This window comes from Vibrio sp. 10N.286.49.C3 (genome assembly GCF_041469545.1).
GTDB lineage: Bacteria > Pseudomonadota > Gammaproteobacteria > Enterobacterales > Vibrionaceae > Vibrio > Vibrio tasmaniensis_A.
The window spans coordinates 1-57,671 of the sequence record NZ_JBFRKT010000028.1; the positions used below are offsets into that span (position 1 = coordinate 1).

The window sequence follows — 57,671 nt, forward strand, 5'->3', positions numbered from 1 at the left end:
CTCGTATCTCGTATCTCGTAGAAGCATAAAAAAGCCCCAACACGAATGTCGAGGCTCAAAGTATCTTTATCTATGTTGTAACTGGACGTCCCTAGTTCACTGCTCTTCGTTGTTTTCAGCAAACTTAGATGGCGACATGCCAAAGTGATGTTTAAACCTTTGACTGAAATAGGAAGGGTCATTGAAACCAGAATCAAACGCGACGTCTGAAATCCTCTCTCCCGCAAGTAGCCGCTCGCACGCATGCTCTAAACGCACTTCATTCAAATGCTCTTTAAAGGTCTTGTTGTAAGCCGATTTAAAACGTCTCTGTAAGCTTCTCTCAGACATAAACAAATACTTAGCAGCAGTTGCAGTACTGAACTCGGCATCAGCGTAGTTTTCACTCACAAGCTGCGACACTCTGTTCTTCCACTCTTGTTCCGCTGTCAGTTTTTGCTGCTCTGGCGTTGAAGCGGCAAGCTTAATGGTTTCAATCTGTTCAATTGTGCTGGCTTCAAGATTATCGAGCACTTGGTACTCAATTGGCCACGAAAGCTGAACCTTATTTTGAGAGTCCGAGACAAAAGCATTCAGTTCACCACCGCTCTGGTTCATCAATAATGGCAACTTTTCGATGTTTAGGTCGGTCGACTTTCCAGTATTGTCATTAATGCTTGAAGTCAATTTTGGGAAAGGCATTCCATGGTCTCGAATCGTCACAACAAGGTGCTCTTTAACCTCTTCAACCAATACCACCATACTCTGTGACTTAAAATTTCTCTTAATGATGCTAGCGACTAGACTGTTGAAAATAATATCAAGATTAAAATACAGCAAGGATACATGTCGTTGTTTAGTTTCAACTTTAATATCCAGTTCAATACCGGCTTTGGCTAAATCGTCCTGCCAAGCTTTGAGTACAGCTTCTAAGATTAAAATTATATCGTAACAAACCTTTCCCTTCCCTTGTGGCGTGTTACTCAACTGAGCCAAGCCATTTTTCAATGTCAATATTGGCGACTTACCTTGTTCATCATTCCAATTTGGGATCATAGCTGCGATATGATTAACTTCAGAAGAGAGTTCATTAGCAGTATGTGTGACAAGAGCACTCTTAACTGACAACTGTTTTTTAAGCTGTTGATTAGTCGTTAGTAGTATTCGGCTTTGATGCCTCAGTTGATCTGTCTTTAATGCAACTTGCGCCTTTAAGTGCCTGTTGGCGAAAGTAACGTAACGTGATCGCCAAAAAACCAAAGCAGTCACTACACAGATAAGTAATATAAGAGAGCTTGCTGCTGCCCAATTACTCAGATACCAAGGTTCCGCAATAGAGAAGCTTTGGTTCGTTGACGTAAAGCGATAATGGGAGTCCTTAACGGGTTTCACTTCCAACGTATAGTCCCCAGGAAGAAGGTGATCGAGTGTTAGTACCCCCCCTTCAAACTCACTCCAAGGTTCATTGTCGCTTAGTCGATACTCCATTGCAGGCGTGTATGTCGCTGGTAAAATTCCAATCTTAAAACCGATTGATGAGCCATAAGGAATTTCATCTAAATCAGCCGTCTTGCCACCAAGTGATACTATCTGATGGTCGACACTTATCTTGCTCAGCAATGCACGGCTATGAGGTGTTGTTGATACCAATAGCTCATTAGCTAATGCACTCACCACGCCATATCTTGAGCCGAAGATAAGCCTAGTAGACTGGCTACCTTCGCTGTAAAACAGAGCACACGCACCTGCAGCCAATTCATTGGTGATCAAGCCAAATGGTGAGCCGATATGTTTATGCAGTTGACCATCCAATCCGTAATAGCTAATACCTTTCGAAGAGCCTAACCACATCCCATTATCATCGCTAATTAAACATTTAGGACTGATATTTTCCTCAACAAGAGTGACCTCTTGAATAATAGAACTGTTATTAGGGATTCGATACACACCATAGCTACTCGCAAACCACTGGGATCCATCTTTTGCTTTTTCAATATCGACCACTTTGCCAAGCCGTTCGCTTGAATGACTAAAGCTAATTCTCTCATCAAGAAAAGAGTAGAATCCGTGATCAGTACCAACATAAATACGACCTTGTAAACCTATATTGAGAGCGGTGATCTTTGCTGGCAAAAATTTATCAACTAACCAGTCGGTGCCATAACTGGTCAACTTATTGGTTTCGATAGATAACGAATAAAGGTTTTGTCCCGAGGTCATCCAAAGCATGTTATCCGCTTCAAATGCAAAGTTTTCAACGGGTACACCTTCAATCGCTCTTGGTAGATCGACCTTTTCAGCCTCTAACGTATCAGTATTGAAACTAAGAATACCTTCTGCAGTCGCCAACCAAATTGAAGAACCAAAGATCTCAAAATCCTGTACTGGGTTAGAGTAAACACGAACGGGGTTATCTTCACTTTGAGAATCAACCAAATAGAGCCCCCTGGAAGAAGCAACCCAAGACAGTTGATCGCGAACAAGCTGTACTTTGTTTATCACCACACTACTCGAATGCATCCCCATTCCCGTTAATGGCGTTCTTGAGAATGTCCTGCTGAACAGTGAAAAGTATCGAATTCCGTTATTGGTCGCGACCCACATTCCACCAGCATGGTCGTTAATTAACGAATATATTTTTTCACCCGGTAACGAAAAGTCTTGATTATCGGCTTGTTCAAATCGTGTAATTTTCCCTGTAATAAAGTTGTAGCTGATAAGACCATGCTCAGTCCCAATCCAGTATTGATCGGTTGTTTCAGCGAGAGAAAGAACATGCGAACCACGCACCCACCTTTCTTTCTTAGGATTTGCAAGATCTATAATCACTGCACCATTCAATGTACCAATGACTAACTCACGTCTTGCCATCGAAAAATACAGCGTCTCTATATGATTTTTTTCTGATGCACCGATATGAGTAAATTCTTGGCTATCAGAAAGGTACACTCCGGAACTGGTCGCAAGCACCCATTTTGACAGCACCCGCTCAGCATCGTTAATCGCAATATCGCTGCTATTGTTATGCCGATACAATTTTAGAAGCGAGTAAGTGCTAAATTCTAAAGATTGAGTATTGTACGTATAGAAATTACTGCCATCTGTAACCCAAATATAATCACCGGAAGCACCGATATTCGCGATCTCAGCCCCTGGGCTTAAACTAAATGCAAGTGCGTTGCCGATTCCTGGGCTATGTCGGTACACCTCATTATCAAAGAAAGTCCAAAACTCATCGTTAAGAAACGCGACTTTCTCTGAAGAAAATTGCAAAAGGCTACCTTTTCGAGGGAATAGGGTTCTGCCATCATAAAAAAGTATTTTTCCATGCACATCATGAACCCAGAGTCCGCCACCTTCACCTAAGTACAGATTTTTTGCCGCAAGGAAGTTCCCTTGTGCTTGAACGGGCAAAGGGTAGAAAACGGAGGGTGATGTATTTACCGCAAGAACGCTAAATGAAATGCTCATTAAGATGAACATTTTGAAAATAATTCGATACAACTTTTAATCCTGAACAGCAACAACACATGAAATATTGGTTCTCACAACGCTTGTTGCTGATTAACCAAAAAGTGAGTTTTTTTGTGCTTATTATTATCTTTCTATTTTAGCTGAAATTGACAAAGGAGAAAGGAGGTTTGATATTTGTTGGAAGGTTTTATCTTAGCGGTCACGAAAATGCCGCAAAAAGCGGCATGATTCATCAATTAACGAGAACAAAGTGTCGTAAAGAATACTCGATATTGATTACATTCCACTCAAGCAACTTGTGTAACTATCTGTAAGCTGCTGAAGAAAATCAAAATAGCTTCCACTCTTCACTTCAACCTGCGAACCGACAGGATCAAGTTGTCCTTGTTTAGCGTTACTTCCACGAGTCACTGATTCAATCACCGCTGGTGTAAATTGAGGCTCTGAAAATACGCATTGAACATTTTCACGCACCAAAGTCTTCTTGATAGCTATCAGACTTTTTGCGCCAGGTTTACGCTCAGGGCTAACCGTAAAGTGACCTAGATTATTCAACTTAAATTCTTGTTCGAAGTAGCCATACGCGTCATGGAATACGTAGTAGCCTTTGTCTTTCACTGGCGCGAGTTGTTCATGAATCGCCTGCTGTTTCTCTTTCAAAGCAATCAAGAATGAATCTAGATTCTCTTGATACGCCATGGCGTTATCAGAGTCTGACTCAATTAGCTTAGCTGAGATATATTTTGCCGCGACCTCGACTTGATCGATACCCAACCAAAAATGCGGGTCATGACTACCATGGTTGTGCCCTTCATGAGCATCGTGGTCTTCATGTCCAAACTCTCTCAAGTTAATCCCCGGAATCTCACTGATCTTGATAACGTTTTCTTTAGAACCAATCACCTTGGTCAAAAAAGCTTCTAGGTCAGGGCCAAACCAGATCACCATATCGGCACTATGAACTTTTTTGACATCCGATGGCTTAAGCGCATAATCGTGCGGCGAAGCATTGCTGTTCATCAACACATCAGGTTCACTAACGCCCTGCGTTAATTCTGTCACAATCATTTGAATTGGTTTGAAGCTTGTTAGAATAGTATTGGCACTTGCAACACTTGGCGCTAAAAGCAAAGTAGCAAGTATAAAAGATGAACGTGACATAATTCCTCGTTAATAGAAAAGTAGCTTAGGCTTGAGGTAAATGTTACATTATAACATTAGCGAATTGCAAATGAGTTCTATTCATGGATAATTTAATCCAACTAGATTCTGTGAGCGTCGAATTTGACGGTCGAAAAGTTCTAGATAACATATCTCTAAATTTAGAGCGCGGCAGAATCACCACCCTGATTGGGCCAAACGGTGCAGGAAAGTCGACATTAGTAAAAGTGGTATTAGGTTTACAGACCAAATTTTCAGGCACAATAACAAAAGCTAAAAAACTGAAAATTGGCTATGTACCACAAAAATTAAAGCTCAATGATTCACTACCGCTCAATGTAGAACGTTTTCTAAAGCTCACTGGTAAGTTCAGTCAGCAAGAGATCCTTGAAGCATTGAAGCTCGTTGGTGCTGAACATCTACAAAAGAGCAACATGCACCAACTATCTGGCGGTGAAAACCAACGTGTGCTAATTGCTCGTTCATTGCTAAGAAGACCCGATCTACTGGTTCTTGATGAACCCGCACAAGGTGTTGATGTACAAGGCCAAATAGACCTGTACGACCTGATCGATACCATTCGCCACCGTTTTGGTTGTGCCGTATTTATGGTTTCACACGATCTGCATTTAGTGATGGCAAAAACAGACGATGTTATCTGTTTGCATCACCATATCTGCTGTTCAGGCGCACCGGCAGACATCAAACACCACCCCTCTTATATCGCACTTTTTGGCACCGCGACCCAAGAGACCTTAGCCTTTTATCACCACCAACACGAACATCACCATCATGATCTCGCAGGACAGCCTGTCGAAGGCGACGTGCATGAATGTTCAAACCATAAACACGGACACCACTAATGCTTGAGTTTCTTCTTCCCTCTATTTTAGCTGGCTTGGGCATTGCTCTAATCGCGGGGCCACTAGGTTCATTCGTGGTGTGGCGCAAGATGGCTTACTTTGGTGACACGCTTGCTCACGCTTCTTTGATGGGCTTAGCACTTGGCTTTCTGTTCAACATTAACTTGTATTTCGCGCTGCTGATTTGTTGTTTGATGCTAGCTGTGTTGCTAGTGACTTTACAAAAACAAAAGCTGGTCGCGACCGATACCCTACTCGGTATTTTGGCGCACAGCGCTCTGTCTTTGGGTCTTGTCGCCGTGAGTTTCTTAGATAACGTTCGCGTTGACCTAATGAGCTACCTATTTGGTGACTTGCTTGCAGTGTCTCCGACAGATTTGGTATTCATCTATGCGGGTGCTGCCGTGATTGGAGTGGTACTTGCTATCTTTTGGCGACCACTATTGTCGACGACCGTTAACGAAGATCTCGCAGCGGTTGATGGCATCAACATTGATTTAATGCGTCTTATTTTGATGCTATTGGTTGGGATCGTGATTGCGGTAGGTATGAAGTTTGTTGGTGCGTTAATCATGACCTCACTACTTATCATTCCGGCAGCAACGGCAAGAAAATTCGCCAATACACCCGAACAAATGGCATTCCTTGCATCGGTAATTGGTTCTATCGCTGTGTTCGGAGGATTGAGCTTGTCTTGGTTCTATGACACACCGGCCGGCCCTTCTGTTGTTATCAGTGCTGCGGCAATGTTTATGTTATCTCAAATGGTTAGAAGCCGAGCTTAACACTTATCAGTACGATCTCGTATCTCGTATCATTGAAAACATATTAAAAAGGCTTGGTCAGTGACCAAGCCTTTTTAATATCATTCAGTTAACTTCTATCTCATCGATAAAAGCCTGCTGATTACCAACCCGTGATTTCACGTAGGCCTTTACCGATGTCAGCAAGAGACTTAACAGTCTTAACGCCTGCTGCTTCCAGTGCTGCGAATTTATCTTCAGCAGTACCTTTACCGCCAGAGATGATTGCGCCTGCGTGGCCCATACGTTTACCCGGAGGAGCAGTAACACCAGCGATGTAAGATACAACTGGCTTAGTTACGTTTGCTTTGATGAACTCAGCCGCTTCTTCTTCCGCAGTACCACCGATCTCACCAATCATTACGATTGCTTCAGTCTCTGGGTCTTCTTGGAAAAGTTTTAGGATATCAATGAAGTTTGAACCTGGAATAGGGTCACCACCGATACCAACACATGTAGACTGACCAAAGCCTTCATCTGTTGTTTGTTTAACTGCTTCGTACGTCAGAGTTCCTGAACGAGATACGATACCTACTTTACCCTTCTTGTGGATATGGCCAGGCATGATACCAATCTTACACTCGTCTGGAGTGATAAGACCTGGACAGTTAGGACCGATCATGCGAACGCCAGTTTCTTCTAGCTTCACTTTAACGTCGATCATGTCTGTAGTAGGGATACCTTCAGTGATTGTTACGATCAGTTCGATACCTGCATCAATCGCTTCTAGGATTGCATCTTTACAGAAAGGTGCTGGTACGTAGATAACTGTTGCTGTTGCACCAGTCGCTTCTACTGCTTCACGTACTGTGTTGAATACTGGAAGGCCTAGGTGAGTTTGACCACCTTTACCAGGTGAAACACCACCAACCATTTGCGTACCGTATGCGATAGCTTGGTCTGAGTGGAATGTACCTTGACCGCCAGTGAAACCCTGACAGATTACTTTAGTGTCTTTGTTAATTAATACAGACATTATTTAGCCTCCGCAGCAGCAACAACTTTCTGAGCAGCATCTGTTAGAGATACAGCAGCAATGATATCAACATCAGAATTAGCAAGTACTTCGCGACCTAGGTCTGCGTTTGTACCTTCTAGACGAACAACTACTGGAACTGTTACGCCTACTTCTTTAACTGCACCGATAATACCTTCAGCGATCATGTCACAACGAACGATGCCACCGAAAATGTTTACGAGTACTGCTTTAACATTGTCATCAGAAAGGATGATCTTGAATGCTTCAGCTACACGCTCTTTTGTCGCGCCGCCGCCTACATCAAGGAAGTTTGCTGGTTTGCCGCCGTGTAGGTTTACGATATCCATCGTACCCATCGCAAGGCCTGCACCGTTAACCATACAGCCAACGTTGCCATCAAGTGCTACGTAGTTCAGTTCCCACTGAGCTGCGTGCGCTTCACGCTCGTCTTCTTGTGAAGGATCGTGCATTTCACGAAGCTTTGGCTGACGGTACATTGCGTTTGAGTCAATGTTGATCTTGCCGTCTAGACAAAGCAGGTTGCCTTCGCCGGTAATTACAAGCGGGTTGATTTCTAGTAGAGCTAGGTCGTACTGAGAGAACATTTGGCCAAGACCCATGAAGATCTTAACGAACTGTTTAATTTGATCGCCAACTAGACCAAGTTTGAACGCAAGTTCACGGCCTTGGTAAGCTTGAGGGCCCACTAGAGGATCGATCGCTGATTGGTGAATCAACTCTGGAGTTTCTTCAGCGATTTTCTCAATGTCCACGCCGCCTTCAGTTGACGCCATGAATACAATTTTGCGCGTTGCACGGTCAACAACAGCACCTAGGTAAAGTTCGTTAGCAATGTTCGATGCTTCTTCAACTAGGATCTTTGTTACAGGTTGACCATTAGCGTCTGTTTGGTAAGTCACTAGGTTTTTACCTAGCCACTTTTGTGCAAACTCTTTAACGCCTTCTTTGGTGTCATGTAGCTCTACGCCGCCCGCTTTACCGCGACCACCAGCGTGTACTTGACACTTAACGACTTTCTTGGCTGTACTGATACGACCTGCAGCTTCGAAAGCTTCTTGTGCAGTATCACATGCGAAACCTTCTGGTACAGGCAAACCGAATTCTGCAAACAGCTGTTTGGCTTGGTATTCATGCAAATTCATTTTGATATTCCGTTTATTTTCCCTTAAGGGATTATTATTTCCATAACGACACAGTTTCCTGTGGTACGTCTGTAGGGTCTTCTCAAATCAACTGCTGTCCATTTTCTAATGGCTTTACAGTTCAAGTGAAGGCCAGACGTTGAGCAGCCTAGCCTTTGAAACTTTTTACGTCTAGCTAACCGGGTTAACTAGACGTTTTAGAGATACTAAACGTCTAATAGCAGACGCGCTGGATCTTCTAGAAGCTCTTTGATGGTTACTAGGAAGCCAACGGATTCACGGCCGTCGATTAGGCGGTGATCGTAAGAAAGCGCTAGGTACATCATTGGTAAGATCTCAACCTTGCCATCAACAGCCATTGGACGATCTTGGATTTTGTGCATACCCAAAATTGCCGCTTGAGGCGGGTTGATGATTGGCGTAGACATTAGAGAGCCAAATACACCACCGTTCGTGATAGTGAAGTTACCGCCCATCAACTCATCAACAGTTAGCTTGCCGTCACGGCCTTTGATTGCTAGCTCTTTGATGCCTTTTTCGATGTCAGCGAAACCTAGTGTGTCACAGTCTTTCAGTACTGGAGTTACTAGACCACGTGGCGTTGATACTGCCATGCTGATGTCGAAGTAGTTGTGGTAAACGATATCTGTACCGTCGATAGAAGCGTTCACTTCTGGGAAACGCTTCAGTGCTTCTGTTACTGCTTTCACGTAGAAAGACATGAAACCAAGACGCGTATCGTGACGCTTCTCGAATTGGTCTTTGTACTGCTTACGAAGATCCATGATTGGCTTCATGTTCACTTCGTTGAAAGTAGTCAGCATCGCTGTGCTGTTCTTCGCTTCTAGAAGACGGTTTGCAACTGTCTTACGTAGGCGAGTCATAGGCACGCGTTTTTGGCTACGAGCCGCTGCTGGCGCTTCAACTGCTGGTGCAGATGCTGCTGCCGGAGCCGCTTTCGCTGCTGCTAGGTGTGCATCGATGTCTTCACGAGTAATACGACCACCAACACCAGTGCCTTTAACGTCAGCTGGTTGTAGGTTGTGTTCAGCAAGAAGACGACGAACAGCAGGGCTTAGTGCGTCGTTGCTTTCTTCTGTCAGTGCCGCTTTGTGGCGTTTATCAGGAGAAGCTTCTGTATCTTCAGTCGTGTCTTTCGTTGGTTCACCAGCGACAGCACCAGGCTTAATTTTAGCCAGAAGCTGCTTAGAAAGTACCGTAGCACCCTCTTCTTCGATGATAGCTTCCAGAACACCCGCTTCAGGAGCCGGTACTTCTAGAACTACTTTATCTGTTTCGATGTCTACAATGACTTCATCACGTGCAACGGCTTCGCCTGGTTTTTTGTGCCAAGTCGCTACTGTTGCATCAGCCACAGATTCAGGTAAATCTGGAACCAGAATTTCAATTGTCATGTGCGTATTTTCCTTTTACTTCTAGTTCTTAAGTAGGGTCAAAGCGTCGTCAACTAACGCCTTTTGTTGTTTCAAGTGTACCGACATATAGCCAACAGCTGGTGACGCTGATGCAGGACGACCTGCGTATTGAATATCAGCACCCACTGGGATAGCAGCTCGGAAATTATGTTGGCTACTGTACCAAGCACCTTGGTTTTGTGGCTCTTCTTGACACCAAACGTAATCGACTACATTTGTGTATTGTGCGATGGCAGCTCTCACGTCCTCATAAGGGAACGGGTAAAGTTGCTCAATACGTACAATAGCGACATCGTCTTGCTCGTTCTTACGTCTTTGGTCAAGCAGGTCAAAGTAAACCTTACCTGAACAGAACACGACGCGTTTTACGTTCTCAGGAGACAGATCATCAATTTCTGCGATAGCTGGTTGGAACGTGCCTTCTGCCAAATCTTCAAGAGAAGATGTACACAGAGGGTGACGAAGCAATGACTTAGGTGACATTACGATCAGTGGACGACGCATTGGTCGAACAACCTGACGGCGAATCATGTGGTAAACCTGAGCTGGTGTTGAAGGAACAACAACCTGCATGTTTTGTTCAGCACATAACTGAAGGTAACGCTCTAGACGCGCAGAAGAGTGCTCCGGGCCTTGGCCTTCATAACCGTGAGGAAGCAACATAGTTAGACCACATAGACGTGCCCACTTTTGCTCACCTGATGAAATGAATTGGTCGATAACAACTTGTGCACCGTTTGCGAAATCACCAAATTGTGCTTCCCAAAGGGTGAGACCGCTTGGCTCTGCTGTCGCATAACCATACTCAAATGCGAGTACCGCTTCTTCAGATAACACAGAGTCAAACACTTGGAATGGCCCTTGTTTATCATGAATGTTCGCAAGAGGAACATACGTGCTTGCATCTGATTGATTGTGCAGGACTGAGTGACGGTGGAAGAACGTACCACGACCTGAATCTTGGCCAGAGATACGAATACGCTTACCGTCGTCAACAAGTGTTGCGTAAGCCAGAGTTTCAGCCATACCCCAATCGACTTGTTTCTCACCATTCACCATGGCAGTTCGATCGTTGTACAGTTTATTTACTCGGCTTTGCAGCTTGTGGCTGTCTGGGTATTGGCAAAGTTTAGTACCAAGCTCTTTCAGGCGCTCGATATCAATCTTATTGTCCCACTCGATGTTCCAGTCGTGACCTAGGTAAGGAGACCAGTCCACAGAGTGAAGTGCCATTGGGCGCCACTCTTTAACCACAACTTCACCGTGATCAAGTGCATCACGATATTCGTTAACCAGTTGAGTTGCCGTATCAATACCAAACTCTCCACGCTCCATTAGCACGTCAGCGTAAAGCTTACGTGGTGTTGGATGCTTCTTGATTTTTTGGTACATCAAAGGCTGTGTTGCATTCGGCTCATCGGCTTCGTTGTGACCGTGGCGACGGTAACAAACCAAATCAATAACAACATCACGCTTGAAGGTATTACGGTAATCCAATGCAAGACGCGCTACGAACGCAACCGCTTCTGGATCATCAGAATTAACGTGGAAAATCGGAGCCTGAACCATCTTCGCGATATCTGTACAGTACATCGTAGAACGTGTATCGCGAGGGTTAGACGTCGTAAAACCAACTTGGTTGTTTACAACGATACGAACCGTACCACCGACACAGAAACCACGCGCTTGAGACATGTTAAACGTCTCTTGCACTACACCCTGACCAGCGATAGCTGAATCACCGTGGATAGTAATTGGAAGTACACGGCTGCCGTCTTTATCGTCTAGACGATCTTGTCGAGCACGTACTGAACCGATAACTACCGGGTTTACGATTTCTAAGTGAGATGGGTTAAATGCAAGTGCTAAGTGAACGTTGCCGCCTGGGGTTGCGAAATCCGCAGAGAAACCTTGGTGGTATTTCACATCACCAGTACCCCATGAATCATCGCTGTGCTTGCCCGCAAATTCGTCAAACAGGTCTTGTGGCTTTTTACCAAGCACATTGACCAGCATGTTTAGACGACCACGGTGAGCCATACCAACAACAACTTCACGCATGCCTTGTCCACCGGCATGACGAATGATTTCTTTCGTCATTGGGATAAGAGCATCACCACCTTCCAAAGAGAAGCGTTTTGCGCCTGGGAATTTCGCACCAAGATAGCGCTCAAGACCTTCAGCAGCCGTTAGCTCTTCTAGGAAAGCTTGCTTTTCTTCTTTATTGAAAGAGGGTTGACCAGATACAGACTCTAAACGTTGTTGGATCCAACGCTTTTGTTCTGTATTAGTCATGTGCATGTATTCAGCACCAATCGAACCACAATACGTTTGCTTTAGAGATTTGTAGAGATCTTTAAGCACCATCGTCTCTTGGCCAATGGCGTAAGAGCCGACGTTAAACGTCTCGTTGAGGTCTTCTTCGGTAAGAGTGTGGAAAGAAGGGTCCAGTTCAGCGACTGTATCTCTTTCCCATAAACCTAGGGGGTCTAGATTTGCTGATTGATGCCCTCGGAATCGATAGGCATTAATAAGTTGCAGAACCTTTACTTGTTTCGCATCGACATCTGGATCACTAACTTGGACACTGTAATGCTTTGTTTCTTGAGCGAGTCGACGGAAGTATTCACGAACACGAGAGTGTGGTTGTTCCACCGCTTCTGAAGCTTGCACAGGCAGTTCTTCAAAAACGCTTCTCCATTCGTCACTTACCGAATCGGGGTCACTAAGATACAGTTCATAGAGTTCTTCTACGTACGTTGCATTGGCGCCAGCCAAGTGTGAAGACTCGAGCCATGCCTTCATCACGCCGTTGTGCATATTTTCCCTTAACCAGTAGTTTTCACGTTTGCTGCGGTCTATGCCGAGCTATTAAAAGGCCGCCCCAAAACTTCTAGGGCGGCAATTTTTATATAACTTAAACCGAACGATTCACAAGCATGGTCTTGATGTGACCAATCGCTTTCGTCGGATTTAATCCCTTAGGACAAACACTTACACAATTCATTATGCCATGGCAACGAAAAACGCTAAATGCATCATCAAGATCGGACAGACGTTCGTCTGTCGCCGTATCTCGGCTATCTATTAGCCAACGGTATGCTGCAAGTAGGCCAGCTGGTCCGATGAACTTATCTGGATTCCACCAGAATGATGGGCATGAAGTCGTACAACATGCACACATAATACATTCATACAAACCATCTAAATGAGCACGCTCATCAGGGCTTTGTAGGTTTTCACGAGCCGGTGGCACATTGCCATCAGACACTAAGAACGGCTTAACTTTTTCGTAGTTATCGTAGAACTGAGTCATGTCTACGATTAAGTCACGCACAACAGGCAAACCTGGAAGTGGGCGAATTACGATCTTATCTTGGCCAGAAAGTGCAGACAGTGGCGTGATACACGCCAATCCATTTTTACCATTCATGTTCAAACCATCAGAACCACATACACCTTCACGGCATGAGCGACGGAATGAAATCGTTGGATCTTGCTCTTTCAAAAGAATAAGCGCGTCCAAAAGCATCATGTCAGAACCTTCTTCCACCTCTAGGGTGTACTCTTTCATGTAAGGTTTCTGGTCCACATCTGGGTTGTAACGGTATAAAGAGAAATTCAGTTTCATGGTCATGTCTCCTTAGTACGTACGTGCTTTCGGCGGGAATGCTTCACGATGGATAGGTTCCATGTTCACGCCACGCTTAGTCATACTTTCTGATTCAGGGTTGTACAGAGAATGGCATAGCCATTGCTCATCATCACGATCTGGGAAGTCGAAACGAGCATGCGCTCCACGACTCTCTGTACGGAAGTTTGCTGCAACCGCGGTTGCGAATGCCGTTTCCATCAAGTTTTCAAGCTCTAAACACTCAATACGTTGCGTGTTGAACTCAGTCGACTTGTCTGAAAGGTGTGCATTTTTAAGACGCTCACGAATCACTTTCAGCTCTTCTAAGCCGTCAGCCATCGCTTTACCTTCACGGAATACAGAGAAGTTGTTCTGCATACATTGCTGAAGGTCTTTACGAATTACCGCAGGATCTTCACCGTCAGTACTGTTTTCCCAACGATTGTAGCGCTCTAGTGAACGTTCAATGTCAGCTTCAGTTGCAGGTTTTGCTTCAGCTTGTTTGTTCAAAGTCTCACCAAGGTGAAGACCTGTCGCACGACCGAACACAACCAAATCAAGTAGCGAATTGCCACCTAGACGGTTTGCACCGTGTACTGATACTGAAGCGATTTCGCCACAAGCGAATAGACCTTGAATTTCAACGTCTGTACCGTCTTCAGTTTGTTTAATTGCTTGACCAGAAACCTGTGTAGGAACACCACCCATCATGTAGTGACACGTTGGGATTACAGGAATTGGTTCTTTAACAGGATCAACGTGAGCGAACGTACGAGAAAGCTCACATACACCCGGTAGACGAGATTCAAGCGTCTCTTTACCTAGGTGATCGAGTTTCAGCTTGATGTGTGGACCCCATGGACCATCACAACCACGACCTTCACGAATCTCAACCATCATCGAACGAGCTACAACATCACGACCTGCTAAATCTTTAGCATTCGGAGCATAACGTTCCATGAAGCGCTCGCCGTCTTTATTGAGAAGGTAACCACCTTCACCACGACAACCTTCTGTTACCAAAACACCTGCGCCAGCGATACCCGTTGGGTGGAACTGCCACATTTCGATGTCTTGCATTGGAACGCCAGCACGAATCGCCATGCCAACACCGTCACCAGTGTTAATGTGAGCATTGGTTGTTGATGCGTAAATACGACCAGCACCACCAGTAGCAAGGATTGTTGCCTTCGCTTTGAAGTAGCAAACCTCACCCGTCTCCATACAAAGCGCGGTAGTACCTAAGATTGCACCATCTTCGTTTTTAACAAGATCCAGTGCATACCACTCAGAGAAAACCGTCGTTTTATGTTTAATGTTTTGTTGGTAAAGCGTGTGTAGCAGTGCGTGACCAGTACGGTCGGCAGCTGCTGCGGTACGAGCCGCTTGCTCACCACCAAAATTCTTAGATTGGCCACCAAACGGACGTTGGTAAATACTGCCGTTATCAAAACGAGAAAATGGAAGACCCATTTTTTCTAGTTCGATAACCGACTCAGGACCATTTTTACACATGTATTCGATAGCATCTTGGTCGCCGATGTAATCGGAACCTTTTACCGTATCGTACATGTGTTGTTCCCAGTGATCTTCATGCGCATTACCAAGAGCAACGGTGATACCACCTTGCGCTGATACAGTATGAGAACGAGTTGGGAAAACTTTAGAAAGCAACGCACAAGATAGGCCTTGCTCAGAAATTTGTAGCGCGGCGCGCATACCAGCACCACCAGCGCCAATTACTACAGCATCAAACTCACGAACAGGAATAGTCACTTACGCACCCCACAAAATAAACAGACCAGAGAAGAAATATCCTAGAAGAACCGCAACAACACCGACTTGAAGACCAACGCGCAATTTTGCACATTTGATGTAGTCAGTTAGTACTTGCCACAAGCCGATCCACGCGTGAACCAAAATTGAAGTAAGCGCTAACATGGTGAAGACTTTAGTGAAAGTACCACCAAAGAATTGCGTCCAAGATGCGTAAGAAATATCACCAGAGAAAGCACAGAAGCTCACTAGGTAGATAGTGTAAAGTGTCATAATGATGGCTGTTGCACGAATTAATAGATAATCATGCACACCATTACGACCAAAAGTAGAAACGTTGTTTACCATACTAAGATCCCCGCTAGTAGAGACAATACCGCTGTTGCTGCGAATGCAACCTTCGCGCTCTTAGCGCCAGATTCCAGCTCTTCAAAGTGACCAAGGTCCATAAGAAGGTGACGAATACCACCAGCAATGTGGTAAGCCAAAGCGGTTAAAATGCCCCACAGAATAAACTTCACGAAGAAACCGTCGACAATGTCGCTAGCTTCCATAAAGCCTACAGGGGAAGAGAGGGAAATGGATAGTAACCAAAGCAGAATTCCGATCGCAACAAAAGTAATCACCCCAGACACACGGTGTAGGATGGAAGCTATTGCTGTGATAGGAAAGTGGATGGTCTGTAAATCTAAATTAACAGGTCTTGTCTTTCTTTCTTTCACGGGCTCGCTCACTCAGCTCCATTGAGCATGATGGTCATTAAATAACCTTATGTATTGTTATGGACAAAATTTGATTGCAAACCCTCAAAATTTAACATTAACTTAACAAATAACGTAAGTTGAGCCTTAGATAATTGTAAAGTAATTGTTAATAGCTAGGTTTCCAAAGACACCTCACATTTCTTCTTAGCCTTGCATTTATAAGGTTTTAACCAAACTTTTCAGCGCCACTATACGGCTGGCAACATTCTAATACAATTGATGCAACAAATAATGCTACACAGCACAGACTTTTAACGAATTTAATGTAAAAAACACTAACAAGTGCACACAAAGCTGCAGAAAAATTGACTTTCTGACGTAAGACCAGTAAAAAAATGGCACATAAACATCCTGGACGGATTAATAATAACAAAGGAGATTGTTATGGCGGATAAGAAAGCTACCCTTCATATTGAAGGTCAAGCGCCGATCGAATTGCCGATTACAGAAGGTGTACTTGGTACTCCAGTCATCGACGTTCGTACACTGGGTTCTAATGGTTTTTTCACTTTTGATCCTGGTTTTCTTGCCACTGCATCTTGTGAATCGCAAATCACTTATATTGACGGTGGAAAAGGTATCCTTCTACACCGTGGTTATCCAATTGATCAACTGGCCAATAACGCTGATTACTTAGAAGTTTGTTACATTCTTTTATACGGCGAAGCTCCTTCTCGAGCTCAATACGAAGAGTTCAAGACGACTGTCACGCGTCACACCATGGTTCATGAGCAAATTGCTAGTTTCTTCCACGGCTTCCGCCGTGATGCTCACCCAATGGCTGTTATGTGTGGTGTGGTAGGTGCGCTTGCTGCGTTCTATCATGATTCATTAGATGTTAATAACGACACACACCGTGAAATTGCGGCATACCGCCTAATTTCAAAAATGCCAACACTGGCTGCAATGTGTTACAAATATTCTATCGGTCAACCGTTTATCTACCCACGCAATGACCTAGGCTACGCAGAAAACTTCCTGCACATGATGTATGCGAATCCATGTGAAGAATATGAAGTGAACCCTGTTGTTGCTCGCGCAATGGACAAAATCTTTACGTTACACGCAGATCACGAACAAAATGCTTCAACGTCAACAGTTCGTTTAGCTGGCTCTTCGGGCGCAAACCCATTTGCTTGTATTGCTGCTGGTATCGCTTCTTTGTGGGGTCCGGCTCACGGCGGTGCTAACGAAGCTTGTCTAATGATGCTTGAAGAGATCGGTAGCGTAGACAACATTGAAGAGTACGTAGCAAAAGCAAAAGACAAAGATGATCCATTCCGTTTAATGGGCTTCGGTCACCGTGTTTACAAGAACTACGATCCACGTGCAACGGTAATGCGCGAAGCGTGCCACGAAGTACTTAAAGAACTGAACATTCAAGATCCACTACTTGACGTAGCAATGGAACTTGAGCGCATCGCTCTTTCTGATGAGTACTTTGTATCGAAGAAACTATACCCGAACGTAGATTTCTACTCAGGTATCATTCTGAAAGCGATCGGTATTCCGGTATCAATGTTCACAGTAATCTTCGCGATGTCTCGTACTATCGGTTGGATTGCACACTGGAACGAAATGCACAGCGATCCGACAAACCGTATCGGTCGTCCTCGTCAGTTGTACACTGGTGAAGAACAGCGTGATTTCCAAGCTCTACACGAGCGCGAATAGTAAAGTTTCGACTTTTCTAATCGATTAAAATCAAAAAGGGTTGATGTATTAACATCAACCCTTTTCTTTTATATGCTCTCAACTCCGTCATCCTAAAGAGTGAGGGACGAGCGAGTTGGGGATCTCACTAATTGTATCGACAAGCTTTTAGAGATTCCCTACTCCTTCCTTCGTCAGTCTAGGGAATGACGAATTACTTGAGATCTCTCGAAATAAAATCCATTAGAGTTCTAACTAGCCAGTCTCATCGACGGGTACAAATTTATAGTGACTCGTATCCTACATCCCATATTTTCTTGTTATACCGGGTTGTCGATATCGATAAACTCAACAGCTAAGCCATGCTCTTTCGCTAGCCACTCACCTAATGCCTTCACACCATAACGTTCTGTTGCGTGGTGGCCTGCGGCAAAGTAATGAATGTCTTGTTCACGTGCTGAGTAAGTTGTGCGCTCTGAAATTTCACCAGAGATAAATGCATCAATACCTTGAGAAGCCGCTAACTCAATGTAATCTTGACCACCACCGGTGCACCAACCGACAGTCGTAATCATTTTGTCTTGGTTCTCTGGAGCAATGTGTAATGGCTTGCGGTTCAAAGCTTGGCCAATCTTTTCTGCGAACTCTGAACCGGTCATTGGCGCACTCAACTTGCCAAACATCGCAACAGATTGTGGGTGCCCTTCCAAACCGCCTTCGACTTCTATCTCAAGTAACTCCGCCAGTTTCGCGTTATTACCAAGCTCAGGGTGGATATCAAGCGGCAAGTGATAACCTAAAAGGTTGATGTCATTTTTAATCAAGGTACGAATACGCTTGCCCTTCATGCCACGAATCGCTTCTGACTCGCCTTTCCAGAAAAAGCCGTGATGGACTAACAAAGCGTCTGCGTTCAGTTCTACCGCTTTATCAATCAAGGCTTGAGAAGCTGTCACACCAGTAACGATTCGCTTCACTTCTGTTGCACCTTCAACTTGAAGACCATTAGGACAGTAATCTTTAATCTGCTGTGGCTGCAGTTTTTCGTTAAGTAGCTTTTCTAATTGTAAGTTATTCATTTTTCTTTCCAGCTTACCTTTATAATAACGTCGTTATATCAATTTACGGGTAGAATGTCGAAAGCCCCACGATGAGTTTATGAGGAAGAGATGACAGCACTGCAACGTTTTTACCAATGGGTCATCGACTCACCGCCATTACTAGAAATCAAGCCACCGGTTTCGGATCTCAGTGCATTCTCTAGCCACCATGCCATCGACTCATCACATACTTATGATGGTAATCCTAGATTAGGTTTCCTCTACCAGCATCTATGCGAACAAGTCATCGTTGCCTCACCGAATTACTCGATAAAGCACGACGAGATTCAGATCAATGTGGAAGGTAGAACTCTCGGTGCAATCGACTTTATTCTTGAAGAAGAGAGCAGCCAAAAACTGCAACATTGGGAAGTGGCGATTAAGTTTTACCTGCTCCATGAACAAACATGGTTTGGGCCAAACTCTCATGATCAATTGGATAAGAAGCTCGATCGTATGTTGAGCCACCAGCTGGGTATGTCGTCTTCAACGGCCTTTGTTGAGCAATATCCAGAGATTGATGTCGACTCAAAGCACCTCCTCATGCAGGGTCGCCTATATACCAACCCCTTCTTAGATCAAAAAGTACCTACTGAATGTTTGGGCTATGACATTAATTCCAGCCAAGTAAACGGTTTTTGGTGCTATCAAAACCAAGCTCATTTAATTACGGAAGTGCTCTACCCTCTCACCAAAGAGCAATGGGCAGCGGGCACTGATGATTTCACCTGCGAGCCTATCACCGAGTTTGGTGATCGCTTCGTTCATGGACAAACTAAATCAGGGCAGTTTTGGTTTGTGATGCCACAAAGTTGGCCACACGGATAATCTATTCAGTTATTCAACCACTTAGTCCTAGCCGCTTTATCCACAAACTATAAAAAAGGGCTGATGCTTTCACATCAACCCTTTCACTATTTACCTTGTAACTCTACTAATCTGTATTCGATTATAGGCCAGCGGCTGCAAATACTTGATTAACAATCTCTTGAGCTTCTGCTTCGATTGCTTTTAGGTGCTCTTCGCCTTTAAAGCTTTCACAGTAGATCTTATAGATGTCTTCAGTACCTGATGGACGAGCGGCAAACCAACCGTTCTCAGTCGTCACTTTTAGGCCGCCAATCGCAGCGCCATTACCTGGAGCATGCGTTAGGCGTGCAGTAATTGCATCACCAGCAAGCGTCTCAGCAGAAACCATCTCTGGAGACAGCTTCTTAAGTACGTCTTTTTGTGCACCATTTGCTACCGCTTGAATACGGTTATACTTAGACTCACCGTGTTTAGCAGCAAGCTCTTCGTAGTATTCTTGTGGGTTCTTACCCGTTACTGCTGTGATCTCAGCCGCAAGCAGGCAAAGAATTAGGCCATCTTTATCTGTTGACCAAGGCGTTCCGTCTTTACGTAAGAAAGATGCACCCGCACTCTCTTCACCACCGAAACCAAACTGACCGTTATATAGGCCATCAACGAACCATTTGAATCCCACTGGCACTTCGCAAAGTTCGCGACCTAAGTCAGCAACAACGCGGTCAATCAGAGCACTTGATACCAGTGTTTTACCCACTGCAACGTCTTTACCCCAACCTTCACGGTTGCGGTATAAGTAGTCAATACACACCGCTAGGAAGTGGTTGGGATTCATCAAGCCTTTTGGCGTAACAATGCCGTGGCGATCGTAGTCTGGGTCGTTGCCAAACGCTAATTGATAGTCGTCTTTAAGTGCCAGTAAACCTGCCATTGCGTATGGAGAAGAACAGTCCATACGAACCACACCATCTTTGTCTAGAGACATAAATTGGAACGAAGGATCAACCGCTTCACTGACCAGAGTCAGGTCTAGGTTGTACGCTTTGCCAATTTGACGCCAGTAATCAATACCGCTACCACCCAGTGGATCAACACCAATCTTGATGTTTGCTTTCTGGATTGCTTCCATATCAACCACGTTAACCAAGTCAGCAACGTAAGGAGCAACTAAATCAACTTCTTTCACTAGCTCAGACTGTTTAGCCTGTGCGATAGGAGTGCGCTTAACGCCTTGCATTTGCTCAGCAATGATCACATTCGCACGATCTTCAATCGCTTGAGTCAGTTCAGCTTCAGCAGGGCCACCGTGTGTCGGGTTGTATTTAATGCCCCCGTCTTGAGGTGGGTTATGTGAAGGCGTGATAACAATGCCGTCAGCTTTTTTATCATTCACTAGATTGTGCGTAAGAATCGCGTGCGAGATACCTGGAGTTGGAGTAAAGCCATTGTTTTTTTGAACGATAACCTCAACGCCGTTTGCAACTAGTACTTCAATAACCGTAGAAAAAGCAGGCTCAGATAGAGCGTGAGTATCTTTGCCTAAGAAAAGTGGGCCTGTTGTACCTTGATCGGCACGAACCTCAGCAACCGCTTGTGCGATCGCTAGAATGTGGTTTTCATTAAATGTTGATTTGTCTGCTGTACCGCGGTGACCTGAAGTACCGAACAGTACTTTATGATCTGGGTTAGTAGCATCCGGTTGCTGTAAGAAATAGTTTGCAACTAAAGCCGGGATATTATGAAGATCTTCCTGCAGAGCTTTCTGCCCGGCACGAGGGTGCATAGCCATTATCGACATCCTTATATATAAAATTTAAAAACAAAAAAACCTCATAATATCTTCTTAGCCATGGATATTATGAGGTTTAAATCAGATTTCGTTAAATTGAACCTGTTACTTTTTCTATCAATTCTGCTTGGAAACTCATGCGGCTCATAAGCTGTTCAACCATCTGTCTTTTTCGGCTTGTATTGTTATTCGTAATAACCCAAAAAGGACTTTGTGGAATAGCTTTAGGCTTAGTTGTGTTGCCGTTTGCTAACAATGTCGCTTCGTTGTCTGCAAAGTAAACACGCTTGCGGCCCTTTACTTGAGTTGCTTCTGAAAAGCTTAAAGGGTCGATTTTATGCAGTGTTGATAACACAAGCATGAAACGATCAATGGCTTTCTTTAGTGATGCAAACTCATCTGATATTAGTAGTGAGCGCATTTCTTTAACGCCATCGAACTTCTCTGGAGTAAAGCCTACCTCTTTGCTAACAACGATACCTTTTGGCTCAACGATCTCTTCGATCGGAACCGTGCCTTGGTTATCAACCAGTAACAAGCGGCGCAGAATATCTGAAGCGCTTTCGCCAATACGTTCTGTCTGACCCGCAATAAAACGGTATAGGTCCTCATCAACCTCAATTGTTTTCATTCGCTTTTCACAATCTCAATGTTTAAACTCTGAGGGATTATAGCGAGATCCGCGCGGATACTCTACGTCAAACCCACCATGAATAAGATAAAAATGTCAGTACAGCTCAACTATAAAATTGAAGGTGAGGGTCACACCATTGTTTTGATCCATGGATTATTCGGAAATTTGGACAACCTTGGCTTGCTCGCTAGGGATCTAAAAACCGATCATCAGGTACTTAGCATCGATCTACGTAACCACGGCCAATCTTTCCATAATGACACTCATAATTATCAAGCTATGGCACAAGATGTGGCTCAACTGCTGAATGATCTTGAGTTAGAAGGTGTCACTGTGATTGGTCACTCGATGGGTGGCAAGGTAGCGATGGCACTGACACAACATCTGACGCTGCATAAATTGATTGTCTTAGATATGGCACCAGTCGCGTACACCCAAAGTCGTCACGACAACGTATTCGCAGGCCTACAAGCTGTGATAGAAGAAAAACCGACATCACGCTCAGAGGCGCTTAAGGTCCTCGCAAAACATATCGAAATTGATGGGGTTCGCCAGTTCTTAACGAAATCTTTGTTCAAATCAGAACAAGGCATCATGGAATGGCGTTTCAATGTTGCCTCGCTCTTAAACAACTACCCACAGATTAATGGTTGGGAACCGATTGACAAAACCTCGGTCAAAACCTTGCTAATCAAGGGTGGTGACTCTGATTACCTGACGGCTGAACATCAAACCGCCGTTCAACAGCAGTTTTCCAACGCAAAGGCACATGTTATCGCCAACACTGGACATTGGCTACACGCGGAAAAGCCCGCTGAAGTGCTCCGTGCAATAAGGAAATTCATCACTTAGATAGGTTGATTAGTCGATATAAATGAGAGCTGTGTAATCACAGCAGATTAACTTTATCTCACAACAGTGATATAGTGCGCCCAAGCAAATTTGGTATATAAGGTTCCCATGCTTTACGACTACATGAACATCATTGAATCTGTTGGTTTAGATCTTCTGTTTGCCGCGATTTTCTTTCTAATCGGAATGGCAATTAAAGACGTTCTAAAGCAGGGAAATGTTCCTGCATTTGGTCGTCGTATCGTATGGTTAGTACTTTTCCTTGGCTGCGCAGGCTTTATCGCAAAAGGGATAATCCAACTAAGCTGGGAAGGAACTGGAATCTAACGATTTCCTCCGAACTTTATTACACCGACAACAGACAAAATGAAAGGTAATGATTCTATGGCAAGTGTAGGTCTCTTCTTTGGTAGCGATACAGGTAACACTGAAGCTGTTGCTAAGATGATTCAAAAGCAATTGGGCAAGCAGCTCGTTCAAGTTCAAGACATTGCAAAAAGCAGCAAAGAAGATATCGATAACTTCGATCTGCTGCTGCTTGGTATCCCTACGTGGTACTACGGCGAAGCACAATGTGATTGGGATGACTTTTTCCCTGAGCTAGAAGCTATTGATTTCTCAACTAAGCTTGTTGCGATTTTTGGTTGTGGCGACCAAGAAGATTACGCAGAATACTTCTGCGATGCTATGGGTACTATCCGTGATATCGTTGAAGCAAAAGGCGGTACTATCCTAGGTCACACGTCAACTGAAGGCTACGAATTCGAAGCATCGAAAGGTTTAGTTGAAGGCGATGACAGCCAATTCGTTGGTCTATGTATTGACGAAGACCGTCAACCTGAGCTGACTGATGAGCGCGTATCTAACTGGGTTAAACAAATCCACGAAGAGATGTGCCTAGCAGAGCTAGAAGACTAATTCATTAGCGGTTGTTAATTGTTACAATTAATGACCGTTATGTAGATATGAAAAAACCTCCTTATGGGAGGTTTTTTTCTATTCAATGTTTATCAATCAACACTCAGCTTCTAATGCTTCGTCATCCTCTCTAAATTGTGGCTTCTTTCTCACATAGAGAGTTCGCTGAATTTCCGAAACCACACTTCCCTGCTTATCTTTAACGTGGATGATAAATTCGGGGAAACACTTCTCACCAAGTTGTGTCTGACGATAGATATCCTCAAGTTGCCCTTGGCTTATCTCAAAGTCTGCATACAAGTCGGATTGACCAGGCTTGATAAAGTTAATACTCGCCTCTTTATCCCAAACATAATATCGCTCACCTAAAATCCCCATTAGCATTAACGAGTAAACGGGATCGGTAAGAGAAAAGATACTGCCGCCATATTGAGTCCGATTAGCGTTCTTATTCCACCACCGCAACTTGAGCACAGTCTTAACAACCCTAAAGTCAGCGCTAATGTGGGCTATTCGAATTCCCGAGCCCCAAAAGGGAGGCCAAATATTGAGTGCAAATTTTACAATATTAGGTTTATATATTTTTGCGAGTTGCTTATTCATAACAACAATCCATGTTCATATCAAAAAACACCGTCACCTGGCTGGTCGTACCTCCACTATAAGTGAGATACTTCCAATTTACAAAACAGATTGTGATGTCAGTGAGTAACCCTTTGAAGTTCGTGGTTTATTGTTATGCCTGACTAAACTATAATGGTATTAATATTGAATTCTGTTAATTGCTGCAGATCATCAACAGGAAAGTATATGTCAGACAATAATCAAGCGCTAAAAGATGCTGGTCTTAAAGTGACCCTCCCACGGCTCAAAATTTTAGAAGTATTACAACAACCAGACTGCCAACATATTAGTGCTGAAGATTTATATAAAAAGCTGATCGACTTAGGTGAAGAGATTGGTCTTGCGACCGTTTATCGCGTACTAAACCAATTCGATGATGCAGGCATTGTAACTCGTCACCACTTTGAAGGTGGTAAGTCTGTATTCGAACTTTCAACACAGCATCACCACGATCACCTAGTATGTTTAGACTGCGGTGAAGTTATCGAGTTCTCTGATGATCTTATCGAAGAAAGACAAAAAGAAATCGCTCAACGCTACAATGTACAGCTAACTAACCACAGTTTGTATCTGTATGGTAAAAGCATCACTGGGGATTGCAAAGGCAACCCAGACGCACATAAAGCGAAGAAGTAACACAGAACGCTGGCTTAGGCCGGCGTTTTTTATTTGGGCTGATATTGTATTAAGAATCACAGTAGCTTGGCCCACAATTTGGTTATTTCCCAGACACAAAAAAACCGGCTCTAAGCCGGTTTTTTATTAAGCGTCTCTTGAGAAACTAAGCTCCGAGAAACAGAGCTTGGAAAAATAGAGTAGAGAAAAACAAAGCCATTAAGCCTCAGTTTTACCCCAAGTGTCACGTAGACCAACCGTGCGGTTGAATACTAGCGCGTCTGCTTTAGAGTCTTTCGAATCTACACAGAAATAACCTGTACGTTCAAACTGGTACGCTTGCTCTGCCACACCTTCTCCTAGGCTAGGTTCAACAAAACCGTTTAGCGTAACAAGTGATTCAGGGTTTAGCGTTGCAGCGAAATCATCAGCAGCGGCAGGGTTTGGCACTGTGAATAGACGATCGTATAAACGAATCTCAGCAGGCAACGCTTTATCAGCCGATACCCAGTGAATAACGCCTTTCACTTTACGGCCATCTGCAGGGTTCTTACCCAATGTTTCATTGTCGTAAGAACAGAAGATAGTCGTAATGTTGCCTTCTGCATCTTTTTCGATACGTTCAGCTTTGATCACGTAAGCACCACGTAGACGAACTTCTTTACCTAGAACCAAACGCTTGTACTTTTTGTTTGCTTCTTCACGGAAGTCATCACGCTCAATCCAAACTTCACGTGTAAATGGTACTTCACGAGTACCCATTTCTGGCTTGTTCGGGTGGTTTGCTACCGTCAATGTTTCTACTGTATCAGCGTCGTAGTTTTCAATCACGACCTTGATAGGGTCAAGAACAGCCATTGCACGAGGTGCATTTTCGTTCAGATCATCACGGATACAAGATTCAAGTGAACCGAACTCAATCATGTTCTCTTGCTTAGTCACACCAATACGTTTACAGAATTCACGAATCGAGCTTGAAGTGAAGCCACGACGACGCAAACCAGAGATAGTTGGCATACGTGGATCGTCCCAGCCTTCAACTAGGTTTTCAACCACAAGTTGGTTCAGCTTACGCTTCGACATTACCGTGTATTCAAGATTCAGACGGCTAAACTCGTACTGACGAGGTTGGCAATCAATCGTGATGTTATCTAGAACCCAGTCATACAAACGACGGTTGTCTTGGAACTCAAGAGTACAGATAGAGTGCGTAATACCCTCTAGCGCATCAGAGATACAGTGAGTGAAGTCGTACATTGGGTAAATGCACCACTTGTCTGCAGTCTGATGGTGGTGAGCAAAACGAACACGGTAGATAACAGGATCGCGCATAACCATGAATGAAGAGCTCATGTCGATCTTAGCACGTAGACACGCTTTACCTTCTTCAAAGCCACCGTCACGCATTTTTTCGAACAACGCTAAGTTCTCTTCAGGGCTGCGATCACGGTATGGGCTCGCTTTACCTGGCTCTTTTAGCGTGCCACGGTACTCACGGATTTGATCAGGACTTAGCTCGTCAACGTACGCTAAGCCTTTATTAATTAATTCCACAGCATAAGCGTAAAGCGTATCGAAGTAGTTTGATGAGTAACAAATATCACCAGACCATTCAAAGCCTAACCAGCTTACATCATTCTTAATTGACTCAACGTATTCAACGTCTTCTTTTTCAGGGTTTGTATCATCGAAACGAAGATTACATTGTCCCTGGTAGTCCTGAGCAATACCAAAGTTCAAGCAAATAGATTTAGCGTGACCAATGTGCAGGTAGCCATTTGGCTCCGGCGGGAAACGAGTATGCACGCTACTGTGTGTACCATCCGCTAAATCTTTATCGATAATTTGGCGAATGAAATTCGATGGACGAGCCTCAGCTTCACTCATCTATAGCACCTCTATGTATTTAGTATTGTCAGAGAAAGTTATCTTTTGTACCAATGAAAATGGTCGCTTACAGCGCCTGTCAAAGATAGAAAGATCATTGTTGCTAATCATCCACAATTCTTCGCCTTTGCACAATAAGAACCGTCCGTTAATTGCGATTATTTCTGCTATTCGATGAAGAATAGAACGAACCGGGTTCATTGACCTTAAACAGTAGGCACAAAAAAGCCTCCCGTTTGGGAGGCTTTCAATTTGAAACTTACTTAAGAGTAACTTTACTTCTTAATTAAGCACTTCCGTCACTATGGAAGTTTTACATCAGATAGGTCTTCACCTGCACCGATAGCTTTCATTTCGCCAGCTACGATTTCAGCTAGTGGGCCTAGGATAACCTGTAGGTTGTTCTCACCTAGTTTAACCACACCTTTAGCGCCAAGCTTCTTAAGAACAGCTTCATCTGCGATAGAGCGGTCTTTAAGAGTTAGACGTAGACGAGTGATACAAGCGTCGATTGAAGTTAGGTTGTCGTGACCACCTAGTGCTTTCAGGTATTGACGTGCAACTTCACCTTTTGGTGCGTCGCCAGCAGGAGCTGCTACAGCTTCGTCATCATCTTCACGACCTGGCGATTTCAAGTTGAAAGCGCGGATTGCGAAAGAGAAAGTGAAGAAGTATAGAGCACCGAAACCAAGACCGATTAGTAGTAGTACGAATGGTTTAGTTGCTAGACCCCAGTTCAATACGAAGTCGATAAGACCAGCAGAGAAACCGAAACCGTGCAGAGTACCAAACATGTTTGCAACTACTAGAGACAGACCTGTAAATACAGCGTGCATTGCGTATAGAGCAGGAGCTAGGAATACGAACATGAATTCTAGCGGCTCTGTGATACCTGTTAGGAATGAACAGAATGCAACTGAGAACAGTGCGCCACCAACTTGGCTGCGTTTTTCAGCAGGAGCAGCTAGGTACATTGCAAGTGCAGCACCTGGTAGACCGAACATCATTACTGGGAAGAAACCGTTCATGAACACGCCAGCGCCTTTATCGCCACCGAAGAAACGGTGTAGGTCGCCAGATTTAACAGTTTCAGTCACTTCTTTAACTACAGTAGTGATTTCTGGAGTCACAGAGTTAGCGAATGTGAATGTGTGCTCTTGGCCAACAACTAGAGTTTTAGCTAGTGATGGGTCAACACAAAGTTGAGTGATGTTAGCGAATGCGCCTTGACCAGCAACGATGATTTCTTGACATGTACCCATACCGAACCAGAAGTATGAGTTCAATACGTGGTGTAGACCTACAGGGATAAGTGCACGGTTAAGAGTACCGTAAACGAATTGACCAATAGCGCCAGATGTTGATACTGCGTGAGCCAGTGCGTCTAGACCAGATTGAACACCAGGCCAAACCACACCAGACACAGCACCTGCAACAAGTGCAAATAGACCAGCCATGATAGGTACTAAACGTTTACCCGCAAAGAAAGCCAGCCACTCAGGAAGACGTGTTGCATGGAAAGCGTTGTAAGAGTGACCTGCGATGATACCAGCGAAGATACCGCCGAAGAATGACATGTTTACGTCAGCGTTAATTGTTGTTGCTGTCGCTGTTAGTACGAAGTAAGCAACTGCACCAGCAAGACCTGCTGCGCCGTTACCGTCTTTAGAAAGACCAATCGCGATACCTAGACCAAATAGCAATGGTAGGTTACCGAAGATAGCTCCACCAGCTTCTGCCATGAATGGAATATCAAGTAAATCGCCTTGACCTAAACGTAGTAGAAGCGCCGCAATCGGAAGTGTTGCGATAGGTAGCATTAATGCCTTACCTAGCTTCTGTGCATATCCTAGAATATTCACCAGTTGTTTCCCCCTATAGGATTTTTTAGAATTCATTTGAGAAACTTATTTTAGTCGCTCAATTTAGTCCTATTCAGTGTATTCAATTAATTTTGCCCCGCAAATTAAAACCTTACCATTTGTGATCCTAATCACCAGTTTTTACCAAATCCAGAGGTTTTTGCTAGCGAGATCATAAAACTTATTTTATCATTCAAAAAAATGAGCGTTTATAGATAAAATTCAAATCTAATCATTAGGCAAAAACATGATATTCCTAACTTTAGATTACCCTATGAATAATCATTAACAATGAACCTAAATGTATAATAAAGATCAATTGTTCATATGTTTTTCAACAACTTAAATAGCTTCCCATTTTGAAGCCGTTCGCCCATAAAAGATAAATCGTTACGTAAATGATGCTCGCAAACTAAGTCCACATTTAGGTAACGAACAAATTTAAAAGATCTCACGAAATAAGGATTAGCTGACTATGTACGCGCTAAGTAACTGTAAAATTTACACTGGTAGTGATGTTCTAACCGATCATGCCGTCGTAATAGAAAATGAACTGATCAAAAAAGTCTGTCCTATCTCTGAATTGCCAGAAGGAATCGAGGTTCGCGATCTAAACGGAGCAAACCTAAGCCCAGGTTTCATTGACTTACAACTGAATGGTTGTGGCGGTGTAATGCTTAACGATGAGATCACGGCAGAAACAATGCAGATCATGCACGAAGCAAACCTTAAATCAGGCTGTACTAGCTTCCTGCCAACGCTCATCACTTCTTCAGACGAAGATATGCGTGCAGTTATTACTGCAGCTCGTGAATATCACAACCAGTACCAAAACCAATCACTAGGTCTGCACCTTGAAGGTCCATACCTAAACGTTGCAAAAAAAGGCATCCACAGCGTCGATCACATTCGTAAATCAGACAGCGAAATGATTGAACTGATTTGCGAGAACAGCGACCTAGTTTCAAAAGTAACATTGGCACCAGAGCTTAATGATCCAGAACATATCGAGCGCCTACACAAAGCAGGCGTTGTCGTTTCTATCGGCCACACAAACGCGACTTACGCAGAAGCTCGACAAAGTTTCGAATCTGGTATCACTTTCGCTACCCACCTATTCAATGCAATGACCCCTATGGTTGGTCGTGAACCTGGCGTTGTTGGCGCGATTTACGACACGCCAGAAGTTTATGCAGGTATCATCGCCGACGGCTTCCACGTTGATTACGCAAACATCAGAATTGCGCACAAAATCAAGGGAGAAAAGTTAGTATTAGTGACGGATGCCACAGCTCCTGCAGGTGCTGACATGGAATACTTTATTTTTGTCGGTAAGAAAGTATATTACCGAGATGGTAAGTGTGTTGATGAAAACGGCACACTGGGCGGCTCAGCTCTGACTATGATTGAAGCAGTTCAGAATACAGTTGAGCACGCTGGTATCGCTTTAGACGAAGCTCTTCGCATGGCTACGCTATACCCAGCTACGGCTATCGGTGTAGAAAGCAAGCTAGGTCGAATCAAAAAAGGCATGGTTGCAAACCTAGCTGTATTTGACCGAGACTTTAACGTTAAAGCGACTGTTGTTAATGGACAATACGAGCACAATTAAGTATGAATGGCGGACAAATAGGTAACGTAGACTTAGTTAAACAACTAAACAGTGCGGCGGTATACCGACTAATAGACCAGCAAGGGCCTATCAGTCGTATACAAGTGGCTGATGTAAGCCAACTCGCACCGGCAAGTGTTACAAAAATTACCCGCCAACTTTTGGAGCGCGGCCTCATTAAAGAGGTTGCGCAACAAGCGTCTACTGGCGGTAGACGCGCGATCTCCCTAACCACAGAAGTCGACCCTTTTCATTCTGTCGCTGTACGCTTAGGTAGAGACTATATTCAAATAAGCCTTCATGACCTTGGCGGTCGTGAGTTGGCTTTCCAACAACAAGACCTGGATTATTCAGACCAATCAGACCTTACACAAGGCTTGGTCAATAACCTCAAGGCTTTCATTGCTGAGCATCAGCCAAAGATCGACCAACTGATTGCCATTGGTGTCACCCTTCCAGGCTTGGTTAACCCAACAACCGGTGTTGTTGAGTACATGCCAAACACGGACATCGATAACCTCGCATTGAGCGACATTATTCGCGACACTTTCCATGTGGCTTGTTTTGTTGGTAATGACGTTAGAGGAATGGCGCTTGCTGAGCACTACTTCGGTGCAAGTAAAGACAGTCAAGATTCTATTTTGGTCAGTGTGCACCGTGGTACGGGTGCTGGTATTATCGTTAATGGCCAGGTTTTCTTAGGCCATAACCGTAACGTGGGTGAAATTGGTCATATCCAAATTGATCCGCTAGGAGAACAGTGCCAGTGTGGTAACTTCGGTTGTCTTGAAACCGTAGCGGCAAACCCTGCCATTGTTGATCGAGTACAGAAGCTCATTAAGCAAGGCTATGAATCTTCTTTAACGGAACTTGAACATATTACGATTCAAGATGTTTGTGACCACGCAATCAATGGCGATGAACTCGCGAAACAAAGCTTAGTTCGAGTAGGAAACCAGTTAGGTAAGGCTATCGCGATGACGATTAACCTGTTTAACCCTCAGAAAGTTATCATTGCTGGTGATATTACGAAGGCACAAGAGATTGTTTTCCCTGCAATTAAGCGCAATGTAGAGAATCAGTCGTTAACGACTTTCCATAGCGGCCTGCCTATTGTAGCATCACAGATCGATAAACATCCTACGATGGGAGCCTTTGCCATGATTAAGCGCGCCATGCTCAACGGTGTGTTACTGCAAAAGCTTCTTGAAGACTAAAGAAAACAATTCTGATTTTCCGCGGGCCGTGTTTGTATAAACACGGCCCGTTTTTTTAAGCTAGGGAACTACAACAACAAGTTATGGAACTTATATTAATATCCACTGCGTTTATCGCAGGATTTATTGCTTTAAAATGCCACCTCCCCCCATTAGTTGGTTTTTTGGTTGCAGGTTTCGGGCTTTATGCCCTTGGCTTTGAAACCAATGACACCATCATTACTTTGGCTGACCTTGGTGTCACCCTTCTCTTATTTACTATTGGCTTAAAGCTGGACATCAAAACCCTACTCTCTAAAGAGATCTGGGCTGGCGCAACGATCCACAATCTTTTATCCACTCTGTTTTTTGCAGCCGCTCTATTTGGTTTTAAGTTCCTTGGTATTTCATCTCTAGCAGCCATGTCAATAGAGCAGATCGTTCTACTCGGTTTTGCTCTTTCATTTTCTAGTACTGTATTCGCGGTCAAGTCTCTACAAGAAAAAGGGGAAATGAATGCTACCTATGGCACACTAGCGATTGGCATTCTGGTCATGCAAGATATCTTTGCTGTCGTATTCTTGACTGCATCGACGGGCAAAATTCCAGAGTGGTATGCGATCGCACTGTTCGCTTTGCCTTTCTTTCGCCCATTGTTCTACAAAGTCCTCGATTGGGTTGGGCACGGTGAAATGTTGGTGCTATTCGGTATCTTCTTCGCATTAGTTGTAGGTGCTGGCTTGTTCCAGTTTGTAGGCGTAAAACCAGACTTAGGTGCCCTTATCCTAGGTATGCTGTTAGCCGGTCACCCAAAAGCTTCAGAGCTATCGAAGTCGCTGTTTAACCTTAAAGAGCTTTTCCTCGTCTGCTTCTTCTTGAATATTGGCTTGTCAGAACAGCCAACTATTCAGGGTTTTATGCTAGCAGTCTTGTTCTTATTGTTACTGCCAGTGAAAGGCGTTCTGTACTTCTTGGTACTAAACCGATTCAAGTTCCGTGTTCGAACCTCCCTACTCACTTCTTTGTCACTGTTTAACTACAGTGAATTTGGCCTCATCGTCGGTGGCCTTGCTTTTAAGATGGGTTGGATGTCTGGTGATATCTTGGTGGCAGTGGCTATAGCCGTTTCATTGTCGTTCTTAATCGCTGCACCTCTCAACAAAGCGGGTCACAAACTTTATCAACAATCAGGTCGCTGGTTAAAAGAGCACGCTGCTGAGAAGCTCCACCAACGTGACAAACGAATTGACCCAGGTCGGGCTCAGGTTCTAATTCTTGGCATGGGACGCATTGGTACTGGTGCCTACGACGAATTACGCTCACGCTACGGCAAAGTGAGTTTAGGTGTCGAAGTTCGTGAAGACGCGGCACATAACCACAGAAGCCATGGAAGAAACGTTATTTCTGGCGATGCAACTGACCCAGATTTCTGGGAGCGTATTCTAGATACAGCAAACGTGAAATTAGTGATCTTGGCTATGCCTCATCACCAAGGTAATCAAACCGCTTTAGAGCAATTGAAGTCACGTAACTTTAAAGGCCAAATTGCCGCGATTGCTGAATACCCAGATCAACTAGAAACATTAAAAGAAAATGGTGTCGATGCGGCATTCAACATTTACAGTGAAGCTGGTAGCGGTTTTGCTCGCCACGTTTGCGAACAGTTAAACCCAAACATCAATAAGATCTAGCCCTAAACATTGTCTAGTTAACCTCTCAAAATTGCTGTTCTTTTGCACTTTTGAGAGGTTTTTGTTTAAAAAACCAACCGCAATTAGACACCAATCACCAAAGTAAGTTTAAAATTAGATAATTTCTAACATAAACCCCTTTATATTATTTTTTTGCTCACATTCGGTTGCTTTTTTTAGCCAGAATGGCAAATTGAATACAGTTGATTTAGAAATTATTTAAAAGGAAGTTCTATGTGTTCAGTATTTGGCATTCTCGACATTAAAAGTGATGCCGCAGCACTTCGCCCTATTGCTTTAGAAATGTCTAAAAAGCTTCGTCACCGTGGCCCAGATTGGTCTGGTATCTATGCTGGTGAAAAAGCAATTCTTGCTCACGAGCGTTTGGCTATCGTTGGTCTTAACAGTGGTGCACAACCACTATACAGCCAAGATAAAAAGCACATTCTTGCAGTCAATGGTGAAATCTATAACCACAAAGAACTTCGCGCTCGCTATGAAGATAAATACCAGTTCCAAACTGACTCTGATTGTGAAGTCATTCTTGCGCTTTACCAAGAGATGGGTGCCGACCTTTTAGAAGAACTTAACGGTATTTTCGCTTTCGTTTTATATGACGAAGAGAAAGACGAATACCTAGTCGGCCGCGACCATATTGGCATCATCCCGCTTTACCAAGGCTACGATGAGCACGGCAACTATTACGTTGCTTCAGAGATGAAAGCACTGGTTCCAGTTTGTAAGACGATCAGTGAGTTCCCTCCTGGTAGCTTCTACTCTTCTAAAGATGCAGAACCTCAACGCTACTACATCCGCGATTGGAACGAATACGCAGCCGTTCAAGGTAACAGCACAAGCAAAGAAGAGCTAACTGAAGCGCTAGAAGCTGCTGTTAAGCGTCAACTAATGACTGACGTTCCTTACGGTGTACTTCTATCTGGTGGTCTTGATTCATCAATCACTTCTGCAGTCGCTAAACGTTTTGCAGCAATGCGTATCGAAGATGACGAGCAATCAGAAGCTTGGTGGCCACAACTACACTCATTTGCTGTTGGCCTAGAAAATGCTCCCGATCTGATTGCTGCACGTGAAGTTGCGGACAAAATCGGTACTGTACACCATGAGATGACCTACACCATTCAGGAAGGCTTAGATGCAATCCGTGATGTTATCTACCACATCGAAACTTACGATGTAACGACCATTCGTGCATCGACGCCAATGTACTTGCTTGCTCGTAAGATCAAAGCAATGGGTATCAAAATGGTACTTTCTGGTGAAGGTGCTGATGAAATCTTTGGTGGCTACCTGTACTTCCATAAAGCGCCAAACGCAAAAGAGTTCCACGAAGAGACGGTACGTAAACTTCTTGCTCTAAGCATGTTTGACTGTGCTCGTGCAAACAAATCACTTGCAGCATGGGGAGTCGAAGGTCGTGTACCATTCTTGGATAAAGAGTTCATCGATGTGGCTATGCGTTTAAACCCTGAAGACAAAATGTGCGGTAACGGTAAAATGGAGAAACACATCCTACGTGAGTGTTTTGAAGACTACTTACCAGATTCAATCGCATGGCGCCAAAAAGAACAGTTCTCTGATGGTGTTGGCTACGACTGGATTGATACATTGAAAGCAACGGCTGAAGAAAAAGTAACGGATCAACAAATGGAAGCTGCTCAGTTCCGTTTCCCTTACAACACACCAACAACCAAAGAAGGTTATGCTTACCGTGAAATCTTTGAGGAGCTATTCCCTCTAGAATCGGCGGCAGAGTGTGTACCTGGCGGCCCTTCAGTTGCCTGTTCATCAGCAAAAGCGATCGAGTGGGATGAGTCATTCAAAAACTGTGTAGACCCATCAGGCCGTGCGGTACAAGCCGTTCACAACGACGCCTACAACGCTTAAGCGTTTGAAAAATCAAATACTAAAAAAGGCGCATTATGCGCCTTTTTGTTTTAAGCCTAGTTTTTACTTTTTAATATTTAACTTATACGTGAGCTTGTAGTGCTTCGTTTTCAATACTGATCGGAACCACTTGGCTGATCATTTTTACGAGCATAATGGATCGAGCTTCGCCATCTTTCTGATGGTAAATAGCTTCAACACCCGCAAACTGGCCACTATTAATTTTGACAACTTGCCCAGTCTCAAATTCAACACAACAATCTTCAACTTCGCTACTACAACACTTCTCGAACTCTTTTAGCTCAAAAACCAAATCACCTTGGACTTCATACGGCCTTGCACCGAACTTAATAAAGTCGACAACACCACGAGTTGAACGAACGGTAGTAAAGCTTGGGCCTTGCTCATAATCAAAACGGACAAAGATATAGGATGGGAACAGCGGTTCTTGGACCAGCTTCTCTTTCCCTCTCACTACCTTTTCGACTTCTATTTGAGGGTAAAAGCACTCTACCCCCTGGTTTTCTAGGTGCTGTTGAGCGCGTTTTTGATCACCACGCTTACAGTAAAGTAAATACCAACGTTTCATTTAACTCGCCATCTTCGTTCTTTGGACATTTAACCACAGCCTAAAACAGTTTAGTCGCCGTTAATAAATGAGTCCTGATAAGCGAGAAATTACGCGGAATAGACAGACTTATCAACCAAAAAGTCATAGGTAAAAAATTTGGTCAGTCATTGTACAAGGAACATTTAGAGATCAAAAGACTCATTGCTGTAAGCATATGTATATCGCAGATAATATGAATAACATTCCCTATAAGATCATAACGATAGGCTAGGGCAATAGATCTAAACATTTTTATTGGATAGGGTTTTAAAAAAGGTTACTAACCAACCAGGTCAAATATGGAAAATTAGTTTGCAGCACAAGTAGAATGGGCCACATTAAAAGTAAATTTATTTAATATCAACACCTTAGCAAAACCAAGTTATCGTGACCACAAAATACGCCTATTGCAGACTTTTACCCTACTGTGTATACATGAATGACTATAAAATCTTTTAATACCTAAAATTAGTAAAACTTATGCCAAGCAATCACAACATCTTTGGCCACCCTAGAGGCCTATTTTTATTATTTAGCACAGAGCTATGGGAACGTTTCTCCTACTACGCGATGCGTGCCATCCTTGTTTTATTTTTGACTGACACGACCCTCAACGGTGGACTTGGTTGGTCAACGAAAGACGCACTTGATCTCTACGGTATTTACACTGGCTTAGTCTACATCACGCCATTGATCGGTGGCTGGATTGCCGATAACTACTTAGGACAACGTAAATCGATCCTAGTGGGTGGTGTATTAATGGCACTCGGCCAGTTTACACTCGCTCTTCCTAACGGCGCTATTGGCTTAGACCAAGTAAATGCTCTTTATCTAGGTTTAGCACTACTTATCAGTGGTAACGGTATGTTTAAGCCAAACATCTCGACCATGGTTGGCGACCTATACCAAGAAGGCGATAACCGCCGTGACGGTGCATTCACCATTTTCTACATGGGCATCAACTTAGGTGCATTATTAGGTGGCTTGATTTCAGGCGCTGCTGTCGACTCTTTCGGCTGGAAAGCAGGTTTCTTAGCCGCTGGTATTGGTATGGTTATTAGCTTAATCATGCAAATGACAATGGCTCAATCTTGGTTAGGTAACATTGGTTCAGTGCCCGCAGCTGCGCGAGCAAAAGCACTGAACAAATCAAAAGAAAAAACGCCACTAACCAAAGAAGAGTTCGATCGATTAAAAGTTATTCTGGTTATGGGTCTATTCGTCATAGTTTTCTGGGCGGGCTTTGAACAAGCTGGCGGTCTGATGAATATCTATACTCAACAATATACTGACCGCATGATTGGTGGCTTTGAAGTCCCAGCGGCGTGGTTCCAATCTCTGAACCCATTCTTCATCATTACACTTGCACCAATCATTGCTGCATTTTGGGTTAAGCTTGGTAAGCGTGAACCAAATTCTCCAGTGAAATTTGCAATGGCTTTGTTCTTCCTAGCTCTTGGTTTTGTGTGCATGATGGGCGCTGTAATGGAGCAAGGTGGCGACCTAACAGTGAAAACATCAATGCTGTGGCTAGTCGGTGCTTTCTTCTTCCATACCCTTGGCGAACTTTGTCTATCTCCTATTGGCCTGTCGTTGGTCACTAAATTAGCTCCGCTTCGTCTCGCATCGTTAATGATGGGTGCATGGTTTGGCTTCAACGCTGTCGCAAACTACGTAGCTGGCCTTGTGGGTTCTCACGTTGGTGAGCTTGGCGCAATGTCTATCTTCGGTGGTATCGCAATTACAGCGACAATAAGTGGCGTCTTACTTCTTCTTTGTGCTGGCAAGCTTGTATCATGGATGCATGGCGTAGAAAGCAACATGATGCTTGAAGCAGAGCCAAAAGCAGAAACTTCGGTTGCTTAATATCTAGACCTATTTCAAGAAGAAACATCCAGATCAAAAAGGGCTGCTCAATGAGCAGCCCTTTTGTTATTTTTAGATGTGCATGACAGTTTAGGCGAAGTCGTATTTAACGATACAGCGCCACTAACTCCGCCATCATATCGATGTGCGAGTCTCTATCATTCAGACACGTAATGTAGCTAAAGTCTGAGCCACCAGCGTCAATGAAGGTCTCTTTACACTGATCCGAAATCTCTTCTAACGTTTCTAAACAATCCACAGAAAATGCAGGCGCCATAATATCGATTTTTTTGATGCCTTTGCTTGGCAATGATTCAAGTGTCTCGTCAGTGTATGGCTTCAACCACTCTTCTCGACCAAATCGAGATTGGTATGTCATGGTGATATCGTCCGCTGATAAGCCTAACTCAGCAGCAAGGAGCTCTGTTGTCGCTTCACAATGCTGTGGGTAGATGTCGCCTTCATCAGCCAATCGTTTCGGAATACCGTGGAAAGAACAAACTAAATGATCGGCTCTACCATTTTTATCCCAATGGCTACGCACGCTTTCAGCCAATGCTTTTGCGTAGCTTGGGTGCGCGTAGTAGTCGCGAATAAAGCGATAGCTCGGAATCACTGGCATCTGCTTAAAGGCCTTGGTTAAGCCATCAGATACGGCCGCTGTGGTTGTGCCTGAGTATTGAGGATATAAAGGCAATACGATGATGTCTTCAACGCCCTGATCCATTAATTGCTCAACGCCCGTTTTAAGGCTTGGGTTACCATAGGTCATACCCAGCGCTACGGGTATCTGTAATTTTTTCTGGAGCTTTTCGGCTTGTCTTTGAGAGTACACAAGCAGTGGTGAGCCTTCATCCATCCAAACAGACTGATACAGCTTAGCCACTTTCGGCGCTCTAACCGGTAAGATCACCCCATGTAAAATAGGACACCAAAGCCAACGCGTTAGATTTACGACTCGCTTATCGTGTAAGAATTCACTCAAAAATCGACGAACGCCAGCCGGGGTCGCCGAATCTGGTGTTCCTAAGTTCACCAGTAAAACGCCCTGCTTTTTATTATTTTCCATAGATACCTGAGACCAATGTGTGATTTTCTGGAACGTAATATACTAATCGGCATAAGTTTAAGATCATTGTTGCGCCACTAAATTTAAGAATAATCGTTCTTAACCTGGGTTATCACAACATCACCTTGAGCATTAGCCTCGCGAATCTAAGCCGTACCGCGGAAACAGTGCACAATCGAGTTTATCTAGATTGGTATATTACTAAAAATTGAAACAAAAAAAGCGACCTTAACGGTCGCTTCCAATATATCAAATTCTAAAACTGGCTGTTAGCCAATTATGCTAGTGCTTTCTCAAGTTCTGCACTAACTTCAGCAACTTGCTTAGTACCATCAAATTTAAGGTACTTAGTGTTACCTGCTTCTGCTTCCTTACCGTAGTAAGAAATAAGCGGAGCCGTTTGATCGTGGTATACGCCTAGACGTGCACGAACTGTTTCTTCTTTGTCGTCATCACGTACAACAAGCTCTTCGCCAGTGATGTCATCTTTACCTTCTTCTTTAGGTGGGTTGTACACACTGTGGTATGTACGACCAGAAGGAAGGTGAGCACGACGACCAGCCATACGCTCAACAATCACATCGTCAGCTACGTCGAATTCAACAACGTAGTCTACTGCGATACCCATTTCTTTTAGGCCATCAGCTTGAGGGATTGTGCGTGGGAAACCGTCTAGTAGGAAACCTTTCTCACAGTCATCTTGAGCGATACGCTCTTTGATTAGACCAAGGATAATTTCATCAGAAACTAGCTGACCAGCGTCGATTACTGATTTTGCTTGCTTACCAAGCTCAGTACCCGCTTTGATAGCAGCACGTAGCATGTCACCAGTTGAAATTTGAGGGATACCAAATTTGTTCATGATGAAGTTAGCTTGAGTACCTTTACCCGCGCCAGGAGCACCTAGAAGAATGATGCGCATGTTTAATCCTCTTATAAAAATTATGATTTATACCGAAGCTCACTATCCCGCCTTTCTGGTTCAATTTAAATCGAACAAGAGAGGTTAGGTAACAACTGAGGCTAAGCACAACTGTAAACAGAAGCAAAACGGTAAGTTTCGGTATAACGTTTAAAAATCATACAACTGGAGATGATAGGTTCATAGTGCCAGCTGATTAGGTCGAGCATTCTATCACATTAATATTCAATTTTGCTGAAATTAAGACTAAAGAATGTATCGACAGCGTTTGCGTTCGTCTCATTGGTAACTTTAGCGACATTTCGATGAAGTTAAGCGACGTTCACAAAAAAAGCCCGCATTAGCGAGCTTTTATTTATAATTATGAGCTTAGCCCAAAGTCGAAAGACTAACGTTTTGTCAGTAGTTCGTTGATTGCACCTAAGAATTGTGACGGATCTTCCATTGAGCCCTTTTCAGCCAGCATAGCTTGACCCAGTAGTAGCTCAACCCAACGGCCAAACGCTTGTTCGTCCGCTTCATCAGCCATCTGTTTCACAAGTGCGTGCTCAGGGTTAATCTCAAAGATGTACTTAACTTCAGGTGCAGCTTGACCCGCAGCTTCAAGAAGCTTAGCCATTTGCGTGCCCATTTCGAAGTCATCAGTCACCACAACCGCAGGTGTTGTTGCGAGCTTGAAAGTAGTACGAACTTCTTTAACACGACCACCTAGGTAAGATTGAGTGCGCTCAACAACAGATTTGAACTCTTCTTCTGTCTCTTTTTGCTTCTCTTTCTCTTCTTCACCTTCAAACTTGCTTAGGTCTAAGCCTGCTTTTGTGATCGACTGGAACTGCTTACCGTCGAAGTCAGTCAGGTAATTCATTACGTACTCATCAATACGATCGTACATGAGAACAACTTCAATGCCTTTTGCTTTGAACTGCTCCAAGTGTGGGCTGTTCTTAGCTGCAGCATAGCTATCCGCTGTTAGGTAATAGATCTTGTCTTGACCTTCCTTCATACGTTCTACGTAAGAAGCTAGGCTGATGGTTTGCTCAACAGAATCCACTTCCGTTGATGAGAAACGAAGTAGACCAGCGATTTTTTCTTTGTTCGCCATGTCTTCTGCTGGGCCTTCTTTCAATACTAAGCCGAACTCTTTCCAAAACTCCAAGTACTTGTCGTTGTCATTCTTTGCCATGCGCTCAAGCATAGTGAGTACACGCTTAGTACATGCGCCACGAAGAGACTGAGTCACTTTGTTATCTTGAAGGATTTCACGAGACACGTTCAATGGTAAATCGTTTGAATCAATCAAGCCACGAACGAAGCGCATGTAAGATGGCATAAACTGCTCTGCGTCATCCATAATAAACACACGTTGCACGTATAGTTTCAAGCCGCTCTTATGGTCACGATTCATCATATCCCAAGGTGCTTTAGCTGGGATGTAAAGTAGGCTTGTGTAGTCGTTCTTACCTTCAACTTTGTTGTGGCTCCAGGTTAGTGGATCAGCAAAGTCGTGAGATACGTGCTTGTAAAACTCTTGGTACTCTTCTTTCTCGATATCAGACTTGTTACGAGTCCAAAGCGCTTGAGCCTTGTTAATTTGCTCCCAATGCTTCTCTTCGGTGTCTTTACCTTCGTCATCTTTCACCGCTGTGAAGATAGAGACAGGAATACCGATGTGATCAGAATACTTACCAATCACTTCACGTAGACGCCATTCATTTAAGAACTCTTTGCCGTCTTCACGCATATGAAGAATGATGTCTGTACCACGAGATTCTTTCATGATGTCTTCAATGGTGTAATCACCTTCACCCGCAGAGTGCCATTGCACGGCTTGGTCATTAGCAAGTCCAGCAGCTCGAGTGCGAACAGTCACTGCGTCTGCAACGATAAATGCAGAATAGAAACCAACACCAAATTGGCCAATAAGCTGAGAGTCTTTGCTTTGGTCTTCAGACAGCTTTGAGAAAAAGTCAGCTGTGCCTGACTTAGCAATAGTACCTAAATGCTCAATAACGTTGTCGCGGCTCATACCTATGCCGTTATCAGAGATCGTTAAAGTATTTGCTTCAGCGTTAAACGAAAGTTTCACACCTAAATCAGCATCGCCTTGGTAAAGGTCGCCATTTGATAGCGCTTGAAAACGAAGCTTATCAGCCGCGTCAGATGCGTTAGAGATCAGCTCACGTAGGAAGATTTCTTTATTTGAATACAGTGAGTGAATCATTAGGTGAAGTAGTTGTTTTACTTCAGATTGAAAGCCACGAGTCTCTTTATTTTGCGTTGCCGTTTCGCTCATTTTTACTCCAAAACATCTATACTTTATGTTGAATAATCATAGGGGCGTTGCACATTATGCCTCTCTTATGTTCATTAACATGAGGATGACAAATGTAAATTCAAGGTCAAAAAGCATAAAAACACTGTTTTTTTGATCTGTTTTTATTATCCTTGAGTGTTATAAATATAAAAGAACATAAAAGAAGCCATGATTTGGTGAAGAATTAACAGAACTTCACCTGAAATTTGTCTATTTCGCACCCCAAATCATCCAAAATAGAAGAGTTCAATGAGCAATATCGGCACAAAGTTTATTCTCGCACAGCGGTTCGTATTTGACCCAAATAGCAACTCACTTGTTGATCAGATGAGCGACGGTGAAGTCGTACGTCTTGGCAGCAATGAAAGCCGCATTCTCCTGATGCTGTCAGAAAGACCCAATGAAGTTATCACTCGTAACGAATTACACGAATATGTTTGGCGAGACCAAGGCTTTGAGGTGGACGACTCCAGCTTAACGCAAGCGGTATCAACACTCAGAAAAATGCTAAAAGACTCAACCAAGTCTCCTGCATTTGTTAAGACAGTTCCTAAACGCGGTTACCAATTTATTGCGACTGTTGAACGCTCAGCACCACTGTCATCAAACGATCAGCCAACAACAGCTGAAATTGCAGAAAATGACGTAGAACCTATCTTAACGTTTGCCAATACCACATTAGCTGATGAGGTCATCACTGAAACTATCGACCCAGAGCCAATTGCAAAGGCTCAAGAGCCCCATGTCGAATCGGAACAGGCGACCAATCAGGCTGAACCTAAAACTGAAAGCCCAAATAAAATGTTAACGTTTGGAATATTGCTTGTCGCTTTCATCATGCCAGTACTCGTTTTAACTTTAACGAACCCAGCAGAGTCAGAGTTTCGAACATTAGCAGAGGTTAATGGTGTCAAAGTTCAAACACCAATTAACCACCCAACTCTGACTAGTTGGCTACCAGCGATAGAGAAATGTGTATTGCGTTACAACACCAACCACACAGGCATGCTAAAGCCAACTGAGGTGATTGCAACAGGCGGGCAAGGTAACAATCTAGCTCTAAACTATATTCACCCTCAAGATTACTCGAGCGAGAATGTAACTCTAAGAATTTACGCAAACCAGTCGGATGTAAACGACATTTGTAACGGTGGTCAGTAACATGAAATTAAAAGTATCCATTATTTTACTGGTTATCTCTGCTTTCTTTAGCGGTTGGTTGTACTGGGGTAGCGATGCAAAAGTAGAGCGTTTGCTGACACAACACGAATGGCAATCGAAAATGGTGACGCTGATTAGCGATCTCAAGCAAGAGGATTCAATCGGACCACTGCGTAAAGTTGAGTTGTCATCGAATGCAAAATACCTACCAAATGGTACGTATTTGAGAATGTCAGTGGTTAGGTTGTATAGCACTCAGACTGCACCCGCAAACGTCATCAATATCTCCGAAACAGGTCAGTGGGATATCAACGATAACTATTTACTGATTTCACCAACGGAGTTTAAAGATGTGACTTCTGCTGAGCGCCAAGATTTTTCGGAAGAGCAGCTAGAACTGATAACTCAAGTGATTAAGATGGATGCAGAGCAAAGCCGACGCATTGATATTATTAATCAGAAAGCACTGCTGCTCACTAGCTTAAATCATGGTTCTACTGTGTTATTCTCAAACTAATATTGTCTCAAACTAAAATCAGATTAAGCTAAAACTCAACAGTGATTTACTGTATATCATTAAACGATATACCAATAGAAAGGGGCATGATGCCCCTTTTTTATTAACTGTTGACATCAAACTACTGTTTTAGGATTTTTAGGGGTATCTATGAATACAGAACCAAGCTCGGTAAGTGCATCAATCACCAAGGCAACCATCGCAATACACTATTGTCGTCAATGCAATTGGATGCTTCGTTCTAGTTGGTTATGCCAAGAGTTACTGCATACTTTCAGTGAAGAGATAGAGCAAGTGAGTTTACACCCTGATACCGGAGGTCGATTTGAGGTTTTTTGTAATGGAATACAGATTTGGGAAAGAAAAGCGGACGACGGTTTTCCTGAAGCTAAAGTTCTGAAGCAAAGAGTGCGAAACATCATTGCTCCAGACAGGGACCTCGGCCACGTAGACTCAAAGTAAGCCTTTTCTAACGCCGCCGATTGAGTTTATTTAAAGCTCGCCACTCACAATTACGTCACCCTCAAGGCTAATAACTTTGAACGTTTTATTTTCATATACACCGTAGCTAGCCGCGTGACCATCTCGTGGGAATGTCACCGAGCTAGGATTAAAGATAAAGATCTCATCTTGGTATTCAGCAACAGGAATATGAGTATGACCATGGGCAATAATATCGCCCGCCTTCAGCGCAGGGCGTTTATTGGTGTTGTACAAATGGCCATGGGTTAGGAAGATACGTTGGCCTGATTCTAATAGCACCCACGAGTAATCCATCATCATTGGAAAAGACAACAACATCTGATCCACTTCGCTATCACAGTTACCACGAACGGCAATGATCTCTTGAGAAAACGCATTCAACTTCTCTGCAACCGCTGGCGGGTTATACCCTTCAGGGATCGGGTTTCTTGGACCATGATTCAGAATGTCACCCAATAGCACTAAATATTGCGCACCAGACGCTTGGTAGAGTTCTAATACCTTTTCTGTTGCTGGCAGCGAACCGTGTAGGTCTGAAGCAAAAAATAATTTCACACGTACTTCTCCATAAAATTTATGAGCCTATTGTACGTATCTAACAGCTACACGTCATCTCTCGCCATACCGTTGATCACGATATTATTGTAACTAACCATACCGACTATTTTATGGTCACTGACCACAGGGGCACGACTGATACCAAAACGCTCAAACAAGCGTGCACAGTACTTCACATTCATATCGGCAGACACGCTTAGCGCTGGCTTGGTCATGATCTCATAAACATTGGTTCGCTTCGGAGAACGGTTCTTAGCCAGTACTTTCTTGGCAATATCATTCATCAATACGATGCCGTATTCGTCATCTTCGTGGCGCTTATCGACAATGATAGCTTTCACTTTGTGCTTCTTAGCCATCTCTATCGCTTCCAACACAGTGGTTAGTCCATCGATAATCACATACGTATTAGCCATTACATCGCTTACTCGGATTTTTTCACTGCCACTCATAACTCGTCCTCCACAACCTTAGTTAATGTTTCAACTTGGTGCGCGACCCCGACTGCATCTTCGACATCGATCTGCACTGCTATCCCTTGCCCTGACTCTTGGTCAAACTCCCCGACTTCACCGATAGTTTCTAGAATATGCCTAGCTAGGTGCTCCTCGACGACAAACAGCAGCACATCTTTTTGCACCTCTAACGTTAACCCAAAGAAGGTGCGCTTTTGGTTTAGCCCCTGCCCTCTGGCATTGTTAATCACGGTTGCCCCTGTTGCACCCGCATCACGCGCGGCGTCGAGCACGATATCGGTCTTGCTCTCTTCTACAAACGCTAAGATAAGTTTAAAGCGCATCTTTGCTCTCCTTAGAGGATTGTGATCGGTTTAGCCATTGCGTTATTTGTGCATACCCCATCACGGATATAATTGGAAATAAGCTCGCGAAAGCAATCAACCCAAAGCCATCAATTAGCGGATTTCTTCCTGGCACCGTTGACGCGAGTCCCAACCCAAGTGCCGTCACTAAAGGAACCGTCACCGTTGATGTCGTAACCCCACCAGAATCGTAAGCCAATGGAATAATCAATTTGGGAGCATAAAAGGTCTGAATCACCACAATGACATAACCAACAATGATGTAGTAATGGATAGGGTCGCCAGCCACGATGCGATAACTACCTAGCGATATGCCAATCGCTACGCCTAACGCCACGGAGATCCTCAGCCCGTTAACACTGATACTGCCACCGGAAACTTGGTTTGCCTTAATAGCAACGGCGATCAAAGAAGGCTCGGCTATCGTGGTACTGAAACCAATACAAAACGCGAAAAGGTAAACCCAGTAATAATCAAACCAAACTAAGGCAAGGCCTGAACTGACCTTGAACTCAGTCAAAAAACTTGGTTCGGTGAGTTGCATTGCCATAGTCTCCCCTAAAGGAAACAGCGCGAGCTCTAACCCCATCAAAAAGAGCGACAACCCAAGAATGACGTAAAAGAAACCTATCAGCACTTTGCCTAAGTTATTAACTGGCTTGCGCAGCACCGCTAATTGGAAACCGAAGATGATCACCGCAATCGGAATCACATCCATGACAGTACCAAGAAAGGTGTCGATAAATTGCTGAGCACTGATCATGTCACCACCATCCCGTAGACCATGACAAACATCATCGGCAGCAGTGAAGCAAAGGCGATCAATCCAAAGCCATCAATCATCGGATTTCTCCCTTTAATCGCAGAGGCTAAACCCACTCCCAATGCGGTCACTAACGGAACGGTAATGGTCGATGTAGTCACTCCGCCAGAGTCGTACGCAATCCCAATGATGTTTTCAGGGGCAAATGCAGTGAGCACCACCACTCCAATATAACCTCCGATGATCATGTACTGAATTGGCCAACCTTTTAAGATTCGCAGCACCCCAAGTAAGATGGCGATCCCCACCGACAATGCTACGGTGAAACGCAAGCCATCGGCGTACTGTTCCATTTCGTCTAGAGAGTTAGGAATAACACCACCTTCAGCGGCCACTTCTGCTGCTTCGGCGGCCACTGCGGTTAATGCGGGTTCCGCAATGGTGGTACCAAACCCTAAACAGAAAGCGAAGGTCAATAACCAAAACACGCTCCCCTTACGAGCAAAAGCTTGAGCCATCGACTCGCCGATTGGGAACAGACCCATTTCAAGGCCAAAGATAAAAAAAGTCAGTCCAAAAACCACCAGCACTAAGCCAGTTAGAATAGACAACAGATGAGGGAGTGGTTCTTGCAAAACAACAAGCTGGAAGAAAGCAATCACAGCCACGATCGGCAAGAGATCCCTTAGGCTACCTAACATGGCTCGAAACAAAGCAAGCACTGCCGTCATCGCAACTCCTAGTCATTGAAATTGTGTCTGGTTATTAATTACTAATAATCATGGCAAATCCTTATCATTCCTTATGTGACAAATATTACGCAGTTGGTAACATATCGGAGTAAAGTGCATAAGTGTGATAGCGGTATACATCCTAACCTGATGAATTTAATTTCATTCTTTCGTAAATTGATACGGCGTAATTTGGGTATCACACGATTGAAACCTTATGATCGTTATAGTGATTTTTTCGTATTGATTGGCGTTCAAAAACAAGCCATGTCTATAATTATGTTTAATAGGGAGATTGGTATGAAGATATTGTTAACTGGTGGTACGGGATTTATTGGTTCTGAATTGGTCAAAAGTTGGAATACTGACGATGTGACATTGTTGACACGGAGCCCCGAAAAAGCGAAGCAAAACCTAAATCACCTGAACCAGAATAACCTTCATTACATTCAATCTCTTGATGAGCTCAGTGATCTCAATGACTTTGATGTGGTGGTCAACCTCGCGGGTGAACCGATTGCCGATAAGCGTTGGAGTACAGAGCAAAAAGAGAGGATCTGTAACAGCCGCTGGCACATCACTGAAAAGCTGGTCGAATTAATTCATGCCAGTAGCAACCCACCACACGCTTTTATTAGCGGCTCAGCCGTCGGTTACTATGGCGATCAACAACAACACCCATTTGATGAATCACTACAAGTAGAAGACGAAAGTTTTCCTCACAAAGTCTGCGCGCACTGGGAAGATATAGCCAAGAGAGCCCAATCCGATGAGACGCGTGTGATACTACTAAGAACGGGGATTGTGTTAGGTAAAAATGGCGGTGCGTTGAAGAAGATGCTAATGCCCTACAAACTCGGAGTAGGCGGACCACTTGGTTCAGGCGAACAGTACATGCCTTGGATTCACATGCTTGATATGGTGAGAGCCATCAACCACTTATTGTCAACTCCTCACGCTCAAGGGGAATTTAATATGTGTGCCCCGCACCCTGTCACCAACAAACTGTTCAGCAGTACACTCGCCAAGCAACTACGCCGACCTCATTTCTTATTCACTCCGAAATGGGCAATGTCGCTTCTGATGGGTGAATCTTCTTGTCTGCTCTTTGACAGCATTCGTTCCAAACCAAAGAAACTCACTGAAATAGGATTTATCTTTAGTTACTCAAGAATAGAACCAGCCTTAAAAAACTTGTTACAACATCAAGATTAATTCTTTACCCTTGAGCGATAAAGACTCTAATGAAGGATTAAGCGTGAACAAGTCGATTCTGATCACCGGTTGCTCAACGGGTATTGGCTATACATGTGCGCATGCACTACAAAAGCGTGGTTTCCACGTCATTGCATCGTGTCGTCATCCGCAAGATGTACAGCGTCTGCAAGATGAGGGACTGACCTGCATACAGCTCGACCTTTCTAACCAAGAAAGCATTGAACAAGCTGCACAACTTGCTATTGAGCTAGCGCCTAACGGATTATATGGTTTATTCAATAACGGCGCTTATGGTCAAGCTGGCGCGCTAGAAGACTTACCAACCCAAGGTCTCAGAGAGCAATTCGAAACCAACTTCTTTGGCTGGCATCATCTTGTTTGTCAGATACTTCCGCACATGCGCGAACGCGGCGAAGGTCGAATCGTACAAAACAGTTCCGTATTAGGCTTTGCAGCCATGAAATATCGTGGTGCTTACAACGCTTCAAAGTTCGCGCTAGAAGGCTGGACAGATACGTTACGTTTAGAACTGCATGGCAGTGGTATTAATATCTCGTTATTGCAGCCAGGTCCAATAGAAACCCAATTTAGAAATAATGCCCTGAAAGCTTTCAATAAATGGATCACCATTGCTGGCAGCGCTCATCAAAAAGCTTATCAACAACAAAAAGACCGACTCGAAAAAGAATCATCGAACAACGCTTTTGTTCTCCCGCCTGAAAGTTGTATTGAACCGGTTTATCACGCACTCACCGCCGATAAGCCCAAACTCAGATACCGAGTGACGACCCCAACTAAAGTGTTCGCGGTATTGAAAAGAATTCTACCGAGTCGCTTGCTAGACCCTATTTTGAGAAAAGCAGCATAAATTACTAACTTTGCATCAACAGTCGCAAACTTTAATGTAACGATGTAATTTTTCCGTAACAATAAGATGTCATGATTGTCCTATCTCATCAATTATTCCCAATTGATGAACCTAATCTGGATATTTCATGACTTTAAACCGCCTTAATTGGGTCGGTGTGAGTCTGGCGATTACGTTGTTTATTCTGTTTTGAGTATCTTACGCTATGCCTCACTGACCACCTCAATGATAACGCTATGCCTTCCCTGTTGAGATCACCACTCTATCAACATAGAAGCATAGCGTTTTTCTATTTTGGCTCTTTTTATTTGAGATAACCAAGTTAGATCTTGAAGTTACCAGCATCTCCCCCCATATTTGCAACGTACCCACAAAACACACCTCAAGGAACGTAAATGCAATCTCCGCATATTGTTGAACTTAATGAGCAGAACTTTCGTCAAGTATTAGAAACCTCAATGCAGACGCCTGTACTCATCCACTTTTGGGCACCAATGAGCCAAGAAAGTGCTCAGGTGATCCCTGAACTGCAAACATTAACTCAGCAATACAACGGCGCTTTTACTTTAGCTCTGTTGAATTGTGAACAAGAGCAGGCAATTGCTAGCCAATTTGGCGTACAAGCACTCCCTACTATTGCACTGTTTGTTAACGGTCAGCCTGTTGATGGTTTGGGTGGCCCACAAAGCATAGAAGCGATTGTTGAAATGTTAGGAAAACATCTTCCTAGCCAAGACGAGCTCGCACTGCGTCAGGCTCTCGAGCAAATGCAAGCAGGCGAGCACGCACAAGCGCTCGCAGCAATGCAACAATTGCCAATAGAGCTGACGAGCAAAGGCGAGGTAAAACTGGCAATCGCAGAATGTTTACTAGAAACGCAACAGTTTGATCTAGCTGAAACTCAGCTAGCCACCATTCCTCTAGAGTACCAAGATAATTACTATAAAGGCTTAGTCGCAAAGCTTGAGCTTCACAAGCAAGCGGCAGACAGCCCTGAAATACAAGCATTAGAAACCGCTCTTCAGCAAGACCCAAATGACGCTAAGACAGCATCTGAATTAGCATTGCAATATCACCAAGTGAATCGCAACGAAGAAGCGATGGAACTGTTGTGGTCTTTCCTTGCAAAAGATCTAAATGCTTGCAATGGTGATATGAAAAAAGAATTCATGGATATCTTAAGTGCGCTTGGACAAGGTAACCCAGTTGCCAGTAAGTACCGCCGACAGCTGTACTCTCTGCTCTACTAACTAAACCCTAAAAGCACTAAAGATAAGCATCGTATATCTCATCGAAAATTGACAATTCAATCAATTAGTTTATCGAATAATAGAATGTAAAATGGGCCATAAAATCAATATTTTATGGCCCATTTCTCATTTATAAATTTGCTCAGAATTTAAATATGAGCCAGTATCAATACTGAACTATCAAAAACTTAAACTTGCAAAGGATTTTGTATGGCTATTGATACATTGATTACTATCGGCGTCTTTACTGCCGTCGCAATATTGTTTATTTTCGCCGGAGTAAAAACGGTTCCGCAAGGCAATAACTGGACCGTAGAACGCTTCGGCCGTTATACACAAACCCTCCAACCAGGTCTGAACCTGATCATTCCATTTATCGATAAAATCGGACAACGCATCAGTATGATGGAACGTGTTCTCGACATCCCGGCACAAGAAGTCATCTCCAAAGATAATGCAAATGTGGTTATTGATGCGGTGTGTTTCGTTCAAGTGATCGACGCGCCTAAAGCGGCTTATGAGGTGAATGATCTTGAGCACGCGATTCGTAATTTAACTCTCACCAATATCCGTACTGTACTGGGCTCGATGGAACTGGATGAAATGCTCAGCCAGCGAGACATGATTAACACCAAATTATTGAATATCGTTGATGAAGCGACAAACCCTTGGGGTGTCAAAGTTACACGTATCGAAATCAAAGACGTACAGCCACCAGCAGACCTTACCGCTGCGATGAATGCTCAGATGAAAGCCGAGCGTAACAAACGTGCAGATATCCTAGAGGCAGAGGGTGTACGACAAGCTGAGATATTGAAAGCAGAAGGTCACAAGCAATCAGAAATCTTAAAAGCAGAAGGCCAAAAGCAAGCCGCGATACTTCAAGCTGAAGCTCGTGAACGGGCTGCCGAAGCTGAGGCTAAAGCGACAGAAATGGTATCAACAGCGATTGCTCAAGGTGACATGCAAGCAGTCAATTACTTTATTGCACAAGGTTACACCGACGCACTGAAGTCTATTGGCCAAGCAGAAAACGGTAAGATCATCATGCTACCGCTCGAAGCGACTGGACTAATGGGTTCTGTTGCGGGTATTGCAGAGATGTTTGCACATAAGAATGACAAGGGTAGTAAGGACTAACTTATGGTCGAATTGCTCGAACAAGTAAACTACTGGCATTGGTTAGCGTTTGGCCTAGCATTGTTAGCGCTTGAGCTAATTGGAACCGCTGGTTACTTTTTATGGATAGGCATATCTGCCATGCTGGTCGGCGCCTTATTAGGCGCACTACCAATCGGTTGGCAGATGCAATGGCTATCCTTTGCGAGCTTCTCGCTTATCACCACTTGGCTGTGGTGGAGAAGACAGCTATCTAGTGACAAGCAATCTGACTCTACTCGAGACCTTAATCAGCGAGAGAAACAACTGATTGGAAGAAAGACTCGCCTGTTAGAGCCGGTACAAAAAGGTAACTGCAGGATAAAGCTAGGGGATAGCTCATGGTCTGCGATGAGTACACATGATATTGATGCGGGAGAGGAAGTCGTGATTACTGCTGTCGATGGCATTGTTCTCACGGTAAGCCCTACTAAACAATAATCAAGAAAACCCTCCGTCAAAGCCATAAGTAACCAACTTATGGCTTTTTCTCTACAAGTGAATCGATAATTGGGCAATGGCTATTTGAGTCACCAGGGCATTGTTCAACCCACTCTTTCAATGTCTTCTGAATGATCAGTAAGTCTTCAATTTTTTTATTCACTTCTTCCAATTTACTTAACGCTTTTGCTTTAACATCGGCACTTTCGCGACATGGGTTGTCGGCTAATTCAACAAGCGCACGACACTCATCAAGCGAAAAACCAGCGCTTCTCGCTTTCGCTACGATTCCGAGTTCCTTGATCTGCTTCTCACCATAAGACCGATAACCATTTTCAGAACGTAACGGTGCAGATATCACCCCTTTGTCTTCATACAAACGAATAGACTTAGGTGATAACTGCGTGAGGCTTGCAACTTCGCTTATGTTCATAATATTACTCAAGTAAATATCGCATAAAAACTATTTAGAAACCTAAGACTATTATTCAAACATCTAGGAATGCTAACTACCGAAACAAAAAAATTGAAGCAATATAATGTTCGAAAATAAAGTCTGCTGTTTATGGCTATTTTACATCAAATGATGAGAGTAGCTTAGATTTTCCAACAAACCCAAACACCAACTATCAACAAGTTACTGTTTGAAATAGCAAAATAGGCATTCGTTATTTTTCATAGGAAATTTTTTGATTTTTTTGATTTTTGAGAAATACCTCACATACTAATGAATATCTCTTGTTTGAAGAGATTTTTAGTGAGGTGTCATTATGAAATGTTATCTAGCGTTAATTTTTAGCTTAGTTTTAAGCTTCTCTGTATCCGCCCAAAATGTAGGAAGCACTGCATCTGGACCGATCATAAAATGTGACTTAGGAAGTAGTGTTGTAGAATATATGCCTATCGTTATATGCAAGCATAGTAATGGTAAGGTTCTACACTAACAAAAAAGGAGCCTAGGCTCCTTTCCTTTAAAACTCGATTAATTGTTTGATTATCGTTTTACGTTCTTCTTTGGAAGCTTTGTTAAACCAATATTCGAACATTTCAATCTCTTTGACATTATCACCTAAAGAATCAACAACACCATTTCGATTTGCTACAGACCAGTTAATAACAGAGTCTCTTTGTTCTGTTGGAATTTGTTCAAACCAATATTTTGACATCTCTTGAGCTTGGCTTACCGGCTCTTGCTGAAGCGCGGGAACTGCAACCACAGGTGCTGCTACCATCACTGGTTTAGCTGTTGCGTTTTTATCACCCGTATTTACGATTGCTTCGATGTAGCCAGCAGGAATAGAAAACGAAATGCTATTCGCATTTGAAACCTGGACATCAAAAATTAGATCTTTAAAAGGTGCTTCGTTGAAGATTTCATTAGATACAGGAAATTTCACATACTGTGTTTGAGTACATATATCGCTGCATGTTTCAGCTGAAGCCGCATAAGGTTTTAATGGCACTTTACCTTCAGAACCTTGAACTAAGACAGAGCGATACTCGTTGTAATTTTTAAAGTACTGAAGCTCCATCGTTATGTATGAATCAGGTACCGTTACAGTACTGTTTGGGGTAACGTAATTTAGCTCTAAAGACGAGTTAACTAGCTGACCTTGTCTAACTTCAAGCACATCAGGAGACAACGACTCACCAACGACGATTTGGTAATTTTGCTTACTCTCTATTCTTTTAACGGAATCTGTAAAATCACTATTAGAATCTAATGTTGTACATCCAATTAAGAATAAAGGAATCGATGCTAAAACTATTTTTTTCATATTAACAACCTCGAGGGTTTCCCCATAATATTATTCGATGCCTTTTCTTTCTTAGGCTGGGCCAGAAATGAATATGCGCCGACTAACAAGTCAGCGCATCTCTTTACTTAAAGCATGGGTTCGATTAGAAGCCGTACTCTAAACCAATACGTGTAACGAACGTATCTGTTTGTGCGCCATCAGATTTGATATCGCGTTGAGCTAGACGGATGTAAGGAACAAAACCGTTATGAACGTACATTAGCTGACCTGAGATTACGCTATCTTCATCAGCGTTTTTAACACCGTCAGTTTCAGACTCTAGGTTAGCCGCGTAACCTAGCTTGAAGCCCCAAGGGCCGTTCCAGTATTGACCAATTACAGAGTATGAAGCCTGTTCAGACTTAGCACCGCCTTGAACATCTGACTCACCCGCTTTGTAGGCTGCAGAAATACCGAAACCTGCAGGAAGTGATGCCTCAAAACCAATCAAGTAACCGAATGTATCAGCAAGCTCTTGAGCAGTTGCAGCAGACTGGAAGTTACTACCAACGGCTACAGTATTACCGCCTTTGTCTTTACAGCCAGCAGCTGTCTCACAAATACCCCAAGCTGAAGCGCCTGCGGCTTTTGTTTCACGATCTGATTCAGATTCAACTGCAGCGTGGAAAGTAACCGTATCAGCTAAACGGTAGTGAGCCGCCGCGCCGTAGAAGTAGTTATCTTTAACACTAGAGTCACCACGACCTGTTGCTAGGTTGAATGTAAAACCATTCAAGTCAGCAGAGTCGTATCGAGCCATATCACCATGACGGTCACGGTTATATTTAACATCACCGCCCCAGTCCCATACTGCGCCCAAACCTGGGTTAGCATAAGGCCAGTCAATTACTTCATACATTGGCGTTAGCATACGACCAAAACGTACTTTACCCCAGTCACCTTGCAGGCCTAGGAACGTATCACGGTTACCTAGTGTTGCACCGTCACCGTTTTCACCAACGTAGCCAGATTCAATTTGCATGAATACGTTCACGTTATCGAACATGTCTTTACTTGCACGGAAACCAATACGAGATTCATTCTCGTAATCGTATCCCGTACCTGTATCAGTTTTTACGCCGTTTTTAGTTTTTTCTGAATCGTAGTTAACAACAGAGATTGCTGCTACACCGTAAGCCTGAACGTTAAAATCTGAGATAACACCAACTTGAGAAGATTCAGATGCGAATGCACCACTTGAAATCATCGCAACTGCAGCACCAAGTAAAGTACGTTTGAAAATTTTGTTTTCCATGGAATAAAACTCCTAAAAATGGATATAGCTGTTTGAATATTTCCCGCCTAAAGTTGGCCGCCGTAGAGAGAAATACCTTTTCTTGTTTGAGAATCCTGAAACACCGAATTCTCGATTTCCTTTCTGGTTATACACAATGTGCATCCATGCCAATAAGACTAACTTCACCCCAAAAAAGATCAATGAGAACTTAATTTTCATCTAAAAAAATATGAGTTGGTGCAAATTTATCATGTACTTAGTGATCCAGATCTACTAATTAAAAAAATCGAGGGGCCAAAGAGTAAAAATATTAAAAAACAAAAACTTACTAACAAAGCAGCCTCTTAAAAATTGATATCACTCGCATTTAGTAAACAACTATAACAACATTTCATTAATATTGAGCGTCATCACTGTCCTGATTTCATAGTTCGTATAGGAACAAATTTCTCAACAATTAAAAAGTGATTACTTTTATATCAGAAACGAAAAAGGCACTCCCTTGAAAGGAGTGCCTTTGAGCTTTTTTTATCTGTATTTACTTACGAAATAAGGGCTATTAGATCTTCTTCTGTTCTTATTTCGATACCTAAATCTTGTGCTTTAGTCAGTTTAGAACCAGCGGCTTCACCAGCAAATAAGATATCCGTTTTCTTAGACACGCTACCGGTTACTTTTGCACCTAAAGCTTGCAAAGCAGCTTTCGCTTCGCTGCGACCTAATTTAGAAAGTGAGCCAGTCAACACAACTACTTTGCCTTCTAACGGTAGCTCTTGATCATCCGCAACAGCTTCAATTGCAGGCCAGTTAACTCCAAGCTCGATAAGTTGGTCGACTACTGCTCTGTTTTTCTCTTGTGAGAAGAAGCTCGTGAGGTGACTTGCTACGATGTCACCAATATCTGACACTTCAACCAACTGCTCATGAGTTGCAGCTTGAACCAACTCTAGCGTTTTAAAGTGCTGAGCTAAGTTCATAGCCGTCGCTTCACCGACTTCTCGAATTCCTAAAGAATAAAGGAAGCGTGCCAATGTCGTGTCTTTCGCTTTGTTAAGCGCACTCACTACATTCTGTGCCGATTTAGGTCCCATACGATCAAGAACCGTAATCACGCCCGCGCTCAACTTAAACAGGTCCGCTGGCGTTTCGACCATTTCGCGATCCACAAGCTGTTCTATCACCTTTACGCCAAGGCCATCGACATCCAGCGCCTTTCTAGACACAAAGTGCTTAAGTGCCTCTTTACGCTGCGCCTGACACACTAAACCGCCAGTACAACGCGCTACAGCTTCGCCCTCTACGCGCTCCACTGCAGAATTACATACAGGGCAGGCGTCCGGGAACACAATGTCTTTAGCCGTCTCAGGACGACGATCTTGTACAACAGCTACAATTTGTGGAATGACGTCACCAGCACGGCGGATAATCACGCTATCTCCGACCTTCACACCTAAACGAGCGATCTCATCAGCATTGTGCAGCGTTGCATTACTCACCGTCACGCCGCCAACAAAAATAGGTTCAAGCTTAGCAACCGGCGTAATAGCGCCTGTACGACCGACCTGAAACTCAACATCATTGAGCAGAGTAATTTCTTCTTGAGCTGGGAACTTATAAGCAATCGCCCAGCGAGGTGCGCGTGCAACAAAACCTAGAGTTTCTTGTGCGGCAATGTCATCAACCTTAATCACCACCCCATCAATTTCATAAGCCAAGGTGTCACGACGAGTCATGATATCTTGGTAATAGGCTTTTACATCTTCAAGAGAACTTAGCTGCTTTGTCTCTGGGCACATAGGCAAGCCCCAAGCTTTCAGCTGCAGGAATCGTTGATAGTGGCTATTTGAAAGCTCAGCGCCTTGTACAACACCGACACTGTATGCGTAGAAAGCCAAGGGGCGTTTTGCTGTAATACGAGAATCAAGCTGACGTAAGCTACCTGCGGCGGCATTACGTGGATTCACAAAGACCTTCTCGCCCTTCTTCAATGCCATCTCATTCAATTTGTCGAAGCCCGCTTTTGGCATAAACACTTCGCCACGTACTTCAATACGTTCCGGCCAACCTTCACCTTGTAACTTAAGCGGAATCGAGCTGATCGTACGCACGTTTTCGGTAATATTTTCGCCAGTCGCACCATCACCACGCGTCGCTGCCTGTACTAAGGTGCCTTTTACATAGAGTAGGCTCACCGCTAAACCATCAAGCTTAGGTTCACAACAGAAGGTCTTTAGGTTCGCAGTTGGCGCTCGATCAGACATGCGCTTATTGAACGCATCTAAGTCGTCATCAGAGAAAGCATTATCTAAAGAAAGCATCGGGATCTCATGGGTCACTTGAGTGAAGCCGTCTAGAGGCTGACCGCCGACACGCTGACTCGGCGAATCTACCGTCACAAGTTCTGGGTTCTCTTCTTCGATCTTTAGCAGTTGTTGCATCAATCGATCGTACTCGACATCAGGGATCTCAGGGCTATCTTCTACGTAATAACGAACGGCATGATAGTGCAGAGTTTCTCTTAACTGCTCTAAGGTAACTTGAATCGATTCTTTCATATCATTCTCTGTCGTGATTGAAATATCAAAAAGGGCTCCCTTAGGAGCCCTTTTCTATAAATATAGATTATTTACAAGGCTAAACAATACGGCTAGGCGTTAGCTGCCGTCATAAAGTCTCGGATTTGCTTACGGTAATCAGACAAACGGTTTG

At 43.7% G+C, this 57,671-nt stretch carries 51 protein-coding genes (1 of these 51 running past the window's edge); 21 read left to right on the forward strand and 30 right to left on the reverse strand.

From position 1 onward, the window contains the following. Positions 1-96: 96 nt before the first annotated feature. A complete protein-coding gene (locus tag AB4180_RS12900) occupies positions 97-3,483 on the reverse strand; it encodes a helix-turn-helix domain-containing protein (protein ID WP_102249879.1) in 3,387 nt (1,128 codons plus the stop codon). A gap of 246 nt (positions 3,484-3,729) precedes the next feature. Beyond that, positions 3,730-4,614 (reverse strand): zinc ABC transporter substrate-binding protein ZnuA, encoded by an 885-nt coding sequence (gene znuA, locus AB4180_RS12905; RefSeq protein WP_009847313.1) that lies wholly within the window; start codon positions 4,612-4,614, stop codon positions 3,730-3,732. A gap of 83 nt (positions 4,615-4,697) precedes the next feature. Between znuA and znuC the strand changes: the two genes are divergently transcribed. Together znuC and znuB are read left to right on the forward strand one after the other, a co-directional pair. After that, on the forward strand, positions 4,698-5,477 hold the full coding sequence (gene znuC / locus AB4180_RS12910) for a zinc ABC transporter ATP-binding protein ZnuC (RefSeq protein WP_012604527.1): 780 nt from the start codon (positions 4,698-4,700) through the stop codon (positions 5,475-5,477). Beyond that, positions 5,477-6,262, forward strand: a complete 786-nt coding sequence (gene znuB, locus AB4180_RS12915; protein ID WP_009847315.1) for a zinc ABC transporter permease subunit ZnuB — start codon at positions 5,477-5,479, stop codon at positions 6,260-6,262. The genes znuC and znuB overlap by 1 nt, the downstream gene beginning before the upstream one ends. Positions 6,263-6,383: 121 nt before the next feature. On the opposite strand, the gene sucD is transcribed toward znuB, so the two are convergent. The 8 genes from sucD to sdhC form a co-directional block, all read right to left on the reverse strand. Beyond that, positions 6,384-7,256 carry a succinate--CoA ligase subunit alpha gene (sucD, locus tag AB4180_RS12920; protein ID WP_017096870.1) on the reverse strand — a complete coding sequence of 291 codons (873 nt, stop codon included), beginning with the start codon at positions 7,254-7,256 and terminating at the stop codon, positions 6,384-6,386. Beyond that, positions 7,256-8,422: an ADP-forming succinate--CoA ligase subunit beta gene (gene sucC, locus AB4180_RS12925; RefSeq protein ID WP_009847317.1), complete on the reverse strand. Its 1,167-nt coding sequence runs from the start codon at positions 8,420-8,422 to the stop codon at positions 7,256-7,258. Before sucC ends, sucD begins: the two co-directional genes overlap by 1 nt. Before the next feature lie 206 nt (positions 8,423-8,628). Next, complete coding sequence (gene odhB / locus AB4180_RS12930) at positions 8,629-9,837, reverse strand: 2-oxoglutarate dehydrogenase complex dihydrolipoyllysine-residue succinyltransferase (RefSeq protein WP_009847318.1); 1,209 nt, start codon at positions 9,835-9,837, stop codon at positions 8,629-8,631. Between the two features lie 21 nt (positions 9,838-9,858). Next, positions 9,859-12,678 (reverse strand): 2-oxoglutarate dehydrogenase E1 component, encoded by a 2,820-nt coding sequence (gene sucA / locus AB4180_RS12935; protein WP_017103231.1) that lies wholly within the window; start codon positions 12,676-12,678, stop codon positions 9,859-9,861. Between the two features lie 97 nt (positions 12,679-12,775). Next, positions 12,776-13,489, reverse strand: coding sequence for a succinate dehydrogenase iron-sulfur subunit (locus AB4180_RS12940; RefSeq protein ID WP_009847320.1), 714 nt, complete (start codon positions 13,487-13,489; stop codon positions 12,776-12,778). Positions 13,490-13,501: 12 nt separating this feature from the next. Then, complete coding sequence (gene sdhA / locus AB4180_RS12945) at positions 13,502-15,268, reverse strand: succinate dehydrogenase flavoprotein subunit (RefSeq protein ID WP_009847321.1); 1,767 nt, start codon at positions 15,266-15,268, stop codon at positions 13,502-13,504. Then, positions 15,269-15,616 (reverse strand): succinate dehydrogenase, hydrophobic membrane anchor protein, encoded by a 348-nt coding sequence (gene sdhD / locus AB4180_RS12950; protein WP_004734215.1) that lies wholly within the window; start codon positions 15,614-15,616, stop codon positions 15,269-15,271. Further along, positions 15,610-16,002, reverse strand: coding sequence for a succinate dehydrogenase cytochrome b556 subunit (gene sdhC / locus AB4180_RS12955; protein ID WP_012604532.1), 393 nt, complete (start codon positions 16,000-16,002; stop codon positions 15,610-15,612). The genes sdhD and sdhC overlap by 7 nt, the downstream gene beginning before the upstream one ends. Positions 16,003-16,416: 414 nt before the next feature. On the opposite strand from sdhC, the gene AB4180_RS12960 reads away from it, so the two are divergent. Beyond that, a complete protein-coding gene (locus AB4180_RS12960) occupies positions 16,417-17,706 on the forward strand; it encodes a citrate synthase (RefSeq protein WP_004734217.1) in 1,290 nt (429 codons plus the stop codon). Between the two features lie 299 nt (positions 17,707-18,005). Here AB4180_RS12960 and AB4180_RS12965 read toward each other — a convergent pair whose 3' ends face one another. After that, on the reverse strand, positions 18,006-18,764 hold the full coding sequence (locus tag AB4180_RS12965; RefSeq protein ID WP_017100865.1) for a Nif3-like dinuclear metal center hexameric protein: 759 nt from the start codon (positions 18,762-18,764) through the stop codon (positions 18,006-18,008). A gap of 90 nt (positions 18,765-18,854) precedes the next feature. Here AB4180_RS12965 and AB4180_RS12970 point away from each other — a divergent pair, with 90 nt between their 5' ends. Further along, on the forward strand, positions 18,855-19,613 hold the full coding sequence (locus AB4180_RS12970) for a DUF1853 family protein (RefSeq protein ID WP_102250392.1): 759 nt from the start codon (positions 18,855-18,857) through the stop codon (positions 19,611-19,613). A gap of 121 nt (positions 19,614-19,734) precedes the next feature. Here AB4180_RS12970 and pgm read toward each other — a convergent pair whose 3' ends face one another. Then, the gene (gene pgm, locus AB4180_RS12975) at positions 19,735-21,381 is read right to left on the reverse strand and encodes a phosphoglucomutase (alpha-D-glucose-1,6-bisphosphate-dependent) (RefSeq protein ID WP_102250393.1); all 1,647 of its coding nucleotides are present in this window, start codon (positions 21,379-21,381) and stop codon (positions 19,735-19,737) included. A 91-nt stretch (positions 21,382-21,472) separates the two neighbouring features. After that, positions 21,473-22,012, reverse strand: coding sequence for a replication initiation negative regulator SeqA (gene seqA, locus AB4180_RS12980; protein ID WP_009847326.1), 540 nt, complete (start codon positions 22,010-22,012; stop codon positions 21,473-21,475). A gap of 93 nt (positions 22,013-22,105) precedes the next feature. Here seqA and AB4180_RS12985 point away from each other — a divergent pair, with 93 nt between their 5' ends. The 3 genes from AB4180_RS12985 (at position 22,106) to fldA (ending at position 23,785) form a co-directional block, all read left to right on the forward strand. Continuing rightward, positions 22,106-22,867 (forward strand): alpha/beta fold hydrolase, encoded by a 762-nt coding sequence (locus tag AB4180_RS12985; RefSeq protein ID WP_102250394.1) that lies wholly within the window; start codon positions 22,106-22,108, stop codon positions 22,865-22,867. 108 nt (positions 22,868-22,975) lie between these two features. Next, positions 22,976-23,194, forward strand: a complete 219-nt coding sequence (locus AB4180_RS12990; RefSeq protein ID WP_009847328.1) for a DUF2788 domain-containing protein — start codon at positions 22,976-22,978, stop codon at positions 23,192-23,194. Between the two features lie 57 nt (positions 23,195-23,251). Then, entirely contained in the window at positions 23,252-23,785 is a 534-nt protein-coding gene (fldA, locus tag AB4180_RS12995; protein ID WP_009847329.1) for a flavodoxin FldA, read from the forward strand. Positions 23,786-23,881: 96 nt separating this feature from the next. On the opposite strand, the gene AB4180_RS13000 is transcribed toward fldA, so the two are convergent. Further along, on the reverse strand, positions 23,882-24,388 hold the full coding sequence (locus AB4180_RS13000; protein WP_009847330.1) for a DUF4442 domain-containing protein: 507 nt from the start codon (positions 24,386-24,388) through the stop codon (positions 23,882-23,884). Positions 24,389-24,595: 207 nt separating this feature from the next. On the opposite strand from AB4180_RS13000, the gene fcrX reads away from it, so the two are divergent. Beyond that, positions 24,596-25,045: a ferric iron uptake transcriptional regulator FcrX gene (gene fcrX, locus AB4180_RS13005; protein WP_004734226.1), complete on the forward strand. Its 450-nt coding sequence runs from the start codon at positions 24,596-24,598 to the stop codon at positions 25,043-25,045. A gap of 198 nt (positions 25,046-25,243) precedes the next feature. Here fcrX and glnS read toward each other — a convergent pair whose 3' ends face one another. Then, positions 25,244-26,911: a glutamine--tRNA ligase gene (glnS, locus tag AB4180_RS13010; protein ID WP_102250395.1), complete on the reverse strand. Its 1,668-nt coding sequence runs from the start codon at positions 26,909-26,911 to the stop codon at positions 25,244-25,246. 302 nt (positions 26,912-27,213) lie between these two features. Then, positions 27,214-28,773 carry an N-acetylglucosamine-specific PTS transporter subunit IIBC gene (gene nagE / locus AB4180_RS13015; protein WP_029222967.1) on the reverse strand — a complete coding sequence of 520 codons (1,560 nt, stop codon included), beginning with the start codon at positions 28,771-28,773 and terminating at the stop codon, positions 27,214-27,216. A 475-nt stretch (positions 28,774-29,248) separates the two neighbouring features. Here nagE and nagA point away from each other — a divergent pair, with 475 nt between their 5' ends. The 4 genes from nagA to asnB all read left to right on the forward strand — a co-directional run bounded on the left by nagA (position 29,249) and on the right by asnB (position 35,177). Continuing rightward, positions 29,249-30,385, forward strand: coding sequence for an N-acetylglucosamine-6-phosphate deacetylase (nagA, locus tag AB4180_RS13020; protein ID WP_009847334.1), 1,137 nt, complete (start codon positions 29,249-29,251; stop codon positions 30,383-30,385). A 2-nt stretch (positions 30,386-30,387) separates the two neighbouring features. Next, positions 30,388-31,602 carry an ROK family protein gene (locus AB4180_RS13025; protein WP_009847335.1) on the forward strand — a complete coding sequence of 405 codons (1,215 nt, stop codon included), beginning with the start codon at positions 30,388-30,390 and terminating at the stop codon, positions 31,600-31,602. Positions 31,603-31,685: 83 nt separating this feature from the next. Then, the gene (locus tag AB4180_RS13030) at positions 31,686-33,272 is read left to right on the forward strand and encodes a cation:proton antiporter family protein (protein WP_009847336.1); all 1,587 of its coding nucleotides are present in this window, start codon (positions 31,686-31,688) and stop codon (positions 33,270-33,272) included. A 234-nt stretch (positions 33,273-33,506) separates the two neighbouring features. Beyond that, positions 33,507-35,177, forward strand: coding sequence for an asparagine synthase B (gene asnB / locus AB4180_RS13035; protein ID WP_012604542.1), 1,671 nt, complete (start codon positions 33,507-33,509; stop codon positions 35,175-35,177). An 82-nt stretch (positions 35,178-35,259) separates the two neighbouring features. On the opposite strand, the gene rfaH is transcribed toward asnB, so the two are convergent. Continuing rightward, complete coding sequence (gene rfaH / locus AB4180_RS13040) at positions 35,260-35,766, reverse strand: transcription/translation regulatory transformer protein RfaH (protein ID WP_012604543.1); 507 nt, start codon at positions 35,764-35,766, stop codon at positions 35,260-35,262. A gap of 501 nt (positions 35,767-36,267) precedes the next feature. Between rfaH and AB4180_RS13045 the strand changes: the two genes are divergently transcribed. Further along, positions 36,268-37,653, forward strand: coding sequence for a peptide MFS transporter (locus tag AB4180_RS13045; protein ID WP_012604544.1), 1,386 nt, complete (start codon positions 36,268-36,270; stop codon positions 37,651-37,653). 106 nt (positions 37,654-37,759) lie between these two features. On the opposite strand, the gene hemH is transcribed toward AB4180_RS13045, so the two are convergent. The 3 genes from hemH to htpG all read right to left on the reverse strand — a co-directional run bounded on the left by hemH (position 37,760) and on the right by htpG (position 41,937). Then, positions 37,760-38,722: a ferrochelatase gene (hemH, locus tag AB4180_RS13050; RefSeq protein WP_102250396.1), complete on the reverse strand. Its 963-nt coding sequence runs from the start codon at positions 38,720-38,722 to the stop codon at positions 37,760-37,762. 277 nt (positions 38,723-38,999) lie between these two features. Next, the gene (adk, locus tag AB4180_RS13055) at positions 39,000-39,644 is read right to left on the reverse strand and encodes an adenylate kinase (RefSeq protein ID WP_004734238.1); all 645 of its coding nucleotides are present in this window, start codon (positions 39,642-39,644) and stop codon (positions 39,000-39,002) included. Between the two features lie 388 nt (positions 39,645-40,032). Next, the gene (gene htpG, locus AB4180_RS13060) at positions 40,033-41,937 is read right to left on the reverse strand and encodes a molecular chaperone HtpG (RefSeq protein WP_102250397.1); all 1,905 of its coding nucleotides are present in this window, start codon (positions 41,935-41,937) and stop codon (positions 40,033-40,035) included. Positions 41,938-42,207: 270 nt separating this feature from the next. On the opposite strand from htpG, the gene AB4180_RS13065 reads away from it, so the two are divergent. The 3 genes from AB4180_RS13065 (at position 42,208) to AB4180_RS13075 (ending at position 44,098) form a co-directional block, all read left to right on the forward strand. Further along, positions 42,208-43,119, forward strand: a complete 912-nt coding sequence (locus AB4180_RS13065; RefSeq protein ID WP_017096857.1) for a transcriptional regulator — start codon at positions 42,208-42,210, stop codon at positions 43,117-43,119. Between the two features lies 1 nt (position 43,120). Continuing rightward, a complete protein-coding gene (locus tag AB4180_RS13070; protein WP_029223803.1) occupies positions 43,121-43,636 on the forward strand; it encodes a regulatory protein ToxS in 516 nt (171 codons plus the stop codon). Positions 43,637-43,786: 150 nt separating this feature from the next. After that, positions 43,787-44,098 carry a SelT/SelW/SelH family protein gene (locus AB4180_RS13075; protein ID WP_017096855.1) on the forward strand — a complete coding sequence of 104 codons (312 nt, stop codon included), beginning with the start codon at positions 43,787-43,789 and terminating at the stop codon, positions 44,096-44,098. A 30-nt stretch (positions 44,099-44,128) separates the two neighbouring features. On the opposite strand, the gene yfcE is transcribed toward AB4180_RS13075, so the two are convergent. Genes yfcE through AB4180_RS13100 form a run of 5 tightly spaced genes read right to left on the reverse strand, consistent with a single transcriptional unit; the run spans position 44,129 to position 46,991 of the window. Continuing rightward, on the reverse strand, positions 44,129-44,674 hold the full coding sequence (gene yfcE / locus AB4180_RS13080; protein WP_102250398.1) for a phosphodiesterase: 546 nt from the start codon (positions 44,672-44,674) through the stop codon (positions 44,129-44,131). A gap of 47 nt (positions 44,675-44,721) precedes the next feature. Then, on the reverse strand, positions 44,722-45,129 hold the full coding sequence (locus tag AB4180_RS13085) for a CBS domain-containing protein (RefSeq protein WP_009847347.1): 408 nt from the start codon (positions 45,127-45,129) through the stop codon (positions 44,722-44,724). Then, entirely contained in the window at positions 45,126-45,476 is a 351-nt protein-coding gene (locus AB4180_RS13090) for a P-II family nitrogen regulator (RefSeq protein ID WP_009847348.1), read from the reverse strand. Before AB4180_RS13090 ends, AB4180_RS13085 begins: the two co-directional genes overlap by 4 nt. Further along, positions 45,466-46,260 carry a DUF1538 domain-containing protein gene (locus tag AB4180_RS13095; protein WP_017096853.1) on the reverse strand — a complete coding sequence of 265 codons (795 nt, stop codon included), beginning with the start codon at positions 46,258-46,260 and terminating at the stop codon, positions 45,466-45,468. The genes AB4180_RS13090 and AB4180_RS13095 overlap by 11 nt, the downstream gene beginning before the upstream one ends. Further along, complete coding sequence (locus AB4180_RS13100) at positions 46,257-46,991, reverse strand: DUF1538 domain-containing protein (protein ID WP_017096852.1); 735 nt, start codon at positions 46,989-46,991, stop codon at positions 46,257-46,259. The genes AB4180_RS13095 and AB4180_RS13100 overlap by 4 nt, the downstream gene beginning before the upstream one ends. Before the next feature lie 300 nt (positions 46,992-47,291). On the opposite strand from AB4180_RS13100, the gene AB4180_RS13105 reads away from it, so the two are divergent. The 5 genes from AB4180_RS13105 (at position 47,292) to AB4180_RS13125 (ending at position 51,926) form a co-directional block, all read left to right on the forward strand. Further along, positions 47,292-48,206, forward strand: a complete 915-nt coding sequence (locus AB4180_RS13105) for a TIGR01777 family oxidoreductase (protein ID WP_017096851.1) — start codon at positions 47,292-47,294, stop codon at positions 48,204-48,206. A 43-nt stretch (positions 48,207-48,249) separates the two neighbouring features. Next, positions 48,250-49,077 (forward strand): SDR family oxidoreductase, encoded by an 828-nt coding sequence (locus AB4180_RS13110; protein WP_102250399.1) that lies wholly within the window; start codon positions 48,250-48,252, stop codon positions 49,075-49,077. Positions 49,078-49,472: 395 nt separating this feature from the next. Continuing rightward, positions 49,473-50,327: a co-chaperone YbbN gene (locus AB4180_RS13115; protein ID WP_102250400.1), complete on the forward strand. Its 855-nt coding sequence runs from the start codon at positions 49,473-49,475 to the stop codon at positions 50,325-50,327. A 210-nt stretch (positions 50,328-50,537) separates the two neighbouring features. Next, complete coding sequence (locus AB4180_RS13120) at positions 50,538-51,467, forward strand: SPFH domain-containing protein (RefSeq protein ID WP_009847354.1); 930 nt, start codon at positions 50,538-50,540, stop codon at positions 51,465-51,467. 3 nt (positions 51,468-51,470) lie between these two features. After that, positions 51,471-51,926, forward strand: coding sequence for an NfeD family protein (locus tag AB4180_RS13125; protein WP_102250401.1), 456 nt, complete (start codon positions 51,471-51,473; stop codon positions 51,924-51,926). A gap of 37 nt (positions 51,927-51,963) precedes the next feature. Here AB4180_RS13125 and cueR read toward each other — a convergent pair whose 3' ends face one another. The 5 genes from cueR to zipA form a co-directional block, all read right to left on the reverse strand. Then, positions 51,964-52,359: a Cu(I)-responsive transcriptional regulator gene (cueR, locus tag AB4180_RS13130; RefSeq protein WP_009847356.1), complete on the reverse strand. Its 396-nt coding sequence runs from the start codon at positions 52,357-52,359 to the stop codon at positions 51,964-51,966. A 538-nt stretch (positions 52,360-52,897) separates the two neighbouring features. Next, positions 52,898-53,704 carry a DUF2057 domain-containing protein gene (locus AB4180_RS13135; protein ID WP_102250402.1) on the reverse strand — a complete coding sequence of 269 codons (807 nt, stop codon included), beginning with the start codon at positions 53,702-53,704 and terminating at the stop codon, positions 52,898-52,900. A 124-nt stretch (positions 53,705-53,828) separates the two neighbouring features. Next, a complete protein-coding gene (locus AB4180_RS13140) occupies positions 53,829-54,980 on the reverse strand; it encodes a porin (RefSeq protein ID WP_102250403.1) in 1,152 nt (383 codons plus the stop codon). Positions 54,981-55,504: 524 nt separating this feature from the next. Beyond that, positions 55,505-57,517 carry an NAD-dependent DNA ligase LigA gene (gene ligA / locus AB4180_RS13145; RefSeq protein WP_102250404.1) on the reverse strand — a complete coding sequence of 671 codons (2,013 nt, stop codon included), beginning with the start codon at positions 57,515-57,517 and terminating at the stop codon, positions 55,505-55,507. A gap of 92 nt (positions 57,518-57,609) precedes the next feature. Further along, positions 57,610-57,671, reverse strand: partial view of a cell division protein ZipA gene (gene zipA, locus AB4180_RS13150; protein ID WP_102250405.1) — the 3' end only. It continues 1,075 nt past the right edge of the window; 62 of the gene's 1,137 nt are visible here — the last part of the coding sequence; its start codon lies beyond the right edge, outside the window — the gene reads right to left on this strand; it ends in the stop codon at positions 57,610-57,612.

What these genes read in the sequence shown, in the direction of transcription:
- znuA (WP_009847313.1), bottom strand. Translation starts at nt 4,614, where the DNA reads ATGTCACGTTCATCTTTTATACTTGCTACTTTGCTTTTAGCGCCAAGT.
- znuC (WP_012604527.1), top strand. Translation starts at nt 4,698, where the DNA reads ATGGATAATTTAATCCAACTAGATTCTGTGAGCGTCGAATTTGACGGT.
- znuB (WP_009847315.1), top strand. Translation starts at nt 5,477, where the DNA reads ATGCTTGAGTTTCTTCTTCCCTCTATTTTAGCTGGCTTGGGCATTGCT.
- sucD (WP_017096870.1), bottom strand. Translation starts at nt 7,256, where the DNA reads ATGTCTGTATTAATTAACAAAGACACTAAAGTAATCTGTCAGGGTTTC.
- sucC (WP_009847317.1), bottom strand. Translation starts at nt 8,422, where the DNA reads ATGAATTTGCATGAATACCAAGCCAAACAGCTGTTTGCAGAATTCGGT.
- odhB (WP_009847318.1), bottom strand. Translation starts at nt 9,837, where the DNA reads ATGACAATTGAAATTCTGGTTCCAGATTTACCTGAATCTGTGGCTGAT.
- sucA (WP_017103231.1), bottom strand. Translation starts at nt 12,678, where the DNA reads ATGCACAACGGCGTGATGAAGGCATGGCTCGAGTCTTCACACTTGGCT.
- AB4180_RS12940 (WP_009847320.1), bottom strand. Translation starts at nt 13,489, where the DNA reads ATGAAACTGAATTTCTCTTTATACCGTTACAACCCAGATGTGGACCAG.
- sdhD (WP_004734215.1), bottom strand. Translation starts at nt 15,616, where the DNA reads ATGGTAAACAACGTTTCTACTTTTGGTCGTAATGGTGTGCATGATTAT.
- AB4180_RS12960 (WP_004734217.1), top strand. Translation starts at nt 16,417, where the DNA reads ATGGCGGATAAGAAAGCTACCCTTCATATTGAAGGTCAAGCGCCGATC.
- AB4180_RS12965 (WP_017100865.1), bottom strand. Translation starts at nt 18,764, where the DNA reads ATGAATAACTTACAATTAGAAAAGCTACTTAACGAAAAACTGCAGCCA.
- AB4180_RS12970 (WP_102250392.1), top strand. Translation starts at nt 18,855, where the DNA reads ATGACAGCACTGCAACGTTTTTACCAATGGGTCATCGACTCACCGCCA.
- pgm (WP_102250393.1), bottom strand. Translation starts at nt 21,381, where the DNA reads ATGGCTATGCACCCTCGTGCCGGGCAGAAAGCTCTGCAGGAAGATCTT.
- seqA (WP_009847326.1), bottom strand. Translation starts at nt 22,012, where the DNA reads ATGAAAACAATTGAGGTTGATGAGGACCTATACCGTTTTATTGCGGGT.
- AB4180_RS12985 (WP_102250394.1), top strand. Translation starts at nt 22,106, where the DNA reads ATGTCAGTACAGCTCAACTATAAAATTGAAGGTGAGGGTCACACCATT.
- AB4180_RS12990 (WP_009847328.1), top strand. Translation starts at nt 22,976, where the DNA reads ATGCTTTACGACTACATGAACATCATTGAATCTGTTGGTTTAGATCTT.
- fldA (WP_009847329.1), top strand. Translation starts at nt 23,252, where the DNA reads ATGGCAAGTGTAGGTCTCTTCTTTGGTAGCGATACAGGTAACACTGAA.
- AB4180_RS13000 (WP_009847330.1), bottom strand. Translation starts at nt 24,388, where the DNA reads ATGAATAAGCAACTCGCAAAAATATATAAACCTAATATTGTAAAATTT.
- fcrX (WP_004734226.1), top strand. Translation starts at nt 24,596, where the DNA reads ATGTCAGACAATAATCAAGCGCTAAAAGATGCTGGTCTTAAAGTGACC.
- glnS (WP_102250395.1), bottom strand. Translation starts at nt 26,911, where the DNA reads ATGAGTGAAGCTGAGGCTCGTCCATCGAATTTCATTCGCCAAATTATC.
- nagA (WP_009847334.1), top strand. Translation starts at nt 29,249, where the DNA reads ATGTACGCGCTAAGTAACTGTAAAATTTACACTGGTAGTGATGTTCTA.
- AB4180_RS13025 (WP_009847335.1), top strand. Translation starts at nt 30,388, where the DNA reads ATGAATGGCGGACAAATAGGTAACGTAGACTTAGTTAAACAACTAAAC.
- AB4180_RS13030 (WP_009847336.1), top strand. Translation starts at nt 31,686, where the DNA reads ATGGAACTTATATTAATATCCACTGCGTTTATCGCAGGATTTATTGCT.
- asnB (WP_012604542.1), top strand. Translation starts at nt 33,507, where the DNA reads ATGTGTTCAGTATTTGGCATTCTCGACATTAAAAGTGATGCCGCAGCA.
- rfaH (WP_012604543.1), bottom strand. Translation starts at nt 35,766, where the DNA reads ATGAAACGTTGGTATTTACTTTACTGTAAGCGTGGTGATCAAAAACGC.
- AB4180_RS13045 (WP_012604544.1), top strand. Translation starts at nt 36,268, where the DNA reads ATGCCAAGCAATCACAACATCTTTGGCCACCCTAGAGGCCTATTTTTA.
- hemH (WP_102250396.1), bottom strand. Translation starts at nt 38,722, where the DNA reads ATGGAAAATAATAAAAAGCAGGGCGTTTTACTGGTGAACTTAGGAACA.
- adk (WP_004734238.1), bottom strand. Translation starts at nt 39,644, where the DNA reads ATGCGCATCATTCTTCTAGGTGCTCCTGGCGCGGGTAAAGGTACTCAA.
- htpG (WP_102250397.1), bottom strand. Translation starts at nt 41,937, where the DNA reads ATGAGCGAAACGGCAACGCAAAATAAAGAGACTCGTGGCTTTCAATCT.
- AB4180_RS13065 (WP_017096857.1), top strand. Translation starts at nt 42,208, where the DNA reads ATGAGCAATATCGGCACAAAGTTTATTCTCGCACAGCGGTTCGTATTT.
- AB4180_RS13070 (WP_029223803.1), top strand. Translation starts at nt 43,121, where the DNA reads ATGAAATTAAAAGTATCCATTATTTTACTGGTTATCTCTGCTTTCTTT.
- AB4180_RS13075 (WP_017096855.1), top strand. Translation starts at nt 43,787, where the DNA reads ATGAATACAGAACCAAGCTCGGTAAGTGCATCAATCACCAAGGCAACC.
- AB4180_RS13085 (WP_009847347.1), bottom strand. Translation starts at nt 45,129, where the DNA reads ATGAGTGGCAGTGAAAAAATCCGAGTAAGCGATGTAATGGCTAATACG.
- AB4180_RS13090 (WP_009847348.1), bottom strand. Translation starts at nt 45,476, where the DNA reads ATGCGCTTTAAACTTATCTTAGCGTTTGTAGAAGAGAGCAAGACCGAT.
- AB4180_RS13095 (WP_017096853.1), bottom strand. Translation starts at nt 46,260, where the DNA reads ATGATCAGTGCTCAGCAATTTATCGACACCTTTCTTGGTACTGTCATG.
- AB4180_RS13100 (WP_017096852.1), bottom strand. Translation starts at nt 46,991, where the DNA reads ATGACGGCAGTGCTTGCTTTGTTTCGAGCCATGTTAGGTAGCCTAAGG.
- AB4180_RS13105 (WP_017096851.1), top strand. Translation starts at nt 47,292, where the DNA reads ATGAAGATATTGTTAACTGGTGGTACGGGATTTATTGGTTCTGAATTG.
- AB4180_RS13115 (WP_102250400.1), top strand. Translation starts at nt 49,473, where the DNA reads ATGCAATCTCCGCATATTGTTGAACTTAATGAGCAGAACTTTCGTCAA.
- AB4180_RS13120 (WP_009847354.1), top strand. Translation starts at nt 50,538, where the DNA reads ATGGCTATTGATACATTGATTACTATCGGCGTCTTTACTGCCGTCGCA.
- AB4180_RS13125 (WP_102250401.1), top strand. Translation starts at nt 51,471, where the DNA reads ATGGTCGAATTGCTCGAACAAGTAAACTACTGGCATTGGTTAGCGTTT.
- cueR (WP_009847356.1), bottom strand. Translation starts at nt 52,359, where the DNA reads ATGAACATAAGCGAAGTTGCAAGCCTCACGCAGTTATCACCTAAGTCT.
- AB4180_RS13135 (WP_102250402.1), bottom strand. Translation starts at nt 53,704, where the DNA reads ATGAAAAAAATAGTTTTAGCATCGATTCCTTTATTCTTAATTGGATGT.
- AB4180_RS13140 (WP_102250403.1), bottom strand. Translation starts at nt 54,980, where the DNA reads ATGGAAAACAAAATTTTCAAACGTACTTTACTTGGTGCTGCAGTTGCG.
- ligA (WP_102250404.1), bottom strand. Translation starts at nt 57,517, where the DNA reads ATGAAAGAATCGATTCAAGTTACCTTAGAGCAGTTAAGAGAAACTCTG.